The sequence below is a fragment of the Pseudomonas sp. TH04 genome (assembly GCF_016651355.1).
GTDB classification, from domain to species: domain Bacteria; phylum Pseudomonadota; class Gammaproteobacteria; order Pseudomonadales; family Pseudomonadaceae; genus Aquipseudomonas; species Aquipseudomonas fluorescens.
Window position 1 is genome coordinate 5,888,164 of the sequence record NZ_JAEKEA010000001.1, and the last position, 57,357, is coordinate 5,945,520.

Below are 57,357 nucleotides of genomic sequence, written 5' to 3' on the forward strand. Positions count from 1 at the left end.
CGGCATCCATTCGCCGACTTTCAATTCGGTCTTCGACAGTCTGGTTTTCAGCGCCACGCCCAGGCGTCCGAAATTGTCGGCGGGGTGCCCGTCACGGCCGATAGGTAACAGTTGCGTGCCCCCGGTGCCTTTACCGCCATCGAGCTTCTGCGAATACAGGCCCAACACATCAAGCCCGAAACCGACGGTGCCTTGGGTGAAGCCGGATTTTGCATCGAGGATGAAGTTCTGCGTCCACTCTTCTGCCTTGGCCTGAGGATAGGTCGGGTTGGTGAAGTTACGGTTGAAGTAGGCGTTGCGCAGGTTAAGTGTGGCCGTGGCGTCATCGATAAAACCGTCGGCCTGGGCGTTGAGGGGCAGGGTGACTGCCAGGCTGCTGAAGCCGATAAGACCGAGACGCGAAGAGAAAGGGCGGGCGAATTGACTCACAGTGAGGCTCCGTTTCGTTTGTTGTTTTTATTATTTGTCGTACGTCGTCGTACAACATTTGGCGAGATATTTGCGAGGTTTTCGGGGAGTGTCAAGCAGAAGTTATACGATGACTATGCATGAACGCTCTGAGTTGGGCGCGTCCGTGTGGGAACGGGTTTGCTCGCCAAAGCGGCGTAGCCATCGCCAGGTGTATGGCCTGATCTGCCACATTTGCGAGCAAGCCCGCGCCCGCAGGTCATCGAGTGGGACTTGAACGTGCGGTGAACTCAGCCGGCCATCACCATCGGAGGAAGGGTGCCAAGGAGGGAAACAGCGGCGACTGCACAAACGCCTAACAGCCATTCCAGCATCACGCTGGCTTTCAGACTGCCCAGCCGTTGCTCGCCATGCTCGATGCGTAGTCGGTTCAGCAGCGCCAGCGCCAACATGCCCAGCACCAGCAGCACTTTGATCAACAGAATCAGCGCAAAGCCGGTGAACAACGGCGTGGGCCATAGCTGCCCGGTCAGCACGCGCACATTGATCAAACCCGTCACCAGCAGGCCGGCGACCAGGCCGTAACCCACGCCGCTGAAGCGTTTGAGGATGGCTTGCAGTGCGTGCGTCGGCGACTGCCTGAGGATCAACACCAGCAACAACAGCCCACCGAGCCAGGCACCGACGCATACCAGGTGCACCACCTGATTCAGAATCAGCAATTGCCCGCTCAGCCCATTGAGCATGGCGCCATGGCCAACGGGGGCCAGCGTCGCCAGCAGCAGTGCGCTCAACGGCAGGCGCAACAGCGGCCAGGGTTTGATCAGCACGATGACCAGCAGCAGGTTGAGCAATAAATGCCAGACCCACACCTGGCCGAAAAAGGTTTTGCCCAGCACCAATTGCACGGTTGCCGGTTGCAGGGCCGCCTCCCAACTGCCGGCCATGCTGGCGGTGATTAACAGCAACCAGGCCACCCCGGAGCCCAGCCCCAGGCCTGCCAAGGCACGGTGGATGCGCAGCAGTTGCCGGTCCAGTGTCGGCTGCGGTTCAGCGCCCAAGAGCCAGGGCCTGAACACGCAGGCCCCGAACATCAACAGCACGACGATGAAATGCAGGAAGCGACACAGCACCAGCAGGGTCGCCATGGGTTATTGGCCGACCTTGAAGCTGTATTCACCGTTGCTCTTGTGGGTGTCGACCGACACGGCGTTCCACACCACTTTGTAGGTGCCGGGAGCCAGCGGTGCGGCTGGCGTGACCACCAGGGTTTTCTTGTCGGCGTCCGGCGTTTCCAGGCCTTTGATCGCAACTTCGGTGCCGTCCTTGCTCAGCGACACCTTGGTGAAGGTCGCTTCGACGCCTTCGCTGAAGGTCAGGCGCACGTCAGCGGGCGCTACGACAGTGCTGTCGGCGGCGGGTGTTTGGCTTTTCAGGTGGGCATGGGCAAATGCCGCCGAGGCGCCCAGCAGAGAAGCGAGCAGGGTGACGGTGGTCAGGGCTTTCTTGATCAACATTGTTCAGTACCTTCAGTGGAGGGCTTTGGTAATGCCATATGCAGCAGGGGAAAGGGTTTGCCTTCGCCATCCAGCGGCGAGCGCGCGACCTGGATAAAACCATAGTGCAGGTAGAAACCCACGGCTTGCGAGTTTTGTTCATTAACATCGACCGTGAGCGTGTCATGGCGTGCGCGGGCATGCTCGAGCAATTGCCGGCCGATACCCTGGCCACGGCGGTCGGGGTCGATAAACAGCATTTCCACGTTATGCCCGCCGGTGGCGATAAAACCGGCGAGGCCTTGACTGTCTTCGAACACCCATACATCAAGTGCGGGCATCGGCAGGTAGGTGTCACGGACCAGGGGCAGCAAACGCTGGATGTCATCCTCGGGGAGGAAGTCATGGGTGGCCCGTACCGAGCGCTCCCACAGCGCTCCCAGCACTGTGTCGTCGGCGGCCACACGAGGTCGAATAGTCATTGCAATGATCCTTCATGGGGATCGCGATCCTAACCAATCCGTTTTTGGGGGGGAAGGTTCGCGTATGAAGTTTCATTATGCCCTGTCGCCTCGGTCTAGAGCCGGTGGCAGTCCCCAAGCCCTGGTGTTGTCGGCGAGATTGACCAGCGAAAAGCGCGTCACTTAACAGTAATTCGCTGCCGTTTTATCCGGTACATATCACTGTCGGCGTGGCTCAGCAGCGTGTCGGCGTCCTCACCGTCCGCGGGATAAAACGCCACGCCCACGCTGCAAGACGGCATTTTGACCCGGTCAAACTCGGCGCCCAACGGTTCGGCCATGACCGCGAGTATTTGCGCCACTATCCCGTACACCGCTTCCTGCGACTGCATATCCGTCAGCAGCACGGTGAATTCATCGCCGCCCATCCGAGCCACCAGGTCGCTCTCGCGCACACAGCGCTCCAGCCGGCGGGCGATCACGCAGAGCAGCCGATCGCCCACGGCATGCCCATGCCCATCGTTGATGCCCTTAAAGTCATTAACGTCCAGAAACAGCAACGCCAGCGTCGTGTTGTGGCGCTGTGCGGCTTGCAGGGCCGAATCCAGCCCGGCGTTGAACAGCGAGCGGTTGGTGAGGGCCGTCAGCGGATCATGATGGGCGAGGAAACGTAATTCTTCCTCGGCCTGGGTGAGGGCGGTTACGTCCCTGGCAACGCCGATCCGCGCACCGACTTCTTCGGACCAGAACGCCGCCCACAGGATGTGTACGGCGTTGCCATCCTTGCGGATATAGCGGTTGCGGAAATCGACGTGAGGCTTGCCATTCATCACCCGCATGATTGAGGCCCGCGTGCGCGCCAGGTCCTCCGGGTGCATGTAGTCGGTGATGAGTGTGCCGGTCAGCTCGTCGGCGCGGTAACCGAGCAGCGCTTCACAGGCATCACTCACAAAGACGATCAGGTTGTCGCTGTCGACCACGAACACCGTGTCCAGCATCAGGTGTATCAATTTTGGATAGAGGGCTTGCAGGTCAACGGCCATAGGTCGGGGCGTCCGGTTCAGATGCGCCGATAATAGCCCGATCACGACGGACGTTGCCGGGGAATCCTGCAGACTTTCAGGTGCTGTGCCTGATCTGTCGATCAACGGCGCTCAAAGGCCTGCGCCAGCGCAGTGCAGACGAGCAATCTGCTCGGCATATCATGACGGCGAGTAGCCTAATGTGGCGGTTCGTGATGTGATGGAGGGCGTTGGAATCTGAAGATTCATCACCCGATGTCCCTGCAGCACGCTATGGCGCGCGCAGCCCCCACGTGCGTGGGCACGGCGCAAAGCAGGCGCGACAGGGGGTTGATGTGTCGAAGGTCAATTGCATCTAACAGTGAGTGGGCTTCCAGCATTTATGGGCAATCACAAGATCGGCATTCGTCGGGTCAACGTCGAAAAAATTCTGCTGGCAGCGGAGAAAATCTTCGCTGAGAAAGGCTATGGCAGCACCGCCATGGCTGACATCGCCGAAGAAGTGCAGTTGCCGCGCTCCAACCTGCATTACTACTTCACCACCAAGAGCGAGCTGTACAGCGCGGTGCTGTTCGACCTGCTGGAGTTGTGGAAGCAGGATGCCCTGAGCTTCGAAACCTTCGATGACCCACGGGTGGTGCTCAGCAGCTACATCCGCGCCAAGATGCAGCGCTCGCGCACGCGGCCGTATGGCTCGAAAGTCTGGGCCAATGAAATCATCCACGGCGCGCCGACACTGGGTGAGGCGCTGGACGAAAGCCTGTACGACTGGGCCAAGATGAAGGAAGCGAAAATTCGCCAATGGGTGGAGGACAAACGCATCCTGCCAGTGGAGCCGTCGAGCTTGCTGTATATGATTTGGGCGTCGACCCAGCACTATGCGGACTTTGATCACCAGGTGAAGATTTTGAATGATCACCAGCCGTTGTCGGATATGCAGTTTGAGAAGGCGATCCAGACGGTGACGGGGGTGATTCTACGGGGGATTGGGTTGGAGCCTTAAGAGGTGGGGTGAGGCTTAGGGCCCTTCGCGAGCATGCCCGCTCCCACCGTTGACCGCGTTTTGTCTGAAGCAGTGCAGTCGAAGGTGGGAGCGGGCTTGCTCGCGAGGGTGGTCCAAGCAGCTACACCGCCTCCCGGTAAGGATTACGCGGGTCCTGGGTCCAATTCAAAAACGGTTTCCCCGTCTCTATCGGCACCATCTCAATGCAATCGGCCACCGGGCAGGTGATCTGGCACAAATTGCAGCCTACGCACTCATCGTCAATGACTTCGTATTTGTGCGTGCCATCCGCCTGTTTCAAACTGGCGATGGCCTGGTGCGACGTGTCCTCACAGGCAATATGGCAACGTCCGCAGCCAATGCACGCGGCCTGGTCAATCTTCGCAATCACCTGGTAGTTGATGTCCAGGTACTTCCAGTCCGTGGTATTGCCCACCGCCCGCCCGGAAAATTCCTGCAAGCTTTTGTAGCCTTGGGTGTCCATCCACCGCGACAGGCCATCCTTCATCTCCTCGACAATTCGAAACCCATGCAGCATCGCCGCCGTGCACACCTGCACTGCGCCGCACCCCAGGGCGACGAATTCCGCCGCGTCACGCCAGTTGCCGATGCCGCCAATCCCGCAGATAGGCAGGCCCTGGGTCTGTGGGTCACGAGCGATTTCCGCGACCATGTTCAAGGCGATCGGCTTCACCGCCGAGCCGCAATAACCGCCATGGGTACTTTGGCTGCCGACCGTGGGCAGGGCGACCATGCGCTCAAGGTCGACACTGGTGATGGAGTTGATGGTGTTGATCAACGACACTGCATCCGCGCCCCCGCGATACGCCGCGCGTGCCGCCACGCGAATGTCGGTGATATTCGGCGTGAGCTTGACGATCACCGGCAGCGAGCAATACGTCTTGCACCAACGCGTCACCTGTTCCACATACTCCGGGACTTGGCCGACCGCCGCGCCCATGCCGCGTTCGGGCATGCCATGGGGGCAGCCGAAGTTGAGCTCAATGCCGTCGCAGCCGGTGGCCTCCACCAACGGCAGGATAGCTTTCCAGGATTCTTCGACGCAGGGCACCATCAACGACACGATCAGGGCGCGGTCGGGCCAGTCCTTTTTGACCTGGGTGATTTCCCGCAGGTTGATCTCCAGTGAGCGGTCGGTGATCAGCTCGATATTGTTGATGCCCAGCACTTCACGGTTGGCGCCGTAGTGCGCCGAGTAGCGCGACGACACGTTGACCGCCGCCGGGTCTTCACCGAGGGTTTTCCACACCACGCCGCCCCAGCCCGCTTCGAACGCGCGGACCACGTTGTAGGCCTTGTCGGTGGGCGGCGCGGAGGCCAGCCAGAACGGGTTGGGGGCTTTGATACCGGCGAACACAATCGAGAGATCGGCCATTACGCAGCCTCCACATTCAGCATGAGTTGGGCGTGCATGGCTTCGGCGGCCAGCTTGCCGTGTTGCACTGCTTGTACCGTGAGGTCCTGGCCGAGGCTGACGCAATCGCCGCCGGCGTATACCCCGGGAATGCTGGTGCGCAGGTGTTCGTCGACGAAGATTCTTTCGCCCACACGGTGCAGTTGCTGGGCCAGTGGGTCGTGCAGTGCGGCGTTATCGAAACCTTGCCCGATGGCTTTGAAGATCGCGTCGGCGGCCAGCTCGAAGGTCTCGCCAGTGGCGTGCAGTCGCCCGTTTTCCATGCGTGTACGGGCGAAACGCATGCCGCGTACGTGGCCCTGATCATCGAGCAAGACCTCTTCGGGCTGGGCCCAGGTCAGCAGCCGTACCTGATTGGCTTTGGCAATGTCCTGTTCATGCTGGGTGGCGCCCATGTCGGCAAGGCCACGGCGGTACACCAGGTTCACGTCACGCGCACCGAGACGGGCCATTTGCACGGCCATGTCGATGGCGGTATTGCCCGCGCCGAGCACGATACAGCGGTCGGCCAGAGGCAGTTGCGAGAGGTCGTCGGCCTGGCGCAGTTCGCGAATATAGTCGGTGGCGGCAAGCAGTCCGGGGGCGTCCTCGTGGGGTAAACCGAGCTGTTTGCTGGCGGCGAGGCCCAGGCCAAGGAATACCGAATCGAATTGCTGGTGCAGTTCGCTCAAGGTGAGGTTGTCGCCCAGGCGCTGACCGTGGCGGATCTCGATGCCGCCGATCTGCAAGAGGAACTCCAGCTCCTTCTGGGCGAAGTCATCGACCAGTTTGTATTTGGCGATCCCGTATTCATTCAGGCCACCGGCCTTCTCGCGCGCTTCGAATATCACCACGTCGTGACCGTGCAAAGCGGCGCGATGGGCACAGGCCAAACCCGCTGGTCCGGCGCCGACCACGGCGATGCGTTTGCCGGTCGGCGCAGCGCGTTGGAACGGGTGTTCGCTGAAGTGCGCATTGTCGATGGCGTAACGTTGCAGCAGGCCGATCAACACCGGCGCGCATTCTTCGGCGTTGTTACGCACGCAGGCTTGCTGGCACAGGATTTCGGTGGGGCAAACACGTGCGCAACTGCCGCCGAGGATATTCGCCGAGAGGATTTTCTGCGCCGCGCCTTGCACGTTTTCGGTGTGGATATTGCGGATGAACGACGGGATATCGATCTCGCTGGGGCACGCATTCACGCACGGCGCGTCGTAGCAATACAGGCAGCGCGAGGCTTCCAGTTGGGCCTGGCGGGCGTTGAGCGGCGGCGCCAGGTCGGTGAAATGGCTGGCGAGTGTCGCCCCATCTTCATGGGGATGGGGGAGGTGGGTCAGGGTCTGGATCACGGTTTTGGCCTCACGGTTTCTTTTGGATTGCCTCTAGCGGGCATCTTTGTTGCCTGTGCTGGCGCCGATTGGCGGTATCAGCGTTTCACGGCAGTGGGCCTGGAATGCTCCGCCCGCTTGCTCAACTGCTCAAACACCGATGGGTACGCGGGGCGTTCAACATATCGCCCGGCACCGCGTTCGGCGCGCAGGTCGCCATCGGCCCAGACCAGCTTGCCCTGGCTGATGGTGTGGCTCGGCACGCCGCGCACGGTCTTGCCTTCGAAGATGTTGAAGTCGACTTTCTGGTGGTGGGTCTTGGCCGAAATCGTGCGCGTGCCCTCGGGATCCCACAGCACCAGGTCTGCATCGGCGCCCACGCGGATCGCGCCTTTGCGCGGGTACAGATTGAAGATCTTCGCGGTATTGGTCGACGTCAGCGCAACGAACTCCTGCATCGACAACCGCCCGGTGTTCACGCCTTCGTGCCACAGCAGCGCCATGCGGTCTTCGATACCGGCGGTGCCGTTGGGGATCTTGCTGAAGTCATCACGCCCTGCGGCTTTTTGCTCAGCGCAAAAGCAGCAGTGGTCGGTGGCGGTGGTGTGCAGGTTGCCCGATTGCAGGCCGTGCCACAGCGCTTCCTGGTGCCCGCGCGGGCGGAACGGCGGGCTCATCACATAACCGGCAGCGGTGTGCCAGTCGGGGTGCTGGTAGACACTGTCGTCCAGCAGCAAGTGGCCGGCTAGCACTTCGCCGTACACCGGCTGGCCCTTGCCACGGGCATAGGTGATTTCGTCCAGGGCTTCCTTGGTTGACACGTGCACCAGGTACAGCGGCGTACCAATTGTCTCGGCGATGCGGATCGCACGGCTGGCCGCCTCACCTTCCACCTGCGACGGGCGCGACAGCGGATGCGCTTCCGGCCCGGTGATGCCCTGGGCCATCAACTTGCGTTGCAGGTGATACACCAGTTCGCCGTTTTCCGCATGCACGGTGGGCACTGCGCCCAACTCCAGGCAGCGTTCGAAGCTGGCGACCAGCGTGTCGTCAGCCGCCATGATCGCGTTCTTGTAGGCCATGAAATGCTTGAAGCTGTTGATGCCGTGGTGGCTGACCAGCTCGGCCATCTCCTCACGCACTTGTTCGCTCCACCATGTGATCGCCACGTGAAAGCCGTAGTCGGAGGCGGATTTTTCTGCCCAGCCGCGCCACTGGTGAAAGGCTTCCATCAAGGACTGCTGCGGGTTGGGAATCACAAAGTCGATGATCGACGTCGTGCCCCCGGCAAGGCCTGCTGCGGTGCCGCTGAAAAAGTCTTCACTGGCAACGGTGCCCATGAAGGGCAATTGCATATGGGTGTGGGGGTCGATGCCGCCGGGCATCAGGTATTGGCCGCTGCCGTCGAGCACTTCAGTGCCGGCGGGAACATCCAGACCTGTGCCAATCGCGCGAATTAGACCGCCTGCGCATAAAACATCGGCGCGGTAACGTTCATCATGGGTAATAACGGTGGCGCCACGGATCAACAGCGACATGTCGAGTTCCTCACAGGCTTGACCGGCTGGTGCCAGTTCTAAGTGTTGTAGTGCTGCGTGCCGATGGCTATTCAAAACCTGTCATCGATGACAGGAATAGAAACTAGCCCGAGTTTTTATAATGAGCAAGAAGATTTTTTATAAGCATATAGCATGTTTAAAGTATTGATTATTAAGGATAAAAAACAAATATCACCAAAATGTAGCGACCTCTCACCATTTTGACGCACTTGACAGGTTATCAATTTGAGCAACATTTCTTATTGCAAATCAGACGCTTGAGAGATGCCTCTTGACGGGGGCGGGAAATAAAAATAATTGTGTTGCACCAGATTGAGTCCCGCGGCGTCGGACAACTTCCGCGTTAGTTAGCCTGAGTGGCGCGGACAGTACCGAGGGGCCAATCGGATAAAGAAATAAAGCTGATAAACATCAGCAGGTTATATAAGCGGTGCGGGTTAAGTGGCGGTTGTCGGCACGGTTATTGAGTGCAGTGGCGGCTGGCCGGTCCCGTGATGTCATGTTGTTTACGAGGTACTCCGGCCACCCCGCACTCAGCGTGGGGGTGAGCAACAATAATTCGAAAAAACCGTGGAGCGGCCATGCAACAGAACAGATCGCAAGTCATTGAGCGCAACGGCCTGTACGAACTCGACGCCGGCCCCGACGTCCTCGACAGCCCTCGCTACAACCACGACATGGCACCGACGAAGGTGCACGAACGCACCTGGAACAAATGGCACATCACCGCGCTGTGGGTCGGCATGTCGATCTGCGTGCCCACCTACACCCTCGGCGGGGTATTGACCGCGTACTTCGGTTTGTCGGTGGGCGAGGCGTTGATGGCGATCCTGCTGGCCAATATCGTGGTGCTGATTCCGCTCACCCTTAACGCGTTTCCCGGCACCAAGTACGGCATTCCGTTTCCGGTATTGCTGCGTTCTTCCTTTGGCATTCTCGGTTCCAACGTGCCGTGTTTGATTCGGGCGCTGGTGGCGTGTGGCTGGTTTGGCATCCAGACGATGTTTGGCGGGTTGGCGATTCACCTGTTTCTGGGCTCGATTTTCGAGGGTTGGAAAGCCCTTGGCGGCACCGGTGAAGTGATCGGCTTCATGATTTTCTGGACCTTGAATTTGTGGGTGGTGCTGCGCGGCGCCGAGTCGATCAAGCGCCTGGAAACCCTGTCGGCGCCGTTGTTGGTGGCGGTGGGGATTGGCCTGCTGGTGTGGGCAATGCCGAATGTATCGCTCAGCGAGCTGATGGCGATTCCCCCCAAACGGCCTGAAGGCGCGAGTCTGACCGGTTACTTCATGGCGGGGCTTACTGCGATGGTGGGCTTCTGGGCCACCTTGTCGCTGAATATTCCCGACTTCAGCCGCTACGCCAAAAGCCAGAAAGACCAGATTCTCGGGCAGATTTTCGGGCTGCCGCTGACCATGTTCCTGTTCGCCGCCCTCGGCGTGATCATGACTGCCGCGTCGGTGAAACTGGTGGGCGTCAGCGTCTCTGATCCGGTGACCCTGATCGGGCATATCCAGAGCCCGGTGTGGGTGGCCATTGCCATGCTGCTGATCATCATCGCCACCTTGTCCACCAACACCGCAGCCAACATCGTCTCGCCCACCAACGACTTCCAGAACATCGCGCCCAAGCTGATCAACCGCACCACGGCGGTCATCCTCACCGGCCTGGTCGGTCTGGTGTTGATGGGGCATGAGTTGCTGAAAAAACTCGGGCTGATCGTTTCGGATGTGAGCCTGGAAACGGTCTATTCCAACTGGTTGCTGGGTTACTCAAGCCTGTTGGGGCCGATTGCCGGGATCATGGTGGTGGACTACTTCATCACACGCAAACAGCAGTTGGACCTGGCCGGCCTGTACCGCGATGACGTTTATCCTGCGTGGAACTGGAGTGGCTTTGTCGCCTTCGGCGTGCCGGTGGTGCTGACCCTGTTGTCGCTGGGCAGTGATGCCTTCAGCTGGTTCTACAGCTACGGCTGGTTCACCGGTTCGGCGTTGGGCGGCTTGCTGTATTACGGCCTGAATGCCAAGCGCAGAGCCAGCCCGTTGGCGCTGAAAACGCCGTTATAAAAGATTGAAAGGCAAGCCAACTGTGGGCGCGGGCGTGCTCGCGAAAGCGTTGAGTCAGTCAGCGCATCAGTCGCTGACAGACTGCATTCGCGAGCACGCCCGCTCCCACATGGATGACCTCATTCCAGTACTGGAATCGAGTCAACTCATAAGAAATGTAGCCTGAGGAGATCCCCATGAACGCTGCCCTGGACGTTCTGCAATCCACCCATCAGCACATCAACCGCGACCGCTTGTGGCAATCCCTGATGGACCTGGCCAAGCTCGGCGCAACGCCCAAGGGCGGCGTATGCCGCCTGGCCCTCACTGACCTTGACCGCAAGGCTCGCGATCTTTTTGTGCAGTGGTGTGAGGCGGCGGGTTGCAGCGTGACCGTCGACGGCATCGGCAACATCTTCGCGCGCCGCCCGGGACGCAATCCCAACCTGCCACCGGTGATGACCGGCAGCCATATCGACACTCAGCCCACGGGCGGTAAATTCGACGGGTGCTTCGGCGTGCTGGCGGGTGTCGAGGTGCTGCGCACCCTCAATGACCTCAACATCGAAACCGAAGCGCCGCTGGAAGTGGTGGTGTGGACCAACGAGGAAGGCTCGCGCTTCCCGCCGTGCATGATGGGTTCCGGGGTGTTTGCCGAGAAATTCACCCTGGCCGATACCCTGGCCAAAGTCGACGTGGACGGAGTCAGCGTCGGCGATGCATTGAATGCGATTGGCTATGCGGGCACGCGGCCAGAGAGCGGGCACAAGGTCGGCGCGTATTTCGAGGCCCATATCGAACAAGGCCCGATTCTTGAGGATGAGAAGAAAACCATCGGCGTGGTGCTGGGAGCCTTGGGGCAAAAGTGGTTCGACCTGAAGCTGCGCGGCGTTGAAGCCCATGCGGGGCCGACGCCGATGCACCTGCGCAAGGATGCTCTGGTGGGCGCGGCGGCAGTGGTGGCTGCCGTGAATGCGGCGGCGTTGGGGCACCAGCCGCATGCGTGCGGCACCGTGGGTTGTTTGCAGGCCTATCCTGGCTCGCGCAATGTGATCCCGGGTGAAGTGCGCATGACCCTGGACTTTCGTCATCTGGAACCGGCACGCCTGGATTCGATGATTGCCGAAGTGCGCAAGGTGATCGACGACACCTGTGCCAAGCACGGCTTGAGTTTTGAAATGGAACCGACCGCCGACTTCCCGCCGTTGTACTTCGACAAGGGTTGCGTGGACGCTGTGCGTGACGCGGCGAATGGGTTGGGGCTGCCGAACATGGACATCGTCAGCGGGGCAGGGCACGACGCGATCTTCGTCGCCGAACTCGGCCCGGCCGGGATGATCTTTGTGCCCTGTGAAGGCGGCATCAGCCATAACGAAATCGAAAACGCCGCGCCGGACGATCTGGCAGCCGGGTGTGCGGTGTTGTTAAGGGCAATGCTGGCCGCTTCGGCAGCAATCGCCAGCGGCAAACTGGCCGCCTGAAATGCCGTAGGAACATGTGGGAGGGGGCTTGCTCCCGATAGCGGCGACTCGGTCTCGACCTATACCCAAATCGCATCCCACAACGGGTAGTCGCCAATCTTCTTCACTAATCCCGCGCGCAATGGATTGGCCACCACCTACCTGGCCATTTTCACCAAGTCGTCTTCCTTGCGTAGCGCCCGGTCATGGAAGCTTTCCTGCCAAAGCCGTCCCTTGCGCCCCGTGACACCGTTCACGTTTCGCGTGCTTTTAGATTTCACCTGACACATCAGGTCCGCCAGCGAGCCTTTTTGCAGTTCCAGCAGCCAATGGAAATGGTCTGGCATGATCACCCACGCCAGGGAGTTTGCCAGCCCTTGGTACTGGGCGACCCGCAATTGCCAGACAACTAAGCGACCGAGGTGGAAGGCGCTGAATATCGGTGTGCGTTCGTGAGTGTTGGTGGTGATCAGGTAGATGCGGTTTGGTTCGCTGAATCGGCCTATGCGCAAACGGTGTGAAGCGGGTAGTTCAGGCATTCCTTGGCCTCTCTCAGGGTGTGTGTTGAGAGGCTAGATCGGGTGTCACGAGGAGGGTCGACAGGCTTTTGGCAGGATGTGTCTAAGAGGTTGCTATCGGGAGCAAGCCCCCTCCCACAGGGGGCAGCGGTTTTCATACAGTGTGTGTCTACCGCAGTATTGAGGGGGGAGGGAGCAAGTCCCTCCCCCATTTATCAGGCGCCGGGTTGCCAGCCGCCGCCGAGCGCGGTGACTAATCCCACACTTGCCTGCAATTGCCGCGTCTGCACCGCCTGCAATGTGCGTTGCGCCTGCAACGCCGCCGTCTGCGCGGTTACCACGTCCAGGTAGCTGACGGCTCCCGCCTGATAGCTGTTCATCGCTAGCGATTGCGTATGCTGCGCGGCATCTGCCGCTGCCTGCTCATCCTGGGCCTCCTGCTGCAAGTCGCGCAGTTGCGCGAGGTTGTCTTCCACCTCACGCACGGCTTTCAGTACATGACTGCGGTACTGCGCCGCAGCCTCTTCAAACTCGGCCTTGGCCTGTCGCTCGTTGGCACTCAAGCGTCCACCGTCAAAGATCGGCAAATTAACCAGCGGCCCCAGCGCCCAATAGCGATTACCGGCGGACAGCAAATTACCGACCCCTTGTGTCTGGCCGCCGATCAACCCGGTCAAACTGAAGTCCGGGTACCACGCCGCTTTCGCCACGCCGATATTCGCGTTGGCTGCGAACACCCGGCGTTCCGCTGCGGCGATGTCCGGACGACGTTGCAGCAGGTGGCTCGGCAGTTGAGAGGGAATCCCCGGCAACGCGATCAATTGTTGACTCGCCGGCAACCTGAAGTCGCTGGCTGCGACACCCACCAGTTCGCCAATCGCATGCTCGGTCAGGTTGCGCTGGCCGCGCACTTCGTCCAGTTGCGCCTTGGCTTCGGCCAGTTGATTTTGCGCGCGGGTCAGGTCCAGCTCCGAGGCAATCTGGCCCTCATAACGACTGCGCGTCAGTTGCAATGCCTGGCTGAAATCATCCAGCGAGCTATTCAGAATCCGGCGCTGCGCATCCAGCCCATTGAGCTGCACATACAGCGTCGCCAATTGATGCTGCAGGCTCAGGCGCGCCACCGCCAGGTCATCCCCGGAGGCTTGCGCCTGGGCATCGCCTGCCGCGACCTGGTTGCGGATTTTGCCCCACAGGTCCAAGTCATAGCTCAACGAAAAGCCCGCCGTATTGCTGTTGTAGACCGACGGCTGGGTATCGCCTCGCAGCGGTCGCGAGTCGGATTGACGCTGGCGTAACGGCTGTGCGCTGGCGCTAATCTGCGGGAACAACCCGGCATGTAACTGGCTGGCATAGGCCTGGGACGCATCGAAGTGCGCCAGCGCCGCCGCGAGGTCCGGGTTGGCCTTGAGCAGTTGTTGTTGCAGGTCATTGAGGCGCGAATCGTTGTAGAGCTTCCACCATTCGGGCGCCAGTTGATCGGACGGTTGCGCACTGTGCCACGGGCCATCACTGGTTTGTTCGCGGTAGCCGGCCGGCAGGTCGACCGACGGCACCGTATACGTGGGCGCCAGCGAGCAACCCTGCAAGGCCAGCAGCACCAACGCCGCGAGGGGGTTAAGCCTTGGGCGCATGCGCACCTCCGGCGTCGGCGAGTTGCACGGGGTCGCCCTCGCGCAGGGCGTCCGGCGGGTTATCGACGACACGGTCGGCGGGCTTCAGGCCTTGGTCGATCACCAGACGCTCGCCGAGGTCGAGGCCGATGTGGATGTCTTGCAAGTGCACATGGTTGTGCGCATCCAGCACGGCGACCTGGGTGCCTTGGGCGCGGAAGATCAGGGCACTCGCCGGGATGCTCACGCCATGGGTGTCCGCTGGAATCGGCAGGGTGGCTTCAGCGTAATCGCCAGGCAGCAATTCGCCGTTGGGGTTGTCGGCCACGAACTGGGCGAGCAAGGTGCCGGAGCGGCGGTCGATGGCGGTGGAGTCGCCGATCAGGCGCGCCTTGAAGTGCTCGCCGGGGTGCTCGGGCACGGTCAACTCGGCTTCGAGGCCGGGGTGGATGACCGCCGCGTAGTTCTGCGGCACCGGCACGTAGAGGCGCAACTGGTGGGTGTCGGCGATGTTGAACAGCTCGGGATCGCTGTCGGTGTCGGCCTTGATCAACTGGCCAATGTCGGTGTTGCGCGCGGTGATGGTGCCGGCGAACGGTGCGCGGATGGTCTTGTAGCTTTCCAGGGCGGACAGCCGCGCATAGTCGGCCGCCGCCGCCTCGGCGTTGGCTTTGGCCGCGGCGGCGTTGGAGGTTTTTTCATCGGCCTCCTGACGCGACACCGAATGGCTGGCCAACAGGTTTTGCCAGCGCGTGGCGGTGGTTTCGGCCAGGCGCGCGTTGGCCTGTTCCTGCACCAGGCGGGCGTGGGTTTGCGCCAGTTGCTGGTCAAGGTCCGGGCTGTCGATTTCGGCGAGGACTTGCCCGGCTTTGACCTGGGTACCGATGTCGGCTTTCCAGTCTTTCAAGTAGCCGCTGACCCGCGCGTGAATCGGCGCCTTGCTCCAGGCCTCAAGGTGCGCGGGCAGGCGCAAGGTGTCGCCGGCCACGTTCTGTTTCGGTTGGAACACCATCACTTGCGGGATCGCGGCGGTTTCGGTCCAGGCGGTGACCGATTGTTCGTGCATCGTGCGGGCGTGCAGGCCGTTGGCGACCAACAGGGCGGCCAGTGTCAGGCCGCCGACACCCATGAGCATCAGACGCTTGCGCGAGGGGTTGTGATCAGACGACATGTGAAGTTTCTCCAGCAACTGCGCGAGTAGGGTGACGACCGTGGACCAGGCTGAAGACCACGGGAACAAACAACAAAGTGGCGACGGTGGCGAAGATCAAGCCACCGATAACGGCACGGCCAAGCGGGGCGTTCTGCTCCTCGGAAATTGCCAGCGGCAGCATGCCGATGATCATCGCCAGCGCGGTCATGCACACCGGCCGGAAGCGCGTGTAACCGGCTTCCAGGGCGGCCTTCAGTGCATCGCCATGTTCGGCCAGGCGTTCACGACAAAAGCTCACCACCAGGATCGAGTTGGCGGTGGCCACGCCCATGCACAGGATGGCGCCGGTGAGTGCCGGCACCGACAGCGAGGTGCCGCTGAGGAACAGCATCCACACAATCCCTGCCAGCGCCGCCGGCAGTGCCGTGATGATCACGAAAGGGTCGGCCCACGATTGGAAGTTGACCACGATCAGCAGGTAGATCAGCACCACCGCGCCAAGCAAACCAAAGCTCAAACCACTGAACGCTTCATGCAGGGCATCGATCTGCCCGTGCAGGCTGATCACCGCACCTTTGGGGCGCATGGAGGCGGTGTCGTCCAGCACTTTTTGCACGTCGCGGGCCACGCCACCGAGGTCGCGACCTTGCACGTTGGCGTACAGGTCCAGGGTCGGTTCGATGTTGTAGTGGGTCACGACTGCCGGGCTTTGCACGCGCGCGATGGTCGCCACGCCGCCGAGGATTTGTGATTGGCCATTGGCACCGGTCACCGGCAAGGCTTCCAGCGACGGCAGGCTGTCGAGGCGGTATTGCGGGGTGGCGGCGACGATCGAATACGACACGCCGTTGGCCGGGTTGAGCCAGAAGGTCGGCGCGGTTTGCGAGCTGCCGGCGAGGGAGGCGACCATGCTGTTGGTCACGTCACGCTCGGTGATGCCCAGGCCATTGGCGCGCATACGGTCGACGTTAACTTGCAGCGACGGGTAGCCGGTGGACTGCTGGATACGCAGGTCGGCGATGCCCGGCACGTGTTGCAGGCGCCGCTCAAGCTCCACGGCGTAGGCACGGTTTTCTGCATCGCTGCGCCCGGAAATTTTTACATCCAGCGGCGCGGGTGCACCGAAGTTGAGGATCTGGCTGCTGATATCCGCGGGCAGGAAGGCGAAGTGGCTGCCGGGGAAACTTTCCGGCAAGGCTTCACGCAGTTTTTTTACGTAATCGGCAGTCGGTGCGTGGTGCTTTTTCAGGCTGACTTGAATGTCGCCATCCTGTGGGCCGATGGTGCCGCTGCTGCTGTAGGCCATGTCGATGCCGCTGAGCGGAATGCCGATGTTGTCGACGATGGTGTCGAGTTCTTCGGCCGGGATTACTTCGCGAATCCGCGCTTCAATCCGGTCGAAGGCGGCGGCGCTTTCTTCAATCCGCGTGCCCAGCGGCAAACGTACGTGAAGGGCGAGGGCGCCGGCGTCGGTGGCCGGGAAGAAGTCCTGGCCCAGGCTCGGCAGCAGCAGGAACGACGCCAGCACGCAGGCCAGGAAGCCGACGATAAAGCGCTTGCGGGCGCCGAGGGCCAGCGTCAACAGACCGTGGTAGGTATCGCGGATAGTCGAGAAGTGCCGCTCGAACCCTTGCTGGAAATTCAGCACTGCTTGCAGCACACGATTGCGAGGTTTGTTGTGCTGCTCACCCTCGTGGTGGTTGATGAATTGATCTTCCGGGTGATGCCCTGCGCCTTGTTCCGGCATATGTGGCTTGAGCAGGAACATCGCCAGCGTTGGCACCAGGGTGCGCGAAAGGATGAACGAGCTGGCCATGGCGAAGATCACCGCGAGGGCCATCGGCCGGAACAGGTAGCCGGCGATGCCTTGCAGCAGGAACATCGGCACAAACACGATGCAGATGCACAGCAGCGAGACGAACGCCGGACCGACAATTTGCGCGGCGCCGTCGAGGATCGCGGTCTTTACCGCCTTGCCTTGCTCCAGGTGCCAGTTGATGTTTTCGATGGTCACCGTGGCGTCGTCCACCAAAATCCCCACCGCCAACGCCAGCCCGCCGAGGGTCATCACGTTGAGGGTTTGCCCGCTGACGGCCAGCAGTGCGATGGCGGACAGCACCGCCAGGGGAATCGACGCGGCGATGATCAGTGTCGAGCGCCAGCTGCCGAGAAACAGCAGGATCATCGCACTGGTCAGCAGTGCGGCGATGATGCCTTCCTGGGCCACGCTGCCTACCGACTGCTTGACGAACACCGAGGCGTCACCCAACAGCGAAGTCTTCAGCGACGGCGGCAGGGTTTCGTTGATACGCGGCAGCATCTGGCGGATGCCATCGATGATCGACAGGGTCGAGATGCTGCCGTTTTTCAAGGCCGGCATGAGTACTGCGCGGTGACCGTCGACGCGCACGATGTTGGTCTGCGGCGGCGAGCCGTCACGCACGTGGGCCACTTGGCCAATGGTGATGATGGCGCCGTCGACGGTCTTGATCGGCAGGTCGTTCAGCTCGTCAATCGCCTTGGGGCTGTTGTTGAGCAGGATCGTGTATTCGTTGGGGCCGAGCTTGGCGGTGCCCACCGGGATGATCTGGTTTTGCAGTGCCAGGGCATTGCCTACGTCCTGCGCCGACAAACCTTTGGCGGCCAGCGCCTGCGGGTCAAGGTCGAGGGTGATCTGGCGTTGCTTGCCGCCCATTGGCGTCGGCATGGCCAGGCCGGGCAGGGCACTCAACGGCAGCCGGATATTGTTCTGCACCAGGTCGCGGATCTTGGCTTCCGAGAGGCTGGGGCTGGAGAACGCCATTTGCAGGATCGGCACCGTGGAGGCGCTGTAGTTAAGGATCAACGGCGGCGTGATGCCCGGTGGCATCTGCTTGAGCACGGTTTGTGAAACCGCCGTCACTTGGGCGTTGGCGGTGCGGATGTCCACGCCGGGTTGGAAGAAGATTTTCACGATGCCCATGCCGGGCAGCGATTGCGATTCGATGTGTTCGATGTCGTTAACGGTGGTGCTCAGTGAACGTTCGTAGGTGTAGATCACCCGACCGGCCATGGCGTCCGGTGACAGGCCGTTGTACTGCCAGACGACGGCGACGACGGGTATGCCGATATCGGGGAACACATCCGTAGGGGTTCGCAGGGCCGCCATCGGCCCGATGATGCAGATGAATATGGCCAACACGATGAACGTGTACGGCTTTTGCAGTGCGGTCTTTACCAGCCCGAGCATGCGTGAACCTCCGAAGGAGCAGGATTGCAAACCCCGGCAGTCTTGCCCGACCCACCTAACACGCACCTTTCAGCCAGGTGAAGGAACATTTAGTTAAGCGCTGAAGATCGTTTCATATGTATTCATTTGTTCTACAAAGGGTGGGTCTCCAAGCTTGTCCCCCATCGGACTCGACACCTTTCAGATCCGGACAACGTTCTTTTTTGGAGCCCTGCCATGACATTTAAAGCACTCAAACCCCTGTTGTTGATTCCCGCCCTCGGCGCTGTTCTGTTGTTGTCGGCGTGTGCCGGCCCGCTGCCCAAGGCTGACCCGAGCGAAGCGTGGATAGGATTGACAGAAGAGGCCCCGAACGACCTGATGGCCGAGCGCGTCGACGGCAAGCGCGTGGATGACGGCCGCTACTTTGAAGTGACTCCGGGCGACCACCGTCTGGACGTGACGTTATTTGAAGAAGAGGCGGGCGACGACAACCAGCAAGACTGCCAGGGCCGGGTCGAGTACAAGCACTTCAAGGCGGGGGAACACTACACGTTGGCGGAATCGAGCCTGGGCACCACCGTACGTGCCGTCCTCAAGGACGGTCACGGCAAGGAAGTCGCGGCGACTCAAGACTTCAATTGCATGCCAGGCTAAGCGTGGTGCGCCGCCGCCTTGTGGGGCTTGGCCGGTGCAGCAGGTCTGACGTGGGGGTGATGATGCCGGCGGGTCACGCGCATCACGCCCCACAACATGGCGCTGGCGACCGCCAGCCAACCGCAGATCAACAGGAAAATCGTCGTTGCAAGGCTCATTCTGGCCTCCTTTCGCCCCGCTGGGGGCACACACAGTCTTCTCAATGGACAGTCTAGCTACCTGGCGGTTGCGTGCTATTGACCAATGGTCGAGTCCATCCAACTTGTTTGCTATATCCGCGCCTCCTCTCTGTTACCTAAACGCGATTGGGCTATGATCAGGGCCCTCACCGGCCGTTGATCAAGCGAGTCAAAAATTGCGGTTACGTTCGAACATTAAAACTTCTTTGCTGCTGGCATGCGCCCTCGGGCTTGCCGCCTGTTCCGGTCACCCCTCGAAACTGGCGGGCTTGCCGGAGCGTGTCGAACTCACCGGGGTGCCGGCCTTTCGCAGTGAGGCTTACCTGAGTGGTCCATCGGCTTTAGCCAGCATGCTGTCGCAACAAGGCATTGTGATGACACCCGGCTTGCTGGATAAACCGCTGCACCTGCCCGGCGCTGAAGCTGATCTTGAGCGCAACATGCAGGTCCTTGCGCGTGAATACGGGCTGATGGTGTACCCGCTGGATAGCCGGCTCACGGCGGTACTGGAACAGGTGGCCGCGGGGTATCCGGTGATGGCGCGGATCGACTCAAGCTTCTGGTCCGGCGCGCGGTACGTCGTGGTGGTGGGGTTCAATCAGCAGAAGAGCACCGTGCTGCTGCGCTCGGGCAAGGAACGACGTTTGTTGATGAGCTTCAGCGATTTTGAGTCGGCGTGGAAGAGTGCCGGTCACTGGGGCATCCTGACCCAGCGTCCGAGCCAGTTGCCGGCAAATGTAGATGCGCAGCGCTGGCGGGAGGCGGCTAACGCGACCGCCCAAGCCGGCCAGGAGCAGTCAGCGGCGCAGGCACTCAAGGTGCTGGCAGAAAGGAAATAACCTACCCAGGGTTCAACAGTACGGGAGGCTGGCTTGCCCGCGATACCGGCAAGCCAGCCTTCCATCTTCGAACGGCGTTGCTCAGCGACGTACTTCAGCCGCGTTCGGGCGATTCTTCAGGTTCTTGTCGGCCTTGTAGCGCAACGCGACGTCCGGCACCGAACCACTTTTGCCGGTCTCAACCCAATTGCGGATACGCGTGGCATCGGCGAAGTGAGTGAACTTGCCGAAGGCATCAAGAATGACCAGCGACACCGGGCGGTTACCCATGCTGGTGACCAGGACCAGGCAGTGGCCGGCCTGGTTGGTGAAACCGGTCTTGGTCAGTTTGATATCCCATTTGGCACGGTTGATCAGGTGGTCGGTGTTGGAGAAACCCAAGGTGTAGTTGGGTTTACGGAACGACACGGTCTTTTCTTTGGTCGTGCTCAGTTGGCTGAGCAGCGGGTATTTGCGTGCGGCGGCCAACAGCTTGCTCAGGTCACGGGCGGTGGACACGTTGTGAATCGACAGGCCGGTAGGCTCGACGTAGTGAGTGCTGGTCATGCCCAGCGCCTTGGCTTTGGCGTTCATGGCGGCGATGAAGGCCGGGTAGCCGCCAGGGTAGTGGTGCGCCAGGCTCGCGGCAGCGCGGTTTTCGGAGGACATCAGGGCGATCAGCAGCATTTCCTTGCGGGGCATTTCGCTACCGATTTTCACTCGGGAGAACACGCCTTTCATTTCCGGCGTGTCTTTGATGTTGATGTCGATGTATTCATCCATGTTTTGCTTGGCTTCCAGCACGATCAGGCCGGTCATCAGCTTGCTCACGGAAGCGATCGGCACCACCACATCGGGGTTGCTGGAATAGATGACTTTGTTGGTTTGCAGGTCGACCAGCATGGCGCTGCCGGAAGCGATTTGCAGTTTGGAGGTATCACGCGGAGCCAGAGTGGTTTCGGCTGCGTGCGCGAAGGTGCCTGTAAATGCGAAAAATAGGCTGACAATAGAGAGACGAATTTTCACGCGGATGAACTCGCTAAAAAGTAAGGAAATACCGTTTGGAAACGGGTTTTATGACAAATGCCGTTACATTTTAGGAGTATGGATCAGAAACTGTCGAATGTTCTTCGAGAACCAGACGAAAGTGCTTAAAAACTAACAAAAAACGGGTTTTATCCGCGCATTAAAAAGCCCTGCTATAAGGCAGGGCTTTTTCAGTACGACGGGTTATTAGCTGTGCAGCGTTTCTGCCGCATACAGCGTGTTTTCCAACAGGCAGGCACGGGTCATCGGGCCGACACCGCCGGGTACTGGTGTGATCCAGCCAGCGCGGGGCAGGGCGGTTTCGTACACCACATCGCCTACCAGCTTGCCGTCTTCCTGGCGGTTGATGCCTACGTCGATGACGATGGCGCCTTCCTTGATCCACTCACCCTTGACCAGGCCCGGCTTGCCGGCGGCAACCACCACCAGATCGGCACGGCCGACATGGCCGGCGAGGTCCTTGGTGAAGCGGTGGGTGACGGTCACGGTGCAGCCAGCCAGCAGCAGTTCCATGGCCATCGGGCGACCGACGATGTTGGAAGCACCGACCACCACGGCATCGAGGCCGTACAGATCGACACCGGTGCTTTCCAGCAGCGTCATGATGCCTTTCGGCGTGCAGGGGCGCAGCAGCGGGATGCGCTGGGCCAGACGGCCGACGTTATAAGGGTGGAAGCCGTCGACGTCCTTGTCCGGGCGAATGCGTTCCAGCAATTGGGAAGCGTCCAGATGCTCGGGCAGCGGCAGTTGAAGCAGGATGCCGTCGATGCTCGGGTTTTCATTGAGGCTGTCGATCAGGTCGGTAAGGGCCTGCTGGGTGGTGTCCTCCGGCAAGTCGTAGGCTTTGGAAATAAAGCCGACTTCTTCACAGTCTTTACGCTTGTGCGAGACATAAACCTGAGAGGCAGGATCGCTGCCGACCAGGATCACCGCGAGGCCAGGCGTGCGCAGGCCTTGCTGGCTACGCTCGGTGACGCGTTTGGCGATCTGCTGGCGCAGGCTGGCGGCGATTGATTTGCCGTCGATAAGTTGTGCAGTCATTACGCGTGATTAACCATCGAGAGGGGGAAGAAAAGTGCGCGTATTCTCGCACGCCAGGACGTGAGGGCAAAGGCGCTTGGTCTGCAAATTGGCCTAACCCCTTAAATAAAATGAATTTTTTTCAAAAAAGATTTGACGGGTTTCAAGGCCCTCTATACTATTCGTCGCACTTGTCGGGCACAGCCTAGCACTGCTTAAGAAGGTCGAGCAGAATTGCTGTTCTGTAAGGCTGGAAGCACTTAGTTTGTAATCCTCCAAGAGTACAGATTAATAAGGCGCCCGTAGCTCAGCTGGATAGAGCATCCGCCTTCTAAGCGGATGGTCGCAGGTTCGAGTCCTGCCGGGTGCGCCATTAGGCAGCTTTGGCACAAGTAGCGCTATATGGTGGGCGTAGCTCAGTTGGTAGAGCACGGGATTGTGACTCCCGTTGTCGAGGGTTCGATCCCCTTCGTCCACCCCATATTTAGAAAGGCGCCAGATTAATCATCTGGCGCCTTTGCTTTAAGAGCTTCAAGCGCGGATGTGGTGGAATTGGTAGACACACTGGATTTAGGTTCCAGCGCCGCGAGGCGTAAGAGTTCGAGTCTCTTCATCCGCACCAATTAAAGCGTTGCCGGGCCATCAGGCGCGGTAAGGCTCGACAAAGAAGATGTGTGAGTTCTTTGTTAATGCAATATGGTGGGCGTAGCTCAGTTGGTAGAGCACGGGATTGTGACTCCCGTTGTCGAGGGTTCGATCCCCTTCGTCCACCCCATATTCAGAAAAAGCGCCAGATCAGTGATCTGGCGCTTTTTTTTGCGTCAGAAATTTCCGATTGGCCGTGCAAGTCAGCTTGACGCCAAGAAAAAGCAAGCATTCTCAATGCCTTGGCGTTAGAATCGTTGCCGGTTTTGAGCGTGTAGAACTGATCCAGGGCTATATCAGGGTCGGTACAGCTATTTAATAGCGATAACGGCGCAGTACCTGAAAAAGGGCTGTGCCGTTTTTGTTTAAGTGTTTTGAGTTTCAGGGCGGGGCGTTTCGTCGTATTTGTGTTTCTCGATGCTGCCGCCGTGCCCTCCGGTCTTGTTTGCAAGGTCGGTCGCCAGGGGCGTGCGTTTCGGCGCTTTTATATATAGAAGGGTTGATGCAGAGCCCTGGCGTGTTGAGCTGTATTTGCTAACGGGATGAGGTGCATGCGTGCACTTGAACCTATAAATGGCCTGCTGTTTTTCTACCCGTTTTCAGTAGGGTGACTTCTTGAGTTTGACCCACTAGAATGCATGCCCTTGATTCTGGGGTCGGAAACGGCCGGCTAACGTCTGTGCAACGAGGAATATCCATGCAAGTTTCTGTTGAAAATACTACTGCTATCGAGCGCCGCCTGAGCATCACCGTGCCGGCAGAGCGTATTGAGACTGCGGTCAACAAGCGTCTGCAGCAGACTGCCCAAAAGGCCAAAATCGCTGGTTTCCGTCCAGGCAAAGTGCCAATGAGCGAAATCAAGCGTCGTTTTGGCGCCGATGCGCGTCAGGAAGCTGTGGGTGACGTGATCCAGGCTTCTTTTTACGAAGCTGTTGTTGAGCACAAGCTGAACCCGGCTGGCTCGCCTTCGATCGAGCCTAAGTCCCTGGAAGCAGGTAAAGACCTGGAATACGTTGCCGTATTCGAAGTGTTCCCGGAGTTCACCGTTGCCGGTTTCGAAGACATCGCTGTTGAGCGCCTGAGCGCCGACGTGGCTGATGCCGACCTGGACAACATGCTGGAAATCCTGCGCAAGCAGAACACTCGTTTTGAAGTGGCCGATCGCGCTGCCCAGAACGAAGATCAACTGAACATCGATTTCGTTGGCAAGGTTGACGGCGAAGCATTCGCTGGCGGCTCCGCCAAGGGCACTCAGCTGGTGCTGGGTTCCAACCGCATGATCCCTGGTTTCGAAGACGGCCTGGTTGGCGCAAAAGCCGGCGAAGAGCGCGTTCTGAACCTGACCTTCCCAGCTGACTACCAGAACCTGGACCTGGCCGGCAAAGCCGCCGAGTTCACCGTGACGGTCAACAGCGTATCCGAGCCTAAGCTGCCAGAGCTGAACGAAGAGTTCTTCGCTCAGTTCGGTATCAAGGAAACCGGTATCGACGGCTTCCGCACCGAAGTTCGCAAGAACATGGAGCGCGAGCTGCGTCAGGCCATCAAGTCCAAGGTCAAGAACCAGGTAATGGACGGCCTGCTGGCTGCCAACCCGATCGAAGTGCCTAAGGCTCTGCTGTCCAACGAAGTGGATCGCCTGCGCGTTCAAGCGGTTCAGCAGTTTGGTGGCAACATCAAGCCTGACCAACTGCCGGCCGAGCTGTTCGAAGAGCAAGCCAAGCGCCGCGTTGTGCTGGGTCTGGTCGTCGCAGAAGTGGTCAAGCAATTCGACCTCAAGCCTGACGAAGATCGTGTTCGCGAAATGATCCAGGAAATGGCCTCGGCCTACCAGGAGCCTGAGCAGGTTGTAGCTTGGTACTACAAGAACGACCAGCAGCTGAACGAAGTACGTTCGGTTGTGCTGGAAGAACAAGTTGTGGATACTGTTCTGCAGAAGGCTAAGGTGACCGATAAAGCGGTCTCTTACGAAGAAGCAGTCAAACCGGCGGAAGCAGCACAAGCCGACTGATTGTCCAACTCGTTCGAAATACAACCATAAGCCAGCCTCGCGCTGGCTTATGCGTTTTCAAGACATGACTATTTGGGAGTAACTGCAGAGCATGTTCCGTAATTCCTATATTCAGCAGAACTCTGATATCCAGGCCGCTGGCGGCCTGGTCCCGATGGTTGTCGAGCAATCTGCTCGTGGCGAACGCGCCTATGACATCTACTCGCGCCTGCTCAAGGAACGAGTGATTTTTCTGGTCGGCCCTGTAGAGGACTACATGGCTAACCTGATTTGTGCGCAACTGCTGTTCCTTGAAGCGGAAAACCCGGACAAGGACATCCATCTTTACATTAACTCTCCGGGTGGCTCGGTGACGGCGGGTATGTCGATCTACGACACCATGCAGTTCATCAAGCCAAACGTGTCGACCACTTGCATCGGCCAGGCCTGCAGCATGGGCGCTTTCCTGCTGACCGCAGGTGCCGAGGGCAAGCGTTTCTGCCTGCCTAACTCGCGCGTGATGATTCACCAGCCACTGGGCGGCTTCCAGGGCCAGGCGTCGGATATCGAAATTCACGCCAAGGAAATCCTGTTTATTCGTGAGCGCCTCAATACATTGATGGCCAAGCACAGCGGGCATACCCTGGAAGAAATCGAGCGTGACACCAATCGCGACAACTTTATGAGCGCGGAAGCTGCGCGTGCGTATGGGTTGATCGACGCGGTGATCGAAAAGCGCCCCGCTTAATATAAGCAGCTCAAAATAGGGCTGGTCGGCGTGTCCGACTACCGGCGGGCTTGAAAAAGCCCGCATAAGCCTTCATCTTGTGTTGCAAGCCTATCGGATTTGGATCGAACGAATGACTGACACCCGCAACGGCGAGGACAACGGCAAGCTGCTCTATTGCTCCTTCTGCGGCAAAAGCCAGCATGAAGTACGCAAATTGATTGCCGGCCCCTCGGTGTTTATCTGCGACGAGTGCGTCGACCTGTGCAATGACATCATCCGCGAGGAGGTGCAGGAAGCCCAGGCCGAAAGCAGCGCGCATAAATTGCCTTCGCCTAAAGAAATCAGCGGCATCCTTGACCAATATGTGATTGGTCAAGAGCGTGCAAAGAAGGTTCTGGCCGTAGCGGTGTACAACCACTACAAGCGCTTGAATCAGCGTGACAAAAAAGGCGACGAGGTCGAACTCGGCAAGAGCAACATCTTGCTGATCGGTCCTACTGGCTCGGGTAAAACCTTGCTGGCGGAAACCCTCGCGCGCCTGCTGAACGTTCCGTTCACCATCGCCGACGCCACCACCCTCACCGAGGCTGGCTACGTGGGTGAAGATGTCGAGAACATCATTCAGAAATTGCTGCAGAAGTGCGACTACGACGTAGAGAAGGCCCAGATGGGTATTGTCTATATCGACGAAATCGACAAGATTTCGCGCAAGTCCGACAACCCGTCGATCACCCGTGACGTTTCCGGTGAAGGCGTGCAGCAAGCGCTGTTGAAACTGATTGAAGGCACGGTAGCTTCCGTACCGCCTCAAGGCGGCCGCAAGCACCCGCAGCAGGAATTCCTTCAGGTTGATACGCGTAACATCCTGTTCATTTGTGGCGGTGCTTTCTCCGGTCTGGAGAAGGTTATTCAGCAGCGTTCCACACGTGGCGGTATCGGTTTTGGTGCGGAAGTGCGCAGCAAGGAAGAAGGCAAGAAAGTGGGCGAGTCCCTGCGTGAAGTCGAGCCTGACGATCTGGTCAAGTTCGGTCTGATCCCGGAATTCGTTGGCCGCTTGCCTGTCCTGGCCACGCTGGACGAGCTGGATGAGGCTGCTTTGATTCAGATCCTCACCGAGCCGAAAAACGCCCTGACCAAGCAATATGCCAAGTTGTTCGAAATGGAAGGTGTAGACCTCGAGTTCCGTACCGATGCACTCAAATCAGTGGCCAAGCGGGCACTGGAGCGCAAGACCGGTGCACGTGGTTTGCGCTCGATCCTCGAAGGCGTGTTGCTCGACACCATGTACGAAATCCCCTCGCAGTCTGAGGTGAGTAAAGTGGTGATCGACGAAAGCGTTATCGAAGGCAAGTCCAAGCCACTGTATATCTACGAAAACAGTGAGCCGGCTGCCAAGGCTGCACCCGACGCGTAAGCGTTTAGCTGTCGCAGTACAAGCAAGGGGCCTTTCGGGGCCCCTTATTTATTTTCGGGCGATTTTGCAGCGTTGTTTTTTAATTCGCGTTTATTCATGCGTTTAACTGCCAGCATTGAGCTTGTTTTTTTTGCATGCAGCCCCCATCTTGGTTTCAAGCTAATTTTTCAACTGTCATAGAGGCGAAATCATGAAGACAACCATCGAATTGCCTCTCCTGCCGTTGCGTGATGTCGTCGTCTATCCGCACATGGTTATCCCGCTGTTCGTGGGGCGCGAGAAGTCTATCGAAGCCCTCGAGGCCGCGATGACGGGCGACAAGCAGATTTTGCTGTTGGCCCAAAAGAATCCTGCTGATGATGATCCAGGCGAAGACGCACTGTATCGCGTCGGTACCATTGCCACCGTATTGCAATTGCTCAAGTTGCCTGACGGCACCGTCAAGGTGCTGGTGGAAGGTGAGCAGCGTGGTGCGGTCGAGCGCTTCATGGAGGTGGACGGCCACCTGCGCGCCGAAGTGGCGCTGATCGACGAAGTCGAAGCTCCAGAGCGCGAATCCGAAGTGTTTGTGCGCAGCCTGCTCTCGCAGTTCGAGCAGTATGTGCAGTTGGGCAAAAAAGTCCCGGCTGAAGTCCTGTCTTCCCTCAACAGCATTGATGAGCCAAGCCGCCTGGTCGATACCATGGCCGCGCACATGGCGCTCAAGATCGAACAGAAGCAGGACATCCTCGAAATCATCGACCTGTCGGCTCGTGTTGAGCACGTGCTGGCGCTGCTGGATGGCGAAATCGACCTGCTGCAGGTTGAAAAACGCATCCGCGGTCGCGTGAAGAAACAAATGGAGCGCAGCCAGCGCGAGTACTACCTGAATGAGCAGATGAAGGCCATTCAGAAAGAACTCGGCGACAGCGAGGAAGGCCACAACGAAATCGAAGAGCTGAAGAAGCGCATCGATGCCGCCGGCCTGCCGAAAGACGCCCTGACCAAAGCCACCGCTGAGCTGAACAAGCTCAAGCAAATGTCGCCGATGTCGGCCGAAGCCACTGTGGTTCGTTCCTATATCGACTGGCTGGTGCAAGTGCCGTGGAAGGCCCAGACCAAAGTGCGCCTGGACCTGGCGCGTGCCGAGGATATCCTCGACGCCGACCACTACGGCCTCGAAGAAGTCAAAGAGCGCATCCTCGAATACCTCGCCGTGCAAAAGCGCGTGAAGAAAATTCGTGGCCCGGTGTTGTGCCTGGTCGGTCCTCCGGGGGTGGGTAAAACCTCCTTGGCGGAGTCGATTGCCAGCGCCACCAACCGCAAGTTCGTGCGCATGGCCCTCGGTGGTGTGCGTGACGAGGCGGAAATTCGTGGTCATCGCCGTACTTACATCGGTTCGATGCCAGGAAGATTGATTCAAAAGATGACAAAAGTTGGCGTGCGCAACCCGCTGTTCCTGCTCGATGAAATCGACAAAATGGGCAGCGATATGCGTGGCGACCCGGCGTCGGCGTTGCTCGAAGTGCTCGACCCGGAGCAGAACCACAATTTCAACGACCATTACCTGGAAGTCGACTACGACCTGTCCGACGTAATGTTCCTGTGCACCTCCAACTCCATGAATATTCCGCCGGCGTTGCTGGACCGGATGGAAGTGATTCGTCTGCCGGGTTACACCGAAGACGAGAAGATCAATATCGCCGTCAAATACCTCGCGCCCAAGCAGATTTCGGCCAACGGCCTGAAAAAAGGCGAGATCGAATTTGCGGTCGAGGCGATCCGCGACATCGTTCGTTACTACACCCGCGAGGCCGGTGTACGGGGCCTTGAGCGTCAAATTGCGAAGATCTGCCGCAAGGCGGTCAAAGAGCATGCGCTGGAAAAACGCTTCTCTGTGAAGGTAGACGCCGACTCCCTGGAACACTTCCTGGGCGTGAAAAAATTCCGTTACGGCCTGGCTGAGCAGCAGGACCAGGTAGGCCAGGTGACAGGCTTGGCGTGGACCCAGGTGGGCGGCGAATTGCTGACCATCGAAGCTGCGGTAATCCCGGGCAAAGGCCAATTGATCAAGACCGGTTCGCTGGGTGATGTGATGGTCGAATCCATCACGGCTGCGCAGACCGTGGTGCGCAGCCGCGCGAAGAGCCTGGGGATCCCCCTGGACTTCCACGAGAAGCACGACACTCACATCCACATGCCGGAAGGGGCGACCCCGAAGGACGGCCCTAGCGCCGGTGTAGGGATGTGTACGGCATTGGTGTCGGCATTGACCGGCATACCTGTACGCGCCGATGTTGCCATGACCGGCGAAATTACCCTGCGTGGTCAGGTATTGGCCATCGGTGGTCTGAAAGAGAAATTGCTCGCTGCACACCGGGGCGGTATCAAGACTGTGATCATTCCTGAAGAGAATGTTCGCGACTTGAAGGAAATTCCTGACAACATCAAGCAGGATCTTCAGATTAAACCGGTTAAATGGATTGACGAGGTCCTGCAAATTGCGCTGCAATACGCGCCGGAGCCCTTGCCAGATGTGGCTCCGGAGATTGTCGCGAAGGATGAAAAACGCGAGTCTGATTCCAAGGAAAGAATTAGTACGCATTAATGCCGTTAAGCCTGGGGGCTTCCTTGACAGCTTTTTAGAGCCCTTGTTATAAAGCGGCTCTTAAGTGTCTGTAGGCCATTCAGCACTGGTTTTTGCTTTCACCAAAAAACTTAGAACCATACTCAATAGATATATAAGGGGACTTAGAGTGAACAAGTCGGAACTGATTGATGCTATCGCCGCATCCGCTGATATCCCGAAAGCTGCTGCTGGCCGTGCGCTGGACGCAGTAATCGAATCCGTCACTGGCGCTCTGAAGGCCGGCGACTCCGTGGTACTGGTAGGCTTCGGTACTTTCTCTGTGACTGATCGCCCAGCTCGCACTGGCCGTAACCCACAGACTGGCAAAGCACTGCAAATCGCTGCCGCCAAGAAACCAGGTTTCAAAGCCGGTAAAGCCCTGAAAGAAGCTGTTAACTAAGTTTCGCTCAAGCCTTACCTACCCGGGTCAGACGCAGGTCTGGCCTGGCAGCGGAGCGGCAGCTGACCCAAGTATCCATCGGGTCGCCACGCCGGGGGTGTGGGTTCAAACCCCCGTCCGCTCCGCCAGTTACGAGAAGGCGCATCCTCGGATGCGCCTTTCTTCTATCCGGACTCTACCCACGCTCCACGGTTGCCTAATTTTTGAAGATCAACCGTTTCTGGGGGACGCATGCTGCAGAATATCAGGGACAATTCACAAGGCTGGATTGCCAAAACCATTATCGGGATCATCGTCGCATTGATGGCGTTCACCGGTATCGAGGCCATTTTCCAGGCTTCGACCAACAACAAGCAGGACGTGGCCAAGGTCAACGGTGAAGAGATCACCCAAACCGAACTGAGCCAGGCCGTCGACATGCAACGTCGCCAGCTGATGCAACAGCTGGGCAAGGATTTTGATGCGTCTCTGCTGGACGAAAAACTGCTGCGCGAAGCGGCCCTCAAAGGGCTGATTGATCGCAAGCTGTTGCTGCAAGGCGCGGCTGATTCCAAGTTCGGCTTCTCTGAAGCTGCTCTGGATCAGGTGATCCTGCAGACGCCGGAATTCCAGGTGGACGGCAAGTTCAGCGCTGAGCGTTTTGACCAGGTGATCCGTCAGCTGGGCTACAGCCGCATGCAATTCCGTCAGATGTTGAGCCAGGAAATGCTGATCGGCCAGGTTCGCGCAGGTATTGCCGGCAGCGGTTTCGTCACCGATGCTGAAGTGCTTGCATTCGCCCGTCTGGAAAAGCAGACCCGTGATTTCGCGACCGTGAACATCAAGGCCGACCCTGCGGCGGTGAAACTCACCGACGACGAGGTCAAGGCTCACTACGACCAGCACGCCAAAGAATTCATGACCCCGGACCGGGTGGTCATCGACTATCTGGAATTGAAGAAGTCTTCCTTCTTCGACCAGGTCACCGTGAAGGATGATGAGCTGCAGGCTGCCTATCAGAAAGAAATCGCCAACCTCGCTGAACAGCGTCGTGCCGCGCACATTCTGATTGAAGTCAACGACAAGACCACCGACGCTCAAGCCAAGGCGAAGATCGAAGAAATCCAGGCACGCCTGGCCAAGGGTGAGAAGTTCGAAGCCCTGGCCAAGGAGTTCTCCCAGGATCCAGGTTCGGCCAGCAATGGCGGCGACCTCGGTTTTGCCGGCCCTGGCGTCTACGATCCTGACTTCGAAACGGCCCTGTATGCCTTGAACAAGGACCAGGTGTCGGCACCCGTGCGCAGCACATTCGGTTGGCACTTGATCAAGCTGCTGGGCGTCGAAGCACCGCAAGTGCCATCGTTCGCCAGCCTGAAAGACAAGCTGACTCGCGAGCTCAAGACCCAACAGGTTGAACAGCGCTTCGTCGACGCTTCCAAGCAATTGGAAGATGCGGCATTCGAAGCGTCCGACCTGGCGCAGCCGGCGTCGGATCTGAAGCTGACCGTGCACACCTCCGCGCCGTTTGGCCGTGAAGGTGGTGAAGGTGTTGCGGCCAACCGTGCCGTGGTGACTGCTGCGTTCAGCCCGGAAGTGTTGGATGAGGGTGCCAACAGCGGCGCCATCGAGCTGGACCCGGAAACCATCATCGTGCTGCGTGCCAAAGAGCACTTGAAACCTGCACAACTGCCTCTGGAAAGCGTCTCTGCGGCGATCCGCACACAGATGACCAAAGAGCGCGCCAGTGCAGCGGCCAAAGCCCATGCCGACGAGTTGATCGCCAGCCTGCGTGATGGCAAGACCCCACTGAACCAGGCGATTGACGGTCAGGCATGGAAAGTCACTGAAGCGGCTACCCGTAGCCAGGAAGCGATTGACCCTGCTGTGTTGCAAGCCCTGTTCCGCATGCCCAAGCCTGCGAGCAAGGACAAGCCGACCTTCACCACGGTTACCCTGGCTGACGGTAGCCTGGTGATCGTACGCTTGATTGGTGTCAACGAAGCGGCGGCGCCTACGGACGAAGAAAAGGCGCAATACCGCCGCTTCCTCGCTTCCCGTATTGGCCAGCAAGACTTTGCTGCGTACCGCAAGCAGTTGGAAACCAAGGCTGACATCAAGAAGTTCTGATGGTGCTTTGACTCAAAAGCCCTCGGTCTGAAAGGACCGGGGGCTTTTTTATGGGCGCTGTCGTGTGCCGATCAAGGCCAGCGACATCAGTAGCACGACCGCCCATGCAAAGGCTGTGACGCCCCAGCTTTGCAAGAGCAACCCGCCCGCCAACCCGCCGCCCGCTATTCCCAGGTTCCACACGGTGACCAGCATCGACTGCGCGGCATCCGCCGACGCTCCCGCCGCCTTGGCCAATGCCGTTTGCAGCAACGCCGGCAAACCGCCAAACGCCAGGCCCCATAAAGCCACCGCGCTATAGATAACCGCGGGCGAACTGATCCAGAACGCCAGCATCCCGGCGATCAAGCCAAACAGCCCACAGCTGACCACCAGCAGTGCGGCCAACCACCGATCAATCAGCACGCCGGCTAACCAAATACTCAGCAGCGCTGCCAGGCCGAATACCAGCAATACCCGGTCGATGTCGGCAGTCATCCCGGCAGGCACCAGCAGCGGGGCGATATAGGTGTAGAGAATGTTGTGCGCCAGCACGTAGGTAAAGGTCACCCACAGCACGGGGCGTATGCCTGGCAACGCCAGTACTTGGCGCAGAGCCAGGCGCTTTTCGGCCGGTTCGCCGGCGAAGTCCGGGAGCTGCCAGCGCGCCTATACCAGCAGCACTAGCGTCAGGCCCGACATGATCGCAAAGCTCAGGCGCCAGCCGATGGCCGTGCCCAGGAGCGTGCCCGCCGGTACACCGAGGGACAAGGCCAGCGGAGCTCCCAGCATGGCCACGGCAATCGCCCGACCTTGCAGGTGTGGCGCGACCATGCGGCTGGCATACCCTGCCAGCAGCGCCCACAGCAGCCCGGCAAATACCCCGGCACAGAAGCGCGCGGCGAGGGTCAATCCGTAGTGGCTGGAAAGCGCAGTGACGCTGTTGACCAAGGCAAAGCCGCCGATGGCCAGCAGTAACAGCGGCCGCCGACGCCAGCTGCGAGTCAGCAGTGTAAGCGGGATAGCGGCGAGCAGTGATCCGAGGGCGTACAGGGTGACCAACTGGCCGACCAGTGCAGGCGAAACACTCAACCCCTCGCTCATCTGCGGCAACAGCCCGGCCGGCATGGCTTCGGTGAGGATGGTAATGAAGCCCGCCGAGGCCAACGCCAGTAGGTCGCCGAGGGGGAGCGTGTCGCGTTGGGTGGCAGGTGCTGCATCGGTAAGTGAGGGGCTGTGGTTCATCGCGCTCTATCCATGCATAAGGGCAAGGCATCAGGGTAGAGGGCTGTTAAGGGCGGAAAAACAGGCTAAGGTTCCGAACTTATCGGACGCTGATGTCCGTAATCTACTGGGGTAGGGCGATGGACAGTCTGAGCAGCCTTTCGGTATTCGTGCAGGTTGCGGAGATGCGTAGCTTTACGGCCGCTGGCCGCGTGTTGGGGGTGTCTTCTTCTGCCGTGGGCAAAAGCATTGCCCGCACCGAAGAACGCTTGGGCGTGCGCTTGTTTCATCGCAGCACGCGCAGCATCACCTTGACCAGCGAAGGGGCATTGTTCCTTGAGCGTTCGCGACGGATTCTGGCCGAGGTCGAGGCGGCGGAGCAGGAATTGACGGCGGCCAGCGCCACGCCCCGGGGCAAGCTGCGTATCAGCCTGCCACAAGTGCGCGGCCTGTTGCTGCCGGTGCTCAGTGACTTCATGCGCAGCTATCCGGACATTGAGCTGGAGGTGGATTTTTCCGACCGCATGGTGGACGTGATTGAGGAAGGGTTCGATGCGGTGATTCGCACCGGCAAGCCGGAGGATTCGCGTTTGATGGCGCGGCATCTTGGGCATTACCGCTTGGTACTGGTCGGCACCCCGGCGTACTTCGCGCAATACGGTACCCCGCAACAACCACCGGACCTGGCCGGCCACGCTTGTCTGCGTCACAAGTTCTGCGCTACCGGCAAGCTTGAGCCCTGGCCCTTGCGAGCGGTGCCAGGCGCGGTGGAGCCTGTTTTGCGCGCACCGCTGATCACTACCACCATCGAGTCCCTCAACCATGTCGTGCTCGAAGGCCTCGGCGTCGCTTGCCTGCCGGACTTCATGGTCAACGAGGCGGTGCAGCAGGGGCGCTTGCAGCGGGTGCTGGACGACTACCTGGAACATCGCGGCAGCTTCTGGATGTTATGGCCATCAAGTCGCCACGCTTCGGCCAAATTGCGCGTGTTTATCGACCATATGTGTGCCGGGCTTTTTCCTGCAGGCCCCGTCCTGTAAGGCTGTGACGTTTTACCGACAGGAATGCGCGCGCCGGGACCCCGTTCTGTAGCACAATACCGCCCTGACTGTTTTCCTCAGGATTTTCGATGTCGACATCATTTCACTTGCGTAGCCTCGGGCTGGCGCTGGTGCTGGCGGGCGCCGCGGGCTGCTCGTCACCCAAGACCGCCATTTACGAACATGAGAATTTCGACGACTCCGGCACGTTCTCCCGTGATTACCCGGTCAGCGACGCGGCAGCCTGCGAGGCTGCGCGGCGCGCGCTGTTGAGCCAGGGCTACATCATCACCAGCAGCGATCCAAAGCTGGTCGTGGGTAACAAGAGTTTCCAGCAGACCGGCGAAACCCACCTGCAGATCAGTTTCAACGTGGTCTGCGCCGATGATGGCAAAGGCAATAACCACTCGACGATGTTTGCCAACGCCTTGCAGGATCGCTACGCGCTGAAAAAGGTCAACAACTCCGCTAGCCTCGGTGTGGGTGTGTTGGGCTCGGTGTCGATGCCGATTGGCTCCACCGATGACTCGATGGTGAAGGTGGCGAGCGAGACGGTTTCGGCGCCGAAGTTCTATGAGCGTTACTTCTCGCTCGTGGATGTATTCCTGCCGCAAGAAGTGAAGAAGGCTGCGCATATTCCAGAGACGCCAAAGGCGGAGCTGGGCGTGCCGGAGCCGAAAGCGGCGCCGGTTGCTGAAAAGGTTGAGACGCCAACGGAAACACCGGCAACGCCTGCCGCTTCGGAGCCGGTTGCCACGCCACCGGAGGCGGCACCGATTGCGCCCAAAGCAGAGCCTGCCGCAACGCCTGCCGCTGAGCCTGCCCCTGCGCCGACCAATCCAAACCTGCCGGCGCCCACAGAGGCGATTCCGCCCCTGCCAACCCCTTCGCAGTAACGTCGAGCGCTACGGGGTGGGTTTTTTCGACCTTCCCCCCGTAGCGGCTCAAGCTGCCACGGGCACCTTTGCGACCGATTACCCACACGCCAGCGGCTCAACACCGCCAGTGCGATGAGGCGCGCGCGTTCGTCTCACAGCCCTGAGTGCTAATTCCGCTCAGCGCTGCTACGTTTTATCTTGAAGTGCAGGAACGTCACGGCGTCGACATTTTTTCGTCATCACGGCACTTTAGGCTGGCTGTGCAGGTCATTTATTGGCAGCCGCTTTAAACCAACAAGGAGTCCACCATGGACGAATACCAAGAAGAACTGCTTGAGTACCACGCGTTTGAATTGGATCCGCTGGATCCGGTCGATGACGCAACCGAGCTGTAAGACCGACTTCAGGCGGAATGCCGCTGACTGCGGCGAAATTCCCCTGGGGTCTGGTTGTTCCACCGCCGGAACGCCCGTTGAAAGGCCTGGGCTGAGGCAAAACCGAGCAAGTAGGCGATCTCGCCGAACGCCAGCTCCGTATCGCGAATGTAGGTCATGGCCAAGTCGCGGCGGGTGTCGTTGAGAATCGCGCGAAACTGAGTGCCTTCTTCGGCCAGTTTGCGGCGCAGCGTCCAGGTAGGCAGCTTCAGGCGTGCCGCCACTTCTTCCAGGTCGGGCTCCCGGCCGCCATTGAGCATCGGCCCGAGCAACCGGGTGATGCGCTCGCGCAGGCTGCGCGTGCGGGTCAACTGCTCCAACTCGTGTTCACATAACGTCAACAACAGGTGCCAGGTACTGGGGCAGTGCTGCGGGTTACGCAGGGCCAGGGTCTGCTGGTTGAGGCGCAATTGATTGGCCTCGGCGCCGAAGTGGATCGGGCTGTCACCGAGTACACCGTACTGTTCGCTGTACGCCGGGGCTTCAAACTCGATCTCGATGCGCTGTGCCTGCACCGGTTGCTGTGCCACGCTCGACAATTGCTGCAGCCAGCCGGCGATGATCGAATCCACCACAAAGCGGTTGTAGGCGTTGTAAGGGCTGATGGAATAGAAACGCAGCCAGGCGCCCTCGGGGTCTTCGTGAAAGCTTGATTGGCCGCGGTAGTTGGAGCCGTACAGCGCTTCAAAACGCGTCAATGTTCGCGCCGCTTCTCGCACATTCGGTGCCTGTGCGGCAGTCACTCCGGCCAGCCCGGCCTGGCTCAGACGACTCAGTTGGCCCATGCGCAGCCCCAGGCCGGGGTCGCCGGTCAGTTGGATGGCGGCATGGCCCAGGCGCATGTAGCGCGGAATCGACAGGCGCGCGCCGGCTTCGGCGAGGCGCGCCGGGTCCAGGCCGTATTGCAGCAGCAGTGGTTGCGGGTCCAGGCAGTGGCTTTGAATGGCGTCCGCCAGGGTGTGCACGAAGCCCACCGAAAGATCGCCCAGGCGCACCGGCTTCACGGCGCTACAACCAGATATTCAGCAGGCGCGCGCCACGGGCGTCATTGCCTGTGACGACGTGCCCGTTGCTGCTGAGGAAGCTGTGCCCGGCGGTGCCCAGGTCCCAGAATTGCCCGCGCAGGAATACGCTCATCCCGGCGTTTGCCTGGCTGATCGGCTGTTGGCTGATCAGGGTGAGGCGGCGCCAGGCTTCGCCTTCGCTGAGTTCTTCGGGTTTGAGGCTGATTTCCTGCGGCGTGGAAACGCTTTTGAAACCGCGCCATGGACGGTCCCAGGTGTCGCGGCCGGTCACAAAGGCGGGCACTGCGACCAATTGCGCGCCTTGCTCGTTGAGTTTGCGGTAGTTGTCCGGGTACCAACTGTCGCTGCCGATCAGGATGCCCAGGCGCCCGGCCGGGGTGTCGACCACGCTGACGATGTTCTCATCGCCCGGCTCGATAAAGCCGCGCTCGTCGTAGATCGGGTAGAACTGGCGCTGTGGCTGGCCGACCGGCAAACCGTCCGCACCAAACACCAGGCTGGCGTTATATAACGCGCCATGCCCGACCTGCAGTTGCCCCTGACTGACACTCGGGTTGGGCAGGGCGATAGAGCCGGCCACCAGCGTGACCCCGAATTCTTTGGCCAGGCCGCCAAACAGCGCCTGATAGTCGCGGGCCATGGCCGGTGCTTTCATGCGCAGGTAAGCGTCGTCCATGCGGTTATCGCCCGTGGCGCTGATCCACGCGCGGGCGAATTGCAACGGGTTGCTGGCCGACAGCCAATTCATTGCATCTTTCAGGTGAACCGCCTGGTACAGCTCGTTCTTCTCGCCGCTGAGCATCAGCCAGGTGCCGATGTGTTCCGGCAGCACGACAATCGTCTTGTCGTTGATCAAGCCTTGGTCCCGCGCGTTTTGCAGGTAAGCCGCGAGCTTCAGGTGCAGGCGTTCCAGGCTTTGATAATCAGCGGGAAACAGCTCCGGCTGGATACCCAGCAAGTTGCCACGATCGGCGGGTTGGCCTTCGTTGATGGCCAGGGTGATGCGCAGGTCCGACAGGTAATGCGCCACAGGGCGCTCCTGGGTCCAGACCAGATACGCGGCGACGGCGGCAACCAGGGCCATGGTGACGGTGAACGCTAGAAGTTTACGCATGGGGCAACAGACAACAGACCGGGTGCAGGGTTCGCCGACTAGGGTAGGGCCCAGGCAGCGGCTTGCCAAGGGGCGCTGTACATTTGGATCAATAACTTGTCAGTTTCAGTCATTGAGCGCTCGTCCGTCGCCTCTTAGTCTGTGGGACATAAACCGATGGCGCGCCGTTCGAGCGCGTCACGTCCCGTGATGATCCGTTGTGGAGCTGTACCATGACCGCTGCTGCCTACCCGCACCTGCTGGCCCCGTTGGACCTGGGTTTTACCACCTTGCGCAACCGCACCCTGATGGGGTCGATGCACACTGGCCTGGAAGAAAAACCCGGTGGTTTCGAACGCATGGCCGCCTATTTTGCCGAGCGCGCCCGTGGCGGCGTCGGCCTGATGGTCACCGGCGGTATCGGCCCGAACGATGAAGGTGGCGTGTACGCCGGTGCAGCCAAACTGACCACCGACGAAGAAGCACAAAAGCACAAGATCGTGACCCAGGCGGTGCACGAGGCTGGCGGCAAGATCTGCATGCAGATCCTCCACGCCGGCCGTTATGCCTACAGCCCCAAGCAGGTCGCACCCAGCGCGATTCAAGCGCCGATCAACCCATTCAAACCCAAGGAGCTGGACGAGGAAGGCATCGAGAAGCAGATCCAGGATTTTGTCACCTGCTCGCTGCTGGCCCAGGTCGCCGAGTATGACGGCGTGGAAATCATGGGTTCCGAAGGCTACTTCATTAACCAGTTCCTCGTCGCTCACACCAATCACCGCACCGACCGTTGGGGCGGCAGCTACGAAAACCGCATGCGCCTGGCGGTGGACATTGTGCGTCGCGTGCGCGAAGCCGTCGGCCCGAACTTCATCATTATCTTCCGCCTGTCGATGCTCGACCTGGTGGAAGGCGGCAGCACTTGGGAAGAGATCGTGCAATTGGCCAAGGCCATCGAACAGGCCGGTGCGACGCTGATCAACACCGGTATCGGCTGGCACGAAGCGCGTATCCCGACCATTGCCACTAAAGTGCCGCGTGGCGCGTTCAGTAAAGTCACCGCCAAGCTGCGCGGCTCGGTGAAGATTCCGCTGATCACCACCAACCGCATCAACACCCCGGAAATCGCCGAGCAGATCCTCGCCGAGGGCGATGCCGATATGGTGTCGATGGCGCGGCCGTTCCTGGCCGACCCGGAGTTCGTCAACAAGGCCGCTGCCGGCCGTGGGGATGAAATCAACACCTGTATCGGCTGCAACCAGGCCTGCCTGGACCATACGTTTGGCGGCAAGTTAACCACCTGCCTGGTCAACCCGCGCGCGTGCTACGAGACCGAACTCAACTACCTGCCGGTGAAACAGATCAAGAAGATCGCTGTGGTTGGTGCCGGTCCTGCCGGCCTGGCGGCGGCCACCGTGGCGGCTGAGCGCGGTCATCAAGTGACGCTGTTCGATTCCGCCAGCGAGATCGGCGGCCAGTTCAATATCGCCAAGCGGGTGCCCGGTAAGGAAGAGTTTTTTGAAACCCTGCGCTACTTCAAGCGCAAGTTGCAGACCACCCATGTCGAGCTGTGCCTCAACACCCGTGTGGATGTCGCGCAACTGGCGGCGGGCGGCTATGACGAAATTATTCTGGCCACCGGCATTGCGCCGCGCACGCCGGCCATCCCGGGGGTCGATCACGCCAAGGTGTTGAGCTACCTCGACGTGATCCTGGCGCGCAAACCGGTGGGTAAGCGCGTGGCGGTGATTGGCGCCGGCGGTATCGGTTTCGACGTTTCCGAGTTTCTGGTGCATGAAGGCGTCTCCACCAGCCTGGACCGCGAGGCGTTCTGGAAAGAGTGGGGCATCGACACCCAACTGCAAGCCCGTGGTGGCGTGGCAGGCATCCAGCCGCAGCCCCATGCACCGGCGCGCGAAGTGTTCCTGCTGCAGCGCAAGCGCTCCAAGGTCGGCGATGGCCTGGGTAAAACCACCGGCTGGATCCACCGCACGGGCTTGAAGAACAAGCGGGTGCAGATGCTCAACAGCGTCGAATACTTGAAGATCGATGACGAGGGCTTGCATGTCCGCATCGGCGCCGAGGGTGAACCTCAGGTGTTGGCGGTGGACACTATCGTCATCTGCGCCGGGCAGGATCCGTTGCGCGAACTGCACGATGGCCTGGTCGCCGCGGGCCAGAACGTGCACCTGATCGGCGGCGCCGATGTGGCCGCCGAGCTGGATGCCAAGCGCGCCATCAACCAGGGCTCGCGTCTGGCTGCCGAGCTGTAAGGCGGCAAAACGGGGCGGTGGTAGACTACCGCCCCGGTTTTTATGCAGATGCTTTCCGATGGGTCCTTTCGACTGGCTTCCCCGTGCTCCACTTGAACCCTTGCCGCTGGATTGGCTGAACGGGGTCGAGTTGGCCGTGCTACGGCTGGACCGCATCGACCCACTGATCAGCGGCAACAAGTGGTTCAAGCTCACCCAGCACCTGGCCGACGCGCAACAGGCCGGGGCCGATGGGATCATCAGCCTTGGCGGCGCGCACTCCAACCATCTGCACGCGCTGGCGGCGGCCGGCAAGCGGTTTGATTTCCCCACCGTCGGCCTGTTGCGCGGCCATCCTCAAGACACGCCCACCATCCTTGATCTGAAAGCCTTCGGCATGCAGCTGCATTGGCTGGGGTATGGCGGTTATCGCGCGCGTCACGACGCCGGTTTCTGGCGGCCATGGCGCGAACAGTATCCGCACCTCTATCCCGTGCCCGAGGGCGGCGGCGGAACGGCCGGTGCAAGGGGGTGCGGGGTGTTGCTTGAGCAGGCGCGCGCGCAACTGAACGCGCTTGGTTGGGCTGATTACCACTCGTGGTGGTTGGCTGCGGGCACCGGCACCACACTGGCCGGGCTGGCGCTGGCAGAGGCGGGTGTGCATCCGGTATTCGGCGCCTTGGCGGTGCCGGATGATCACGGAGTTGCGCAGAACGTGCAGGCCATTGTGCAGCACGGCTATGAACTGCTGGACGCGAGCCGCGGTGGCTTCGCCAAGGTCGACCCGTTATTACTCAATTTTATCCAGGCCACGGAACAGGCATGCGGCCTACCATTAGAGCCGCTTTATACCGGCAAGGCCTTGCTGGCGTTGAAGCAACAGATCGAGGCCGGACGCTTCGTCCCCGGCACTCGCGTGATCTTCGTGCACACCGGCGGCCTGCAAGGCCGCCGGAGCTTGCAGAGCTAGCGCTTAGGCATCATGCGTAACACGGTGTTATCGCGCATGAAGTAATGGTGATACAGGCCGGCCACGGCATGCAGGCCGATCAGCCAATAACCGACGGTGCCGCCCAGCTCGTGCCATTCCTTGATCTGCTTGGACAGGTCTTTGTTTTCGCCAATCAAGGGCGGCAACTCGATCCCGTAGAACATCACGGAATGGCCTTGGGCACTGACGATCAGCCAGCCGAAAATCGGCATGCCGATCATGAACAGGTACAGCGCCAGATGCATCAGTGTCGCCAGTGCCGATTGCCATTGCGGCGGTGCCGGCACGATCTTCGGTGCAACGCCCAAGGTACGTGCAAACAGGCGCAGCCATACCAGCACAAACACGGTCAGGCCGAACATGTAGTGCATTTCTACAATCAGAGCCCGCCCGCCACTGCCTTTGGGAAAGACCCCGCGAAACTCAATGCAGGCGTAAACCACCGCCAGCAGCACCACCATCAACCAGTGCAGTGCAATCGACATGGTGCTGTAGCGCGTATCGGAATTTTTCCACGGCATCGCTTTCTTCCTCACTCATCAGGGCAAACCTCCGTTCTTTAGCGACGGAGTCCTATTACTGTAAGCCTGTTTTAGCGGGTTTGCCCGGTGCGAATGCCGTTGTATTGACCTCTATCAGTGGCTTTGCGGCATTTCACCGCGCGCCAGGCGCTGGTTGATGTCGGTGATCACCGCAGGCAGGTCGTTGATGGTGTCGATCAGGTAGTGCGGTCGCGAACCCTCGAACAACTTCTCGATGCGTGTGCGCTCGCTGGCCAGGGCGGCGGCGTCCAGGTCACGAAATTGCTCGTAGGTCAGGCCCAGCGCATTGCCGGAGCAGGTCAGTGCCACGGTCCACATGCCGGCGCGACGGCCTTCGAGGATGCCCGGTACGGTATCGTCGACCTTCACGCACGCTGCCACATCGTCAATGCCCAGCGCGATCACGTTGGCCAGTGCCTGGGCGGGCCACGGGCGGCCGTTGGGCACTTCGTCGGTGGCGACCACGTGGTCGGCGATGTAGCCGTTGGTGGCGGCCAGGGCGACCACCTTGTCCATCACCTGTTTGGGGTAGCCGGAGCAGGAGCCGATCTTGATGCCTTGCACACGCAGGCGGGCGATGGTGTCGAGGGCACCGGGGATCAAGGCCGAGTGCTCGGCGATTTTCTCGATCTGCAAGGGCATGAAACGCTGGTAGATCGAGGTCACATCGTCATCGGTCGGCGTGCGGCCAAAGGCTTTGCGGTAGCGTTCGGCGACCTGCGGTTGGTCGCAGAGCGTGCGGATATGGTCCCACTTGCCCATGCCCATCGGGCCACGGGCTTCTTCGATGGAGACTTGCACGTCGAACTCGGCAAACGCCTCGACAAAGATCTGCGTGGGCGCGAAAGAGCCGAAGTCGACCACGGTGCCGGCCCAGTCGAGGATCACGGCCTGGAGGGTGTTGGGGTTTTGATAGTTCATGGTTCAAATCCTGTGGGTAATGGGGGCAATCAGATGTCCAGCACTTCCATTTCTTGCAGCACCTGGCCGATCGCCTCGACCGCCGCCTGCATGCCCTGCGCGTCAACGTGGCCGATGCAGCCGACGCGGAAGGTTTCCACTTGGGTCAATTTTCCGGGGTAGAGAATGAAACCCTTGGCCTTGACCCGCTCGTAGAAGTCCTTGAACTGGTAGCGCGGGTCTTTTGGCGCATGGAAGGTGACGATGATCGGCGCCTGGATGGCGGCTGGCAGGAAGCTGCGCAGGCCGAGTGCGGCCATGCCGTCGAGCAGTGCCTGGCAGTTGTCGGCATAGCGTTGATGGCGCGCGGGCAGGCCGCCTTCTTCCTGGTATTGCAGCAAGGCTTCGTGCAGCGCGGCGACCACGTGGGTCGGCGGGGTGAAGCGCCATTGGCCGGTCTTGGCCATGTAGTTGTGCTGGTCGAACAAGTCCATTGCCAGGGAATGGCAGTTGCCTTGGGCGCCCGCCAGTGCCTGTTTGTCGGCGAAGACAAAGCCCATGCCCGGCACGCCTTCCAGGCACTTGCCCGAGGCGGCGATCAGCGCGTCAAACGGCACTTCGCGGGCGTCGATCGCCAGAGCGCCGAAGGAACTCATGGCGTCGATGATCAGGCGTTTATCGTGCTGTTTAACCACCTGCGCGATGTCCGGCAGCGGGTTGAGAATGCCGGTGCTGGTTTCGCAGTGGATCAACGCGACGTGAGTGATCGCCGGGTCGGCGTGCAGCAGGCGGTCGACGTCGGCGGCGGTAGTGGGTTCGTCTTCAGCGGTTTCGAAGGTGCTGAAGTCGCGGCCGAGCACTTCGCAGATCTTCGCCAGGCGCTTGCCGTAGGCGCCGTTGATCAGCACCAGTACCTTGCCGTTGCGCGGCACGAGGGTGCCAATGGCCGCTTCGACGGCAAAGGTGCCGCTGCCTTGCAGGGGCACGCAGTGGTGGCTGTCGGTGGCGTGCAGGATCGCCAGCAATTGTGTGCAGACGCTGGCGGTCAGTTGGTTGAAGCGGTCATCCCATGACCCCCAATCCACCATCATTGCCTGACGGGTGCGGTTCGAAGTCGTCAAGGGGCCAGGGGTTAGCAGGATCGGCGCGGCAGTGCTCATCTCAAGTCCTCGCAAGGTCATTGGGGGGTGAAGCTACGGCGCCTAAATTGCAGTTTGGCTTGTTATCAATCAAATTGTTTGTTGTTATGCGAGCTATCAGTGAGGCCGATACCTATGAATTTGTTTCAACTGCGTGCATTCGATGCCGTGGCCCGCGAGGGCAGCTTTACCCGTGCCGCCGCACGGCTGTTCATCAGCCAGCCGGCGGTGACCGGGCACATCAAGGCCCTGGAAGAGCACTACCAGATCGCGCTGTTGCGCCGTACCGCCCGGCGGGTGGAATTGACCGAGGAGGGCACGCGTCTGGCCGCGATCACTCGGGCAATTTTCGGCCTGGTGGATGAAGCGCAGGCGTTGCTCGAAGCCAATCGGCAGTTGCTCAGCGGACGCCTGGAAGTGGCCGCGGACGGCCCGCATCTGGTGATGCCGATGATCGCCAGCCTGCGTGCCCGTTACCCCGGCATCACCGTGAACCTGCGTCTGGGCAATGCCCAGGAAACCCTGGCGGCGCTGCTCTCCGAGCATGCGGATGTGGCGGTGCTGACGGAGGTGGAACCGCGCAATGGCCTGCACCTGCAGCCGTTGAGTGAGTCGCGGATTTGCGCGCTTGTCCCGGCCAGCCACCCGTGGGCGGCACTGCCCAAGGGCATTCGCCTGGAGCAGCTCAACGAGGTGATCATGGTATTGCGCGAGCCCAGCTCCATCACGCGGCGAACCTTCGATGATGCGTGTGGAGCTGCGGGTGTGCAGCCCAAGGTGCTGCTGGAACTGGACAGCCGCGAGGCGGTGACCGAAGCCGTGGCGGCCGAGTTGGGCGTGGGCGTGGTGTCGTCAATGGAAGTCAGCCAGGACCCGCGCGTGCAGGCCGTGACGATTCAGGGCGATGGGTTGTTGAACCGGCATATGCTCGGCTGTATGGAGCGGCGCCGCTCGTTGCGGCTGATTCAGGCGTTCTTTGAGTTGGCGTCTTGAGTTGAAGACCGAGTTGAGGCCATCGCGGGCAAGCCCGGCTCCCACATTGGTCCGGTTACTCAGGTACTACTCGGTCAACTGTGGGAGCCGGGCTTGCCCGCGATGAGGCCCTAAAACTCAGCGCAAACTGTCCCGCACAATATCGAGAAACGTCGCCACCACCCGCCTCGAACTCTGCTCCTTGAGGCACACCAGCGTTTCCTTCATGCGCTGGCTGCAATCGCGGATCGGCAGGGCATACACCCGCGAGTCGGCGCCGAGTTCCGCTGCCGACACCACGCCCACACCAATCCCCACCACCACCGCCTCCCGCGCGGCTTCGCGGCCTTCCACCTGGATCGCCGGGCGGATGCGCAGCCCGGCCTGACGCATTTCCTGCTCCAGGGTCTGACGGGTGACCGAGCCGATTTCCCGCAGTACCAGCGGCGTGTCATCCAGGTCGGCGAGGCAGATGGATTCACGCCCGGCCCACGGGTGGTTGCGCGCGACAAAGGCGAGTAGCTGCTCATCGGGCAGCGGCAACGACAGCAGGCGTTCATCGTCGACATCGCGCCCCAGCAGGGCCAGGTCGGCCTGGTAGTTGTACAGGCGAAACAGCGATTCATCCGTGTTGCCGGTTTCGATCTTCACGCTGATCCCCGGATACAACTGGCAGAAGCGTGCGATCTGCGGCAACACGTGCACGGGCGCGTCCACGGCCAGGGTGAGGGTGCCGGTGAGCAGGGCGCGGGAGTCTTGCAACAGTTCTTCGGCTTCGGCCTCGATCACAAACAGGCGCTGGGTGATGCCGAGCAGACGCTCGCCCAGGTCGGTGAGGCGCACGGCGCGTTTGTTGCGGTGAAACAGCAGCACGCCGAAGCGTTCTTCGAGCTTGCGCACCTGGTCGGAAATCGCCGGTTGCGTCAGGAACAGGCGTTCAGCGGCCTGAGTGAAACTGCCGTGTACGGCCACGGCGTGGAAGGCTTTGAGCTGGGCGTGGGAAACCGACATCGCAGATCCTCTTACAAGCTGAGCTTATAGGTGAAATACGATAAATCGATTTTACCTATTAGTCAGCCATTGCTTTGATACGCCAACCGCCGACGGCTGAGTCCTACAACCGCGGCGGCCATGGGTTCTGGCAAACCGGACCCATCTGACCAATGCCGCGCCCTCCAGGGCTTGGCATTGCAGTGCTCAACCATAAAAACAACAGGCATTTGCTTCTAGATCCTGCCGGCACACTCACCTGAGGTCAGAACCACAATGAATATCCAAACGGGTAGCATCAAGCGTTGGCGCGTGCAGATTTTCGCCATCACCTGGCTGGCGTACGCCGCGTTCTATTTCACTCGCAAAGCGTTTTCGGTGGCCAAGCTGGGCATCGTCGATGACCCCAGTTTCCCCCTCGACAAAATGATGATGGCCAACCTTGATGGCCTGTACCTGGCGGCCTATGCCGTGGGGCAATTCACCTGGGGCATGCTGGCGGACCGCTTCGGGCCACGAGTGGTGGTGCTGGGCGGATTGTTGATTTCTGCCGCAGCGGCGTTGGTGATGGGCACCTTTGCCACCTTGCCGATTTTTATCAGTTGCATGTTGATCCAGGGGCTGGCGCAGTCCACCGGCTGGTCGGGGCTGTGCAAAAACCTCGGCAGTTTCTTCCCGGCGCAGCAACGCGGGCGTGTGTTGGGGTTGTGGAGTTCGTGCTACGCCTTTGGTGGCCTGGTGGCATCGCCCTTTGCCGGCTGGTGGGCTTACACGCTGATCGGCACGTGGCATGCGGCGTTTATTTCCAGCGCGGCGGTGGTGGCGGTGGTGGCTGTGCTGTTCTTTATCTTCCAGCGCAATACACCGCAGGATGTCGGCTTGCCGGCTGTTGAGCCGGAGCCGGTCGTGGCGGCCGACACACAGCGAGTCAGCGTGCTGGAACCGCTGCGCGCGATCCTGCGTAACCGTACGGTGCTGGTCTTGGGCCTGGCGTACTTTCTGTTGAAACCGGCGCGTTACGCGATCCTGTTGTGGGGGCCGGTGATCGTTTATGAGCAAATGCCCTCGGTGGGCAAGGTGGGTGCGGCCATCGTGCCCACGGCGTTCGAGTTGGCCGGGTTGCTGGGGCCGATCATGATCGGGCTGGCGTCCGACAAACTCTTCGGCGCCCGGCGCATGCCGGCCTGTGTGCTCAGCCTGCTGGCGCTGACCGTGGCCCTGGCGTTGTTCATGGGCGCGCTGCACACCGGTAGCGTGATGCTGGTGATGGCCCTGCTGTTTGTGATGGGCCTGACGCTGTATGGGCCTGACTCGATGATCAGCAGCACGGCGGCCATCGACTTCGGCACCGCCAAGGCCGGCGCCACGGCCGCAGGCTTTGTGAACGGTTGCGGTTCGGTGGGGGCGATCCTTGGCGGCCTGCTGCCGGGCTACTTCGATACGGTCACGGTGTTTATCGTATTTGCCGGCGCGGCGTTGTTTTCTTCACTGGTGCTGATGCCTTACTGGAACGCCAGGCCCGCCGCGCTGGCGCAGGTTGGCGACTTTGTGCCCGACCGCAACGTCACGATCAAACCCTTGCGTACCTGAGGCACTTGGCCGGTTTTTTGGTGGATTAGAGTGTTTTTGCGCTATAAACTCTGCCCCCAAAGCGCCGGCCAGTAGACGTTTCGGCGCGATGGACGAAAAGAGAGTGAGTCATGGGCGCACAGTGGAAAGTCAAACATAAAGAAGCGGCATCCAATGCCAAGGGCAAGATTTTCGGCAAGCTGGTGAAAGAAATCACCATCGCCGCCCGCAACGGTGCCGACACCGCGACCAACGCCCACTTGCGTCTGGTGGTGGAGCAGGCCAAAAAAGCCTCGATGCCCAAGGAAACCCTGGAGCGCGCCATCAAGAAAGGCGCCGGCCTGCTGGGTGAAACCGTGCAGTACCACCGCGTGACCTACGAGGGTTTCGCGCCGCACCAGGTCCCGCTGATCGTCGAATGCGTCACCGACAACATCAACCGTACCGTCGCGGAAATCCGCGTGGCATTCCGCAAGGGCCAATTGGGCGCCTCCGGCTCGGTGGCGTGGGACTTCAACCATGTCGGCCTGATCGAGGCTTCGCCAGACAGCCCTGACGCTGATCCGGAAATGGCCGCCATTGAAGCGGGCGCCCAGGATTTCGAAGACGGCGAAGAAGAAGGCACCACCTTGTTCATCACCGAAACCACCGACCTCGATGCCGTGCAAAAAGCGCTGCCGGAGCAGGGTTTCACCGTGCTGTCGGCCAAGCTGGGCTATATCTCGAAGAACCCGGTGAGCGGCTTGAGCGATGAGCAGATGGCCGAAGTCGAAGCTTTCCTGGAAGGCCTGGACAACCACGATGACGTGCAGGATATGTTCGTCGGTCTGGCCGGCTGATTTGTAGCTGAATATATGCAGTAAAAATGTGGGAGCGGGCTTGCTCGCGAATGCAGTGTGTCAGTCGCCAGATCAGCTGACTGACACGCCGCATTCGCGAGCAAACCCGCTCGCACATGGGTTTAGCGGTGTGGCTGAGCGCTCAGCAGCGCTTCGATCTCTTCGAAGCCCGGTCGCGCCAACACATCCGGCTGGCAGCATCGTTTCTGCAGGTCTAGCAGTGCCTCGTCGTTGAACGCGGTGTCGATCCGTTCCAGCAACTCCCCCAGCAACACCCCAAACGCGCGCACTTCGATGCGCTGCAATGCCCGGGTTTCCAAGGTGTCCGCCGTGGCATGGAACGACGCCGCGCCGAAGTCCCCGAGCAAGCAATCGCCTGCCGCATTCCACAAAATATTGTGGCCGTACAAATCGCCGTGGGTGATGCCGTGCCGGTGTAAGTGGGCTGCCACCGAGGCAATGCCGCGTGCCATGCGCAACGCCACTTCAACGCTGAAACGCGTGTCCGGCGCGTAGATATCGCGTGTGCAGGACGCCAGGCTCGGCAATGCCGCCAGGTTGCGGTAGCTCGGATCGATCAGGTCCATGACCAGTGCGGCTTGGTCATCGGGATGACCGTTGATGCGGCCTTCTACCTTGATCAGGTTGGGGTGTAAACCGGCGGCGATGCACGCCTGCATTTCATGCAGCGGTGAACCGTCGCTGGTGATCGTGCCTTTGTACAGTTTGACGGCCACAGGCTTGGCCGCTGCTGCCCACCGCGCTTTACGAATGATCCCCGAGGCGCCTTCGCCGAGCACTTCGCCCAGGTCCAGTTCTGACCAGGGAATGTTCGGCGTCACGTCATCAGCGGCCACGTCCACGGCCATTTCCACCGGGTTACCGGCATAGGCCAGCCACGTCAGGCTCGGCAGCGTCAGCAGCCATTCCGGCAGTTGGGTCAGACGGTTGGAGGCGATGCGGATCAGCTCCAGATTTTTGCAGTTGGCCAGGCTCTCCGGCAGGTGCGCCAGATGGTTGCCGGCCAGCATCAGTTTCTGCAGCAACGGCCGCTCGCCCAATTCGCTGGGCAGTTGGCTGATGCAGTTGTCGGTGAGGATCAGCCAGCGTAGCTGCGGCGGCAGCGCGGCGGCGGGTACATGGCTGATCTGGTTGGCCTTGAAGCCGATCATGCTTAACTGGGCGCACTGGCCCAGGCATTCGGGCAGCGCGGTAAACGCATTGTCCGAACAGAACAGCACCCGCAAGTGCGACAGGCGATGCAGGTCGTCCGGCAGGCTGCTCAGGGCGTTACCCGTGAGGTTGAGGATTTCCAGGGTGTCGGCCAGCTCGAAGATCTCTTGCGGGAATTCGGTCAGCCCGCAGGACAGGTCCAGACGCTTGGTACCGGCCAATTGGCCAGTCTTGAGTTGGTCGAGGGTATTCATGAACGGCGCGGTCACTCGGCAATAGGCGGTAAAAGGCGCTCATGATACCGGGTCGGGCGCACGTTGCGGGCAGACGGTTTGCAATTGGTTCAGGCGGCTGGCAGTGCGGGCGAGGTCGATGGCCTGGCCTTCCAGAGACGCGGTCAACGGCTGTTGGCCGATCAGGGTCAGGCGTTTGTCCTGGTCGTAGAGCACGTCTATCAGGTTGATAAAACGCTGCTGCACAGCAATGGGACACTCGGCCAGTGGCGGCAGGCCATCGATCACCCAGTGGTCGAAGTCCACGCATAGCAGCAGGTAATCCATGACGGCTGTGAGCTGTTCGCACAGGTCATTGAAGGTGAACACGATGGTGCGCGCCTGATGGCCGCGGCAAACCAGCTGGCGGTTGCCGACCGTCAGGGCGTGTGCCGGGCCTTGTGTGGCGGGCAACCCGAGCGCTTCACGCTGGTCGGTGGTACCCGGCCATACATACTGGCCGCCGGTAAAGCGCTGTTCGGCATGGGCCTGGGGCAAGCTGCGAAAGTCCTCGGGCGAGCTGACCTCCAACACCGCCATACGCGCGGCGATCAGGTCAATCACCGGCTTGAACCGCTCGTGGTACAGCGGGTTGGGCAGCAACCCTTCGGGCGCATAGTTGGAGGTCACCAGCACCAGCACGCCGCGCTGGAACAACGCTTTGAACAACCGGCTGATGAGCATGGCATCGCCGATGTCGTGGACGTGGAATTCGTCGAAACACAACACCCGGCAACCCGCCAGCAGCTCATTCAGGGTGGCGGCCAGGGCGTCGTCATGCTCACGGTGCTTGAACATGCCCCGGTGCAGGCGGGCAAAAAAAGTGTGGAAGTGCACACGCTGCTTCTCGGCAATCGGCAGTGCCTGGAAAAAGCCATCCAGCAGCCAGCTTTTGCCACGCCCCACCGGGCCATACAAGTAAAGGCTGCGGGTGGGGCGCCCGGCGAGCAGGTGCTGGGTTTCGCGAGCGAGGGCAGTGATTGCCCGGGTTTGGCCGGCACTGAGGGTATAGCCCTGTTGCTCGGCCTTCGTCTGAAAAAAACGCGCGATCGGGGACGCGTCCGGGGTAGCCGTTTTGTTACCGAGCAGACGCTGAATCAAGGAAAGCACAGCCAATGCGATTCACTCTGTATTTCTGTGGTCCCTCACTTTAGGGCGCTCGGCGTGATTTGACCAATAGAGAAGGGCGCCGGCAGCTATCTCGAAAAGGCATGGATGGCGGCAAAACCTGACCGAACTGGCGGTTTATCGTTAAATGGCTAACCTCATACAAAGTTGTCACCCCTGTATAAGGAATTGGGGCTGTGAAGGGACGAGCAGTATTGGCAGTAATGGGCGCCATGCTCTGTAACACGTTGCACGCTGCGCAACTTCAGGTTGAGGTGCGCATTGAAGTGCAGCGCGGTTGTCAGCTGGTGGGCACCACCCGCAGTGCTGGCATCGAGCAACTTGGCGTACTGGATTTCGGCAGCGGCCCGCGTCTGGACGACGCGGCCGGCCCGCTCAGTGCGGCGCTGATCAGCCAGCGCCAACCGCGCCTGGAATGCAACCCTGATACACCTTACCAAGTGCGCGTGGATGGCGGCCTGCATGGCGGCACGGGCGAAGTGCGCTACCTGACCACCGCCACATCCTCCACCCCACCCATCGCTTACCGACTCTACGCCGACGCCGCGCGGCGTATCCCCTTGCCCGTGAATGAGCCCCTGAGCGGTCGCGTGCCGGACTCCGGCAGTGTCGATCTGCCGTTGTACGGGCGCATTGAACCGCTCAAGGACATCCCCGCCGTCGGTCGCTACACCGACCTGCTCAAGGTCACGGTCACATGGTAAGCCGGGGCTGGGCCCTCGTGGCGATGGGCGGCCTGTTGCTGCTGGCCGACGACGCCCAGGCGGCAGTCACCGGGCAGATCCACGCACGCCTGGTGATCACTGCCAGTTGCCAAGTAAGCAAAGGCGTTGAGGGCGCACCGGTCAGCCCTTCGGGCGGCGGTGCATTGCTCGACTTCGGTAGCCAGGGCCCGACATGGAGCAACCCATTGGGCGCCGGGGTGACTGACGGCGCCAGTGCCCCGGTGTCGGTGTCGTGCAACCCCTCGGTGGTCAGCAGCTTCACGGTGACCATTGACGGCGGTGCCCACGGTGACGGCACCACGCGACGCCTGAGCAACGGGCGCTACACCATTCCGTATCGGCTGTCCGCTGACGCGCTAGGCCACATCGCCTACAGCATCGGCCAGCAACACAATTTCGTCGTGGCCCAGGGCACACAAGTACCGATCCCGGTATTCGGCTCGGTGGTGGCGAATACCAGGGCCCTACCGGCCGGCATCTACACAGACACCCTGACGGTGACTCTGGATTGGTAAACCATGAGGATGAAGATCATGCATGCACTCGTATCGAAAGCAGTTTTTCCATTGATCGCGCTGGTGTGGGTGTCGGGCGCGCAGGCGGCGACCGTGGCCGGCACCGTGAGCGCGACCCTGGTGCTGACCAGCAGCTGCCAGGTCAATGGCGCGGCGGCCACCGGCGGGATGAGCTTCGGTAACTTGAACTTCGGTACGGCCAATAGCCTGTTCACCGAAGCCGACGGCCAGGTGTTGGGCGGAGGCGGCGGGGCGTTGTCGATTCTGTGCTCGGCGGGTACCACGCCGACATTGACGGTGTCTGCCGGCGCCAATGACGGCAAGTCCACGGGGGGCGCGCGCGCACTGTATGACGGCGTCGCCAATTACGTGCCCTACGATCTGTATACCGACAGTGGCTATTCGAATTTGCTGGCAATCGGTGGGGTGATCAACCTGGCGCCCAGTACCGGTGTGGCTCAAGCCGTGAATATTTACGGCAAAGCCAATGGCAAGGCGGGGCTGCCGGCGGGTACTTACACCGACACGGTTAACGTGACCCTGACGTTCTGAGAGCCATGAGCCGTGCAGCGTGGGCGTTGGCGGTGTGCATCGGCTGGGGAATGCCGGTGTCGCTGCAGGCGGTAACGAGCCAGTCGTTCCAGGTCAGCGCGACCATCACCCCCGGCTGCCTGGTGGTCGGCGGCGGCGCCAATTACGGCAGCCTGGCGTTCGGCACGTATTCGGCACTGGCAACCAGCACGGCGACCGTCGCGCTTACCGGTGGCGTGACCCTGCAATGTACCCCGGGGGTTGCGCTGAATATGACGGTTGATGGCGGTTTGCATAACAACAGCGGCCGCCGCCTGCAGCTCAATAGCGGCAGTGCGCAGGTTGGCTATCAGCTGTTTCGCGACGCGGCCTTCAGCCAGAGCCTTGGGATCAGCCAAAGCGTCAGCGTGGCTTACAGCAACGCCGCGAATATTACCTTGCCAATTTATGGGCGAGTGCAGTTACCGGGTAATCAGCCTGGGGGGACGTACAGCGACACATTGCAGGTGCAACTGTCGTGGTAAAGCGATTGGCAATGAGGAGTAAGACCTATGTATGCAGCGTCCCGGCACTGGTGGGCAGCGGGTTTGAGCGGGTTGTTGGGGTTGGCGGCGGGGCAGGCCCAGGCGGCCAGTTCAGTGCTGATCTGGCCCATTGATCCGGTGTTGGAGGCCGATCAACAGGCCAGCGCACTGTGGCTGGAAAATCGCGGCACAGAGACCGCCAACCTGCAAATCCGCGTGTTTGCCTGGTCCCAGAGCGGCTTCGATGAGCAGTACCAGAACCAGCGCGACGTGATTGGCAGCCCGCCGGTGGCGAAAATCGAACCGGGCCAGAAGCAATTGGTGCGCCTGACCCGTACCAAACAAGTGCCACCGGGCCAGGAGCTGGCCTATCGCATCATCATCGATGAGATCCCTTCGGCGACGCCTCCGCCGGCGCCTGCGGATGGCAAGACTGCCGCTGCGATCCGTTTCCAAATGCGTTATTCGGTGCCCTTGTTCTCTTATGGCCCCGGCCTTTGGAGCAAGGTTGACGGCACACGCGACCGTGACCCCAAGAGCGCGGGCAAGCCGGACTTGAGCTGGAAAAAAGTCACCGTGGGCGGGCGCAACTACGTCGAAATGCGCAACCAGGGTGCCGTGCACGCGCGCTTGACCGATGCCACATTCAAGCAGGGCGGCCAACCTCGTCCGCTGGTGGAAGGCTTGATGGGGTATGTACTGCCGGGTGCGACCATGCGCTGGCCAGTACCGGCTGGACTGCCGGCCGATCAGCCGCTGCAGGTACGCGTCAATGGTGCAACGCAATTGGAGAGCCTTGCGCCGGGGCGATAAAACACTGCTTGTCGGGCAAGGATCAGCCCGTTGTGTTAACGGATGGAGATGTCCATTGATGGACACAAAGCCTTGGTGAGCCTCGATAGGGCTCGTTGTCTATGGCGATCGGTGTGGGTGGTCAGTGGCTTGTCCGGGCTGGTGCTTGCGCCGCTGGGCGCGGCCGCGCCGTTGCCGCCCCCGCCGAGCAGTATGGAGGCTGTTGCCGATGCACAGTTATTCCTGGAGTTGGTGGTCAATCAGCGGGACACCGGCCGCGTGGTCGCCGTCAATCAGCGCGCTGGGCAGCTGTTTTTACCGGCGTCGGTGTTGCAGGAAGTCGGCATGAAACTGCCGGGTGAGGTCCCCGTCGAAGTGGCGCTGGAACGTCTGCCTGGCCTGCACACCGATTACGACAGCCAGGGCCAGCGGCTGATACTCACGGTGCCACCCGCCTGGTTGCCGGAGCAGTTTATCGGCAGTCGTGACAATTACCCGCGTACCCAGGCACTCACCAGTTTTGGCGCGTTGCTCAACTACGATGCTTACCTCAACGATACGGATGACGCGGGCACCTACCTCGGCATCTTCAACGAAGTCAGGCTGTTCGATACCTGGGGCACCTTGTCCAATACCGGCCAGTACCGCACCACCCTTGGCCGGGAGACCGTCGGCAGCAGCCTGGACAATGGCTATCGGCGCTATGACACCACCTGGCGATTCTCCGACGATGAGCGCTTGTTGACCTATGAAGCGGGCGACGTCATCAGCGCTGCCTTGCCGTGGAGCAGCTCGGTGCGCCTGGGCGGCGTGCAAGTGTCGCGGGACTTTGCAGTGCGCCCGGACCTGGTCACCTACCCGTTGCCGCAGTTTGCCGGGGAGGCGGCCGTACCGTCGTCGGTGGACCTGTTTATCAACGGTTATAAATCCAGCAGCGCCGATCTTCAGCCCGGCCCCTACACCCTCACCAATGTGCCGTTTATCAACGGCGCCGGGGAGGCAGTGGTAGTCACTACAGATACGCTGGGGCGACAGGTCTCGACCACGGTGCCGTTCTATGTCACCAGCACCCTGTTGCAAAAGGGCTTGTCAGACTTCTCAGTGGCAGCCGGTAACCTGCGCCGCGATTACACCCTGCGCGATTTCGGCTACGGCCCCGGCGTGGCCAGCGGCACCTTTCGTTACGGGCTGTCGGACACGGTTACCCTGGAAAGCCACGCCGAAGCCTCCAATGACCTGACCCTGGGCGGTGTGGGCGGCAACCTGCGCGTCGGCAATCTCGGCGTGCTCAACACGGCTATCAGCCAAAGCCGGTATGACGGCCGCACCGGGCAGCAATTGAGCCTGGGCTACCACTACAGCAACCCGCGTTACAGCCTGTCGTATCAGCGCGTGGAGCGCCGCGATCAATATGCTGACCTGAGCCTGATCGACACCCCCTACGCCAGCCTCAGCAAGCGCAGCCAGCAGGCGACTCTGAGCGTTAACCTCAACGATTTCGGCAGCCTGGGCGTGGGCTATTTTGATGTGCAGGCCGCCGACAATTCCCGCACCCGCCTGGTCAACATGACCTGGAGCAAGTCGCTGTGGCGCAACAGCAGCGTTTACCTGTCGGCCAACCGTGAAGTCGGTGACAGCAGTTGGGCGGTGCAGGCGCAAGTGGTGGTGCCCTTCGACGTCTACGGCAGTCTTAGCCTGGGCACAGAGCGCAGTAAAACCGGGCAAAGCCAGCAGCGGGTCAATTACAGCCGTGCGGTGCCTGTCGAGGGGGGCGTGGGCTTCAACCTGGGTTACGCCAGCGGCGATGGGCCGGCCTATCGTCAGGCTGACCTGACCTGGCGACTGCAGTCGGTGCAGTTGCAGGCGGGCGTGTATGGCAGCAGCGATGCGCAAACACGCTGGGCAGACGCTACCGGCTCGCTGGTATGGATGGACAATCAAGTGTTCGCCGCCAACCGCGTCAACGATGCGTTTGTGGTGGTGAGCACGGATGGCGTGGGGGGCGTGCCGGTGCGCTACGAAAATCAGGTCGTGGGCGAAACCGATCGCAACGGCCACCTGTTGGTGCCGTGGACCAGTGCCTACTATCGCGCCAAATACGAGATCGACCCGCTGAACCTGCCGTCCAACGTGCACGTGCCGAATGTGGAGCAACGGGTTGCCGTGCGCCGGGGCAGCGGCTACTTGCTTGAGTTCCCGTTGCGCCGGGTGCTCGCGGCGAGCATCACGCTGATCGATGCCCGGCATCAGGAACTGCCCCTGGGCAGCCAGGTACGCCATGAGCAAAGCGGTGCCCTGGCGGTGGTGGGCTGGGACGGCCTGGTGTACCTGGAAAACCTGGTGGCCCATAACACCTTGCAAGTCACGGTGGGCGACGGCCAGACCTGCCAGGCAACATTCGAGCTGGATACCACGCAAGCGCAGGTGCCGCTGATCGGGCCATTGGTGTGCCAATGACATAAGGAGTGTGCGTGTGCGGGTCAAGGAATGGTTGTTGGGGTGGCTGCTGTTATCAAGCCTGGGGGTGTCGATGCCGGTGCAGGCGGTGTGCTCGGTGGTCGCCACCGTGCCCGCCAGCTTTGGCACGTCGGTGAGTTCGATGACCGTGCGTACCACCTCCCAGCCCAGCTCAACCACCAACGCCGGCTTGAGTTGTACCCCGGCGGTGCTGTCGGTATTGACTTCCAGCGACCATTTCTACGCGACCATCACCGGTTCGTCACAGGGCGGCCTGGTCGGGCCGACCGGAGATGTCATCAACTATACGATCTACGCCAACAACACCCCGTCGTTTCCAATGACACGTGGTACTGCGTTCGATTTTGGCGGCAGTGGCGGCATCGCCGCGTCCCTGGGGCTGGTCTTTGGTCCCGGCACAAAAGTAGTGCCGCTGTACTTTGCCACCACGCTTGGCAGCAACGTGGCGGCGGGTGTGTACAGCGAGACCCTGAGCATTTTCTGGAACTGGAATTATTGCTCGGGCATTGGCATTGGCGGGGTATGCCTGGGCCGCGAGATCAACAGCGGCACGACCACGCTGAACGTCAGCATGACCGTGGTCAATGACTGCCAGATCACCACTCCACCGATCGCATTCGGCAGTGCCCCGGTGGTCAGTGCCTTCGCCACAGTCACCGGGCAGGCCAGTATTGCCTGCACCAAGGGCAGTGCGTATACCGTCGGGCTCAGCGATGGGCAGAACCCGGTCAGCGTGGGCGGCCGTCGGCAGATGGTGTCCGGCAGTAATGTGCTTGCCTATGACATCTTCCAGGGGGCGGGCTCCACCCGCTGGGGTAGCGTGGGCGCGGCGCGGCGAGCCAGCGCCTCGGCGGAGATCAACCCGGGCAACGGCTTGGGCACCGGCAGCCAGGTATTCAACTACAACGCGAAAATCTACACCGACCAGGCCACCCCGCCGGGCGGCACTTATCTCGACAACGTGGTCCTGGACGTGGGTTTCTAGAACTTCAACATCGGTGTGGAGGGCTGATCCACCGGGCTGACCATCGCATAGTTGTACCCGGCGCC

49 protein-coding genes, 4 tRNA genes and 2 pseudogenes (2 of these 55 cut by a window edge) are annotated in these 57,357 nt (G+C 60.6%); 29 read left to right on the forward strand and 26 right to left on the reverse strand.

What is annotated here, in order from left to right; genetic code table 11:
* The 5 genes from JFT85_RS26580 to JFT85_RS26600 all read right to left on the reverse strand — a co-directional run.
* Positions 1-429 carry the 5' end (the start) of an OprD family porin gene (locus JFT85_RS26580; protein ID WP_201230715.1) on the reverse strand. Its footprint begins 834 nt before the window's first position, so the window shows 429 of its 1,263 coding nt (coding positions 1-429); its start codon is at positions 427-429; the stop codon falls past the left edge of the window.
* 269 nt (positions 430-698) lie between these two features.
* Positions 699-1,556: a copper homeostasis membrane protein CopD gene (gene copD / locus JFT85_RS26585; protein ID WP_169875246.1), complete on the reverse strand. Its 858-nt coding sequence runs from the start codon at positions 1,554-1,556 to the stop codon at positions 699-701.
* 3 nt (positions 1,557-1,559) lie between these two features.
* Positions 1,560-1,925: a copper homeostasis periplasmic binding protein CopC gene (gene copC, locus JFT85_RS26590; RefSeq protein WP_201230717.1), complete on the reverse strand. Its 366-nt coding sequence runs from the start codon at positions 1,923-1,925 to the stop codon at positions 1,560-1,562.
* Entirely contained in the window at positions 1,919-2,386 is a 468-nt protein-coding gene (locus JFT85_RS26595) for an acetyltransferase (protein ID WP_201230718.1), read from the reverse strand. Before JFT85_RS26595 ends, copC begins: the two co-directional genes overlap by 7 nt.
* A 158-nt stretch (positions 2,387-2,544) precedes the next feature.
* Entirely contained in the window at positions 2,545-3,408 is an 864-nt protein-coding gene (locus tag JFT85_RS26600) for a sensor domain-containing diguanylate cyclase (RefSeq protein ID WP_201230719.1), read from the reverse strand.
* Positions 3,409-3,769: 361 nt separating this feature from the next.
* Between JFT85_RS26600 and JFT85_RS26605 the strand changes: the two genes are divergently transcribed.
* Positions 3,770-4,390 carry a TetR/AcrR family transcriptional regulator gene (locus tag JFT85_RS26605; protein ID WP_053256965.1) on the forward strand — a complete coding sequence of 207 codons (621 nt, stop codon included), beginning with the start codon at positions 3,770-3,772 and terminating at the stop codon, positions 4,388-4,390.
* Positions 4,391-4,511: 121 nt separating this feature from the next.
* On the opposite strand, the gene preA is transcribed toward JFT85_RS26605, so the two are convergent.
* The 3 genes from preA to hydA all read right to left on the reverse strand — a co-directional run bounded on the left by preA (position 4,512) and on the right by hydA (position 8,670).
* Positions 4,512-5,786, reverse strand: coding sequence for an NAD-dependent dihydropyrimidine dehydrogenase subunit PreA (preA, locus tag JFT85_RS26610; protein ID WP_201230720.1), 1,275 nt, complete (start codon positions 5,784-5,786; stop codon positions 4,512-4,514).
* Positions 5,786-7,153, reverse strand: a complete 1,368-nt coding sequence (locus tag JFT85_RS26615; protein ID WP_053256963.1) for an NAD(P)-dependent oxidoreductase — start codon at positions 7,151-7,153, stop codon at positions 5,786-5,788. Before JFT85_RS26615 ends, preA begins: the two co-directional genes overlap by 1 nt.
* Positions 7,154-7,230: 77 nt before the next feature.
* On the reverse strand, positions 7,231-8,670 hold the full coding sequence (gene hydA, locus JFT85_RS26620; RefSeq protein ID WP_053256962.1) for a dihydropyrimidinase: 1,440 nt from the start codon (positions 8,668-8,670) through the stop codon (positions 7,231-7,233).
* Between the two features lie 602 nt (positions 8,671-9,272).
* Here hydA and JFT85_RS26625 point away from each other — a divergent pair.
* Both JFT85_RS26625 and JFT85_RS26630 read left to right on the forward strand, forming a co-directional pair.
* On the forward strand, positions 9,273-10,760 hold the full coding sequence (locus tag JFT85_RS26625; protein WP_069551755.1) for an NCS1 family nucleobase:cation symporter-1: 1,488 nt from the start codon (positions 9,273-9,275) through the stop codon (positions 10,758-10,760).
* A gap of 176 nt (positions 10,761-10,936) precedes the next feature.
* On the forward strand, positions 10,937-12,220 hold the full coding sequence (locus JFT85_RS26630) for a Zn-dependent hydrolase (RefSeq protein WP_187601325.1): 1,284 nt from the start codon (positions 10,937-10,939) through the stop codon (positions 12,218-12,220).
* A 59-nt stretch (positions 12,221-12,279) separates the two neighbouring features.
* Here the strand turns inward: JFT85_RS26630 and JFT85_RS26635 are convergent.
* From JFT85_RS26635 to JFT85_RS26650, 4 genes and pseudogenes are all read right to left on the reverse strand, one after another.
* Positions 12,280-12,738: pseudogene (locus JFT85_RS26635) on the reverse strand (REP-associated tyrosine transposase).
* Between the two features lie 194 nt (positions 12,739-12,932).
* Positions 12,933-14,351, reverse strand: a complete 1,419-nt coding sequence (locus JFT85_RS26640; protein WP_053256959.1) for an efflux transporter outer membrane subunit — start codon at positions 14,349-14,351, stop codon at positions 12,933-12,935.
* Entirely contained in the window at positions 14,335-15,501 is a 1,167-nt protein-coding gene (locus tag JFT85_RS26645; RefSeq protein WP_078826895.1) for an efflux RND transporter periplasmic adaptor subunit, read from the reverse strand. Before JFT85_RS26645 ends, JFT85_RS26640 begins: the two co-directional genes overlap by 17 nt.
* Complete coding sequence (locus tag JFT85_RS26650) at positions 15,491-18,712, reverse strand: efflux RND transporter permease subunit (protein WP_053256957.1); 3,222 nt, start codon at positions 18,710-18,712, stop codon at positions 15,491-15,493. Before JFT85_RS26650 ends, JFT85_RS26645 begins: the two co-directional genes overlap by 11 nt.
* A 216-nt stretch (positions 18,713-18,928) precedes the next feature.
* Here JFT85_RS26650 and JFT85_RS26655 point away from each other — a divergent pair, with 216 nt between their 5' ends.
* Positions 18,929-19,348 (forward strand): PA0061/PA0062 family lipoprotein, encoded by a 420-nt coding sequence (locus JFT85_RS26655; protein ID WP_053256956.1) that lies wholly within the window; start codon positions 18,929-18,931, stop codon positions 19,346-19,348.
* On the opposite strand, the gene JFT85_RS26660 is transcribed toward JFT85_RS26655, so the two are convergent.
* Positions 19,345-19,506: a hypothetical protein gene (locus JFT85_RS26660; RefSeq protein ID WP_171902608.1), complete on the reverse strand. Its 162-nt coding sequence runs from the start codon at positions 19,504-19,506 to the stop codon at positions 19,345-19,347. The genes JFT85_RS26655 and JFT85_RS26660 overlap by 4 nt on opposite strands.
* Before the next feature lie 197 nt (positions 19,507-19,703).
* Here JFT85_RS26660 and JFT85_RS26665 point away from each other — a divergent pair, with 197 nt between their 5' ends.
* On the forward strand, positions 19,704-20,366 hold the full coding sequence (locus JFT85_RS26665) for a peptidase C39 family protein (RefSeq protein WP_069551751.1): 663 nt from the start codon (positions 19,704-19,706) through the stop codon (positions 20,364-20,366).
* Positions 20,367-20,447: 81 nt separating this feature from the next.
* On the opposite strand, the gene pbpG is transcribed toward JFT85_RS26665, so the two are convergent.
* Complete coding sequence (pbpG, locus tag JFT85_RS26670; RefSeq protein ID WP_053256954.1) at positions 20,448-21,371, reverse strand: D-alanyl-D-alanine endopeptidase; 924 nt, start codon at positions 21,369-21,371, stop codon at positions 20,448-20,450.
* 207 nt (positions 21,372-21,578) lie between these two features.
* Positions 21,579-22,433, reverse strand: a complete 855-nt coding sequence (folD, locus tag JFT85_RS26675) for a bifunctional methylenetetrahydrofolate dehydrogenase/methenyltetrahydrofolate cyclohydrolase FolD (protein WP_053256953.1) — start codon at positions 22,431-22,433, stop codon at positions 21,579-21,581.
* A gap of 275 nt (positions 22,434-22,708) precedes the next feature.
* On the opposite strand from folD, the gene JFT85_RS26680 reads away from it, so the two are divergent.
* The 4 genes from JFT85_RS26680 (at position 22,709) to JFT85_RS26695 (ending at position 23,187) form a co-directional block, all read left to right on the forward strand.
* A tRNA-Arg gene (locus JFT85_RS26680) sits at positions 22,709-22,785 on the forward strand.
* Between the two features lie 32 nt (positions 22,786-22,817).
* Positions 22,818-22,893: transfer RNA gene (locus JFT85_RS26685), tRNA-His, on the forward strand.
* A 56-nt stretch (positions 22,894-22,949) separates the two neighbouring features.
* Positions 22,950-23,034: transfer RNA gene (locus tag JFT85_RS26690), tRNA-Leu, on the forward strand.
* A 77-nt stretch (positions 23,035-23,111) separates the two neighbouring features.
* Positions 23,112-23,187 (forward strand) — tRNA-His (locus JFT85_RS26695).
* Between the two features lie 3 nt (positions 23,188-23,190).
* On the opposite strand, the gene JFT85_RS26700 is transcribed toward JFT85_RS26695, so the two are convergent.
* The gene (locus tag JFT85_RS26700) at positions 23,191-23,508 is read right to left on the reverse strand and encodes a hypothetical protein (protein WP_169875249.1); all 318 of its coding nucleotides are present in this window, start codon (positions 23,506-23,508) and stop codon (positions 23,191-23,193) included.
* Positions 23,509-23,754: 246 nt separating this feature from the next.
* Here JFT85_RS26700 and tig point away from each other — a divergent pair, with 246 nt between their 5' ends.
* From tig to JFT85_RS26730, 6 genes are all read left to right on the forward strand, one after another.
* A complete protein-coding gene (tig, locus tag JFT85_RS26705) occupies positions 23,755-25,065 on the forward strand; it encodes a trigger factor (RefSeq protein WP_017136463.1) in 1,311 nt (436 codons plus the stop codon).
* Positions 25,066-25,156: 91 nt separating this feature from the next.
* Positions 25,157-25,792 (forward strand): ATP-dependent Clp endopeptidase proteolytic subunit ClpP, encoded by a 636-nt coding sequence (gene clpP / locus JFT85_RS26710; RefSeq protein WP_003238276.1) that lies wholly within the window; start codon positions 25,157-25,159, stop codon positions 25,790-25,792.
* Between the two features lie 112 nt (positions 25,793-25,904).
* Positions 25,905-27,188: an ATP-dependent Clp protease ATP-binding subunit ClpX gene (clpX, locus tag JFT85_RS26715; protein ID WP_017136464.1), complete on the forward strand. Its 1,284-nt coding sequence runs from the start codon at positions 25,905-25,907 to the stop codon at positions 27,186-27,188.
* 190 nt (positions 27,189-27,378) lie between these two features.
* The gene (gene lon, locus JFT85_RS26720) at positions 27,379-29,775 is read left to right on the forward strand and encodes an endopeptidase La (RefSeq protein WP_053256952.1); all 2,397 of its coding nucleotides are present in this window, start codon (positions 27,379-27,381) and stop codon (positions 29,773-29,775) included.
* 133 nt (positions 29,776-29,908) lie between these two features.
* Positions 29,909-30,196, forward strand: a complete 288-nt coding sequence (locus JFT85_RS26725) for an HU family DNA-binding protein (RefSeq protein WP_221034285.1) — start codon at positions 29,909-29,911, stop codon at positions 30,194-30,196.
* Between the two features lie 231 nt (positions 30,197-30,427).
* On the forward strand, positions 30,428-32,302 hold the full coding sequence (locus tag JFT85_RS26730; RefSeq protein ID WP_073637828.1) for a SurA N-terminal domain-containing protein: 1,875 nt from the start codon (positions 30,428-30,430) through the stop codon (positions 32,300-32,302).
* Positions 32,303-32,350: 48 nt separating this feature from the next.
* Here the strand turns inward: JFT85_RS26730 and JFT85_RS26735 are convergent.
* Positions 32,351-33,526: pseudogene (locus JFT85_RS26735) on the reverse strand (MFS transporter).
* 119 nt (positions 33,527-33,645) lie between these two features.
* On the opposite strand from JFT85_RS26735, the gene JFT85_RS26740 reads away from it, so the two are divergent.
* Both JFT85_RS26740 and JFT85_RS26745 read left to right on the forward strand, forming a co-directional pair.
* Positions 33,646-34,545 (forward strand): LysR family transcriptional regulator, encoded by a 900-nt coding sequence (locus JFT85_RS26740; protein WP_053256949.1) that lies wholly within the window; start codon positions 33,646-33,648, stop codon positions 34,543-34,545.
* An 89-nt stretch (positions 34,546-34,634) separates the two neighbouring features.
* A complete protein-coding gene (locus tag JFT85_RS26745) occupies positions 34,635-35,441 on the forward strand; it encodes a DUF2242 domain-containing protein (protein WP_053256948.1) in 807 nt (268 codons plus the stop codon).
* 385 nt (positions 35,442-35,826) lie between these two features.
* Here the strand turns inward: JFT85_RS26745 and JFT85_RS26750 are convergent, their stop codons facing one another.
* Positions 35,827-36,861 carry an AraC family transcriptional regulator gene (locus JFT85_RS26750; RefSeq protein ID WP_069551747.1) on the reverse strand — a complete coding sequence of 345 codons (1,035 nt, stop codon included), beginning with the start codon at positions 36,859-36,861 and terminating at the stop codon, positions 35,827-35,829.
* 4 nt (positions 36,862-36,865) lie between these two features.
* On the reverse strand, positions 36,866-37,996 hold the full coding sequence (locus tag JFT85_RS26755; RefSeq protein WP_053256946.1) for a carbon-nitrogen hydrolase family protein: 1,131 nt from the start codon (positions 37,994-37,996) through the stop codon (positions 36,866-36,868).
* Between the two features lie 212 nt (positions 37,997-38,208).
* Between JFT85_RS26755 and JFT85_RS26760 the strand changes: the two genes are divergently transcribed.
* Together JFT85_RS26760 and JFT85_RS26765 are read left to right on the forward strand one after the other, a co-directional pair.
* Positions 38,209-40,248: an NADPH-dependent 2,4-dienoyl-CoA reductase gene (locus tag JFT85_RS26760; RefSeq protein WP_201230721.1), complete on the forward strand. Its 2,040-nt coding sequence runs from the start codon at positions 38,209-38,211 to the stop codon at positions 40,246-40,248.
* Between the two features lie 58 nt (positions 40,249-40,306).
* Entirely contained in the window at positions 40,307-41,197 is an 891-nt protein-coding gene (locus JFT85_RS26765; protein ID WP_201230722.1) for a 1-aminocyclopropane-1-carboxylate deaminase/D-cysteine desulfhydrase, read from the forward strand.
* Here JFT85_RS26765 and JFT85_RS26770 read toward each other — a convergent pair.
* From JFT85_RS26770 to JFT85_RS26780, 3 genes are all read right to left on the reverse strand, one after another.
* Positions 41,194-41,739 carry a cytochrome b gene (locus tag JFT85_RS26770; RefSeq protein WP_053256943.1) on the reverse strand — a complete coding sequence of 182 codons (546 nt, stop codon included), beginning with the start codon at positions 41,737-41,739 and terminating at the stop codon, positions 41,194-41,196. The two genes, JFT85_RS26765 and JFT85_RS26770, sit on opposite strands and share 4 nt — an antisense overlap.
* Before the next feature lie 114 nt (positions 41,740-41,853).
* Entirely contained in the window at positions 41,854-42,681 is an 828-nt protein-coding gene (phnX, locus tag JFT85_RS26775) for a phosphonoacetaldehyde hydrolase (RefSeq protein WP_053256942.1), read from the reverse strand.
* 29 nt (positions 42,682-42,710) lie between these two features.
* Positions 42,711-43,820, reverse strand: coding sequence for a 2-aminoethylphosphonate--pyruvate transaminase (locus JFT85_RS26780; RefSeq protein ID WP_078826821.1), 1,110 nt, complete (start codon positions 43,818-43,820; stop codon positions 42,711-42,713).
* A 114-nt stretch (positions 43,821-43,934) separates the two neighbouring features.
* On the opposite strand from JFT85_RS26780, the gene JFT85_RS26785 reads away from it, so the two are divergent.
* Positions 43,935-44,792 (forward strand): LysR substrate-binding domain-containing protein, encoded by an 858-nt coding sequence (locus JFT85_RS26785; protein ID WP_017136483.1) that lies wholly within the window; start codon positions 43,935-43,937, stop codon positions 44,790-44,792.
* 117 nt (positions 44,793-44,909) lie between these two features.
* On the opposite strand, the gene JFT85_RS26790 is transcribed toward JFT85_RS26785, so the two are convergent.
* Positions 44,910-45,782 carry a LysR substrate-binding domain-containing protein gene (locus JFT85_RS26790; RefSeq protein WP_017136484.1) on the reverse strand — a complete coding sequence of 291 codons (873 nt, stop codon included), beginning with the start codon at positions 45,780-45,782 and terminating at the stop codon, positions 44,910-44,912.
* A gap of 255 nt (positions 45,783-46,037) precedes the next feature.
* Between JFT85_RS26790 and JFT85_RS26795 the strand changes: the two genes are divergently transcribed.
* Positions 46,038-47,351 carry an MFS transporter gene (locus tag JFT85_RS26795; RefSeq protein ID WP_017136485.1) on the forward strand — a complete coding sequence of 438 codons (1,314 nt, stop codon included), beginning with the start codon at positions 46,038-46,040 and terminating at the stop codon, positions 47,349-47,351.
* A 110-nt stretch (positions 47,352-47,461) separates the two neighbouring features.
* Complete coding sequence (locus tag JFT85_RS26800; RefSeq protein WP_015884705.1) at positions 47,462-48,169, forward strand: YebC/PmpR family DNA-binding transcriptional regulator; 708 nt, start codon at positions 47,462-47,464, stop codon at positions 48,167-48,169.
* Between the two features lie 122 nt (positions 48,170-48,291).
* On the opposite strand, the gene JFT85_RS26805 is transcribed toward JFT85_RS26800, so the two are convergent.
* Positions 48,292-49,596 carry a leucine-rich repeat-containing protein kinase family protein gene (locus JFT85_RS26805; RefSeq protein ID WP_201230723.1) on the reverse strand — a complete coding sequence of 435 codons (1,305 nt, stop codon included), beginning with the start codon at positions 49,594-49,596 and terminating at the stop codon, positions 48,292-48,294.
* Between the two features lie 39 nt (positions 49,597-49,635).
* Positions 49,636-50,730 carry a cell division protein ZapE gene (gene zapE, locus JFT85_RS26810; protein WP_069551743.1) on the reverse strand — a complete coding sequence of 365 codons (1,095 nt, stop codon included), beginning with the start codon at positions 50,728-50,730 and terminating at the stop codon, positions 49,636-49,638.
* A 188-nt stretch (positions 50,731-50,918) separates the two neighbouring features.
* Between zapE and JFT85_RS26815 the strand changes: the two genes are divergently transcribed.
* Genes JFT85_RS26815 through JFT85_RS26845 form a run of 7 tightly spaced genes read left to right on the forward strand, consistent with a single transcriptional unit; the run spans position 50,919 to position 57,292 of the window.
* Positions 50,919-51,446, forward strand: a complete 528-nt coding sequence (locus JFT85_RS26815) for a Csu type fimbrial protein (protein WP_078826820.1) — start codon at positions 50,919-50,921, stop codon at positions 51,444-51,446.
* Positions 51,440-51,982, forward strand: coding sequence for a Csu type fimbrial protein (locus JFT85_RS26820; RefSeq protein WP_078826819.1), 543 nt, complete (start codon positions 51,440-51,442; stop codon positions 51,980-51,982). The genes JFT85_RS26815 and JFT85_RS26820 overlap by 7 nt, the downstream gene beginning before the upstream one ends.
* 18 nt (positions 51,983-52,000) lie before the next feature.
* On the forward strand, positions 52,001-52,534 hold the full coding sequence (locus JFT85_RS26825; RefSeq protein ID WP_201230724.1) for a Csu type fimbrial protein: 534 nt from the start codon (positions 52,001-52,003) through the stop codon (positions 52,532-52,534).
* 5 nt (positions 52,535-52,539) lie between these two features.
* Positions 52,540-53,037: a Csu type fimbrial protein gene (locus tag JFT85_RS26830; protein ID WP_053256936.1), complete on the forward strand. Its 498-nt coding sequence runs from the start codon at positions 52,540-52,542 to the stop codon at positions 53,035-53,037.
* Between the two features lie 27 nt (positions 53,038-53,064).
* Entirely contained in the window at positions 53,065-53,850 is a 786-nt protein-coding gene (locus tag JFT85_RS26835; protein ID WP_053256935.1) for a fimbrial biogenesis chaperone, read from the forward strand.
* Positions 53,851-53,892: 42 nt separating this feature from the next.
* Positions 53,893-56,286, forward strand: a complete 2,394-nt coding sequence (locus tag JFT85_RS26840) for a fimbria/pilus outer membrane usher protein (protein ID WP_201230726.1) — start codon at positions 53,893-53,895, stop codon at positions 56,284-56,286.
* A gap of 16 nt (positions 56,287-56,302) precedes the next feature.
* A complete protein-coding gene (locus tag JFT85_RS26845; protein WP_169875256.1) occupies positions 56,303-57,292 on the forward strand; it encodes a Csu type fimbrial protein in 990 nt (329 codons plus the stop codon).
* On the opposite strand, the gene JFT85_RS26850 is transcribed toward JFT85_RS26845, so the two are convergent.
* Positions 57,289-57,357 carry the end of an anti-sigma factor family protein gene (locus JFT85_RS26850; RefSeq protein ID WP_053256933.1) on the reverse strand. It continues 669 nt past the right edge of the window, so 69 of the gene's 738 nt are visible here — the last part of the coding sequence; the start codon falls outside the window, past its right edge — the gene reads right to left on this strand; the stop codon is at positions 57,289-57,291. The genes JFT85_RS26845 and JFT85_RS26850 overlap by 4 nt on opposite strands.

Bases quoted from the DNA above. Each gene is read 5' to 3' on its own strand.
- copD (WP_169875246.1), bottom strand. From the start codon at position 1,556: ATGGCGACCCTGCTGGTGCTGTGTCGCTTCCTGCATTTCATCGTCGTG.
- copC (WP_201230717.1), bottom strand. From the start codon at position 1,925: ATGTTGATCAAGAAAGCCCTGACCACCGTCACCCTGCTCGCTTCTCTG.
- JFT85_RS26595 (WP_201230718.1), bottom strand. From the start codon at position 2,386: ATGACTATTCGACCTCGTGTGGCCGCCGACGACACAGTGCTGGGAGCG.
- JFT85_RS26600 (WP_201230719.1), bottom strand. From the start codon at position 3,408: ATGGCCGTTGACCTGCAAGCCCTCTATCCAAAATTGATACACCTGATG.
- JFT85_RS26605 (WP_053256965.1), top strand. From the start codon at position 3,770: ATGGGCAATCACAAGATCGGCATTCGTCGGGTCAACGTCGAAAAAATT.
- preA (WP_201230720.1), bottom strand. From the start codon at position 5,786: ATGGCCGATCTCTCGATTGTGTTCGCCGGTATCAAAGCCCCCAACCCG.
- hydA (WP_053256962.1), bottom strand. From the start codon at position 8,670: ATGTCGCTGTTGATCCGTGGCGCCACCGTTATTACCCATGATGAACGT.
- JFT85_RS26625 (WP_069551755.1), top strand. From the start codon at position 9,273: ATGCAACAGAACAGATCGCAAGTCATTGAGCGCAACGGCCTGTACGAA.
- JFT85_RS26630 (WP_187601325.1), top strand. From the start codon at position 10,937: ATGAACGCTGCCCTGGACGTTCTGCAATCCACCCATCAGCACATCAAC.
- JFT85_RS26640 (WP_053256959.1), bottom strand. From the start codon at position 14,351: ATGCGCCCAAGGCTTAACCCCCTCGCGGCGTTGGTGCTGCTGGCCTTG.
- JFT85_RS26645 (WP_078826895.1), bottom strand. From the start codon at position 15,501: ATGTCGTCTGATCACAACCCCTCGCGCAAGCGTCTGATGCTCATGGGT.
- JFT85_RS26650 (WP_053256957.1), bottom strand. From the start codon at position 18,712: ATGCTCGGGCTGGTAAAGACCGCACTGCAAAAGCCGTACACGTTCATC.
- JFT85_RS26655 (WP_053256956.1), top strand. From the start codon at position 18,929: ATGACATTTAAAGCACTCAAACCCCTGTTGTTGATTCCCGCCCTCGGC.
- JFT85_RS26660 (WP_171902608.1), bottom strand. From the start codon at position 19,506: ATGAGCCTTGCAACGACGATTTTCCTGTTGATCTGCGGTTGGCTGGCG.
- folD (WP_053256953.1), bottom strand. From the start codon at position 22,433: ATGACTGCACAACTTATCGACGGCAAATCAATCGCCGCCAGCCTGCGC.
- tig (WP_017136463.1), top strand. From the start codon at position 23,755: ATGCAAGTTTCTGTTGAAAATACTACTGCTATCGAGCGCCGCCTGAGC.
- clpP (WP_003238276.1), top strand. From the start codon at position 25,157: ATGTTCCGTAATTCCTATATTCAGCAGAACTCTGATATCCAGGCCGCT.
- clpX (WP_017136464.1), top strand. From the start codon at position 25,905: ATGACTGACACCCGCAACGGCGAGGACAACGGCAAGCTGCTCTATTGC.
- lon (WP_053256952.1), top strand. From the start codon at position 27,379: ATGAAGACAACCATCGAATTGCCTCTCCTGCCGTTGCGTGATGTCGTC.
- JFT85_RS26730 (WP_073637828.1), top strand. From the start codon at position 30,428: ATGCTGCAGAATATCAGGGACAATTCACAAGGCTGGATTGCCAAAACC.
- JFT85_RS26740 (WP_053256949.1), top strand. From the start codon at position 33,646: ATGGACAGTCTGAGCAGCCTTTCGGTATTCGTGCAGGTTGCGGAGATG.
- JFT85_RS26745 (WP_053256948.1), top strand. From the start codon at position 34,635: ATGTCGACATCATTTCACTTGCGTAGCCTCGGGCTGGCGCTGGTGCTG.
- JFT85_RS26755 (WP_053256946.1), bottom strand. From the start codon at position 37,996: ATGCGTAAACTTCTAGCGTTCACCGTCACCATGGCCCTGGTTGCCGCC.
- JFT85_RS26760 (WP_201230721.1), top strand. From the start codon at position 38,209: ATGACCGCTGCTGCCTACCCGCACCTGCTGGCCCCGTTGGACCTGGGT.
- JFT85_RS26765 (WP_201230722.1), top strand. From the start codon at position 40,307: ATGGGTCCTTTCGACTGGCTTCCCCGTGCTCCACTTGAACCCTTGCCG.
- JFT85_RS26770 (WP_053256943.1), bottom strand. From the start codon at position 41,739: ATGCCGTGGAAAAATTCCGATACGCGCTACAGCACCATGTCGATTGCA.
- phnX (WP_053256942.1), bottom strand. From the start codon at position 42,681: ATGAACTATCAAAACCCCAACACCCTCCAGGCCGTGATCCTCGACTGG.
- JFT85_RS26780 (WP_078826821.1), bottom strand. From the start codon at position 43,820: ATGAGCACTGCCGCGCCGATCCTGCTAACCCCTGGCCCCTTGACGACT.
- JFT85_RS26785 (WP_017136483.1), top strand. From the start codon at position 43,935: ATGAATTTGTTTCAACTGCGTGCATTCGATGCCGTGGCCCGCGAGGGC.
- JFT85_RS26790 (WP_017136484.1), bottom strand. From the start codon at position 45,782: ATGTCGGTTTCCCACGCCCAGCTCAAAGCCTTCCACGCCGTGGCCGTA.
- JFT85_RS26795 (WP_017136485.1), top strand. From the start codon at position 46,038: ATGAATATCCAAACGGGTAGCATCAAGCGTTGGCGCGTGCAGATTTTC.
- JFT85_RS26800 (WP_015884705.1), top strand. From the start codon at position 47,462: ATGGGCGCACAGTGGAAAGTCAAACATAAAGAAGCGGCATCCAATGCC.
- JFT85_RS26805 (WP_201230723.1), bottom strand. From the start codon at position 49,596: ATGAATACCCTCGACCAACTCAAGACTGGCCAATTGGCCGGTACCAAG.
- JFT85_RS26820 (WP_078826819.1), top strand. From the start codon at position 51,440: ATGGTAAGCCGGGGCTGGGCCCTCGTGGCGATGGGCGGCCTGTTGCTG.
- JFT85_RS26825 (WP_201230724.1), top strand. From the start codon at position 52,001: ATGCATGCACTCGTATCGAAAGCAGTTTTTCCATTGATCGCGCTGGTG.
- JFT85_RS26830 (WP_053256936.1), top strand. From the start codon at position 52,540: ATGAGCCGTGCAGCGTGGGCGTTGGCGGTGTGCATCGGCTGGGGAATG.
- JFT85_RS26835 (WP_053256935.1), top strand. From the start codon at position 53,065: ATGTATGCAGCGTCCCGGCACTGGTGGGCAGCGGGTTTGAGCGGGTTG.
- JFT85_RS26840 (WP_201230726.1), top strand. From the start codon at position 53,893: ATGGAGATGTCCATTGATGGACACAAAGCCTTGGTGAGCCTCGATAGG.